We start from the raw sequence: 55,024 nt of genomic DNA on the forward strand, positions 1-55,024 counted from the left end.
GTGTGGGACCAGATCCTGGAGGTGGCCCGTGGCTGATCCCCGTGGCTTCTTGAAGGTGCGGGAGCGCGAGCTCCCACCCAACCGCCCGGTCGAGGTGCGCCTGCGCGACTGGAAGGACGTGCACGAGCACCTGGAGGACGGCCAGCCCTTCCTCAAGGAGCAGGCCGGCCGGTGCATGGACTGCGGCATCCCGTTCTGCCACAACGGCTGCCCGCTCGGGAACCTCATCCCCGAGTGGAACGACCTGGTGTGGCGCGGCCAGTGGTCCGACGCGATCGACCGGCTGCACGCGACGAACAACTTCCCGGAGTTCACCGGACGCATCTGCCCGGCGCCGTGCGAGTCGAGCTGCGTGCTGGGCATCAACCAGCCGCCGGTGACCATCAAGAACGTCGAGGTCTCGATCATCGACGAGGCGTTCCAGCGGGGGTACGTGACCCCGCAGGTCCCGCAGCGCCTCACGGGCCACACGGTCGCGGTGGTCGGCTCGGGCCCGGCGGGCCTGGCGGCCGCGCAGCAGCTGACGCGCGCCGGCCACACGGTCGCGGTGTACGAGCGCGACGACGCCATCGGTGGTCTCCTTCGCTACGGCGTGCCGGACTTCAAGCTCGAGAAGATCCACATCGACCGGCGGCTGGCCCAGATGGAGGCCGAGGGCACGCGCTTCCGCCCCGGCGTCGAGGTCGGTCGCGACGTCACGTGGCCCCAGCTGCAGGCGCGGTACGACGCGATCGTCGTCGCGACGGGCGCGACCGTGCCGCGCGCGCTGCAGGTGCCGGGCAAGGAGCTGGGCGGCGTGCACGTCGCCATGGACTTCCTGCACCAGGCCAACGCGGTGGCCGCGGGCAAGCCCGTGGCGGACCAGATCACGGCCGAGGGCAAGCACGTCATCATCATCGGCGGCGGCGACACGGGCTCGGACTGCCTGGGCACCGCACTGCGGCAGGGCGCAGCCTCGGTGACGACGCTCGCCATCGGCAAGCGTCCGCCGCTGGAGCGGCCCGCCAACCAGCCGTGGCCGACGGACCCGATCCTGTTCGAGGTGTCGTCGTCGCACGAGGAGGGCGGTGAGCGCGACTACCTCGCCTCGACCGTCGAGTTCCTGGGCGACGGGTCCGGGGCCGTGCGCGCGCTGCGGCTCGCCACCACCGAGTACCTGCCCGACGGCCGCCGCGTGCCCACGCCGGGCACCGAGCGGGAGATCCCGGCGGACCTCGTGCTGGTGGCCATGGGCTTCACCGGGCCCGAGGTGGACCCGCTCACCCAGCAGATCGGCATCGAGCTGACGGCCCGCGGGCTCGTCGCCCGTTCCGACGACTACGCGACGACCGTGCCCGGTGTGTTCGTCGCCGGAGACGCCGGCCGCGGGCAGTCGCTCATCGTCTGGGCGATCGCCGAGGGTCGCGCGGCCGCCGCGGCCGTCGACACCTACCTGTCGGGCAGCACCGAGCTGCCCTCACCCGTCTCCGCCAGCACCGTGGCGCTGCGCCCCTGACCCCACCAGGACAGACAGCACGGTCCGACCGGCCAGCATGGCCGGTGCGGGGCCGCGCTGGGACCTTCGGTCCGACCGTGATCCAACGAAAGGCATAGGCTCGTTTCATGCGTAGAGCAAAGATCGTCTGCACCATTGGTCCCGCCACGGAGTCCGCGGAGCAGATCCAGGCCCTCGTCGACGCCGGGATGGACGTGGCGCGGCTGAACCGCAGCCACGGCGACACCGAGGTCCACAAGCGGGTGTACGACAACGTCCGCGCGGCCGCCAAGGCCTCCGGCCGTTCGGTGGCCGTGCTCGTGGACCTCCAGGGTCCGAAGATCCGCCTCGGCCGGTTCGTCGCCGGCAAGCACGACCTCGCCGTCGGTGACACGTTCACCATCACGACCGAGGACGTCGAGGGCACCAAGGAGCTCGTCTCGACCACCCACAAGGGGCTGCCGAACGACGCCCGCGTCGGTGACCCGATTCTCATCGACGACGGCAAGGTCCTCGTCCGCGTCACCGCGGTGGAGGGGCCCCGCGTGGTCACCCGCGTCGAGGTCCCCGGCACCGTCTCCAACAACAAGGGCCTCAACCTGCCCGGCGTCGCCGTGTCGGTGCCCGCGATGAGCGACAAGGACGAGGAGGACCTGCGCTGGGCCCTCACCGTCGGCGCCGACATCATCGCGCTGTCGTTCGTGCGGTCCGCCGCCGACTACGACGACGTGCGCCGGATCATGGAGGAGGAGAACCGGGTCGTCCCGGTCATCGCCAAGATCGAGAAGCCGCAGGCCGTCGAGAACCTGGCGGAGATCGTGGCCGCGTTCGACGGCATCATGGTCGCCCGTGGCGACCTGGGCGTCGAGCTCCCGCTCGAGCAGGTGCCGCTCGTCCAGAAGCGCGCGGTCGAGCTGGCCCGGCGCAACGCCAAGCCGGTCATCGTGGCGACGCAGGTGCTCGAGTCCATGACGACCAATCCCCGCCCGACGCGCGCGGAGACCTCGGACTGCGCCAACGCGGTGCTCGACGGGGCCGACGCGGTCATGCTCTCCGGCGAGACCAGCGTGGGCGACTACCCGATCGAGACGGTCCGCACCATGGCCCGGATCATCGTGGCGACCGAGGAGATGGGCCGGGAGCGCATGGCGCCCCTCGGCTCGACCCCGCACACCCGCGGTGGGGCGATCACCCGCGCCGCCGCCGAGATCGGCGAGACGCTCGACGTCAAGTACCTCGTGACGTTCACGCAGTCGGGCGACTCGGCGCGCCGCATGTCGCGCCTGCGCTCGAGCATCCCGCTGCTCGCCTTCACGCCGATCGACGAGGTCCGCAACGTCCTGTCGCTCAGCTGGGGCGTGCAGACGTACCGGGTGCCGTCGGTCGAGGACACGGACGCGATGGTGAGCCAGGTCGACTCGACGCTGCGCGCGAACGGGCTCGCGGAGATCGGCGACTACGTCGTCGTCGTCGCGGGTGCCCCGGTGGGCGTCGTCGGTTCGACCAACTCGATCGTCGTGCACAAGATCGGTGACGAGGAGAACGCGAGCGGTCGCATCGCCTGACCGCTGCACGGACACGTACGACCGAAGGGCCCGGAGGATGTCTCCGGGCCCTTCGGCCGTCCCTCAGACGACGCCGAGGGCGAGCATGGCGTCGGCCACCTTGGTGAAGCCGGCGATGTTCGCGCCGACCACGTAGTTCCCGGGCGCCTCGTACTCGTCGGCCGTGGCCAGGCAGCGGTCGTGGATCGAGTGCATGATCCCCGCGAGGCGCTCCTCGGTGTACTCGAACGACCACGAGTCCCGGCTCGCGTTCTGCTGCATCTCGAGCGCCGAGGTCGCGACCCCGCCCGCGTTCGCGGCCTTGCCCGGGCCGAACAGGACGCCGGCGTCGCGCAGCAGGGCGACCGCTGATGGCGTGGTCGGCATGTTGGCCCCCTCGGCGACGGCGATGACCCCGGACCTCACGAGCGCCGCGGCGCTGTCCTCGTCGAGCTCGTTCTGGGTGGCGCACGGCAGCGCGACCTGGGCACCGACCTCCCACACGCGTCGGCCGGGCACGAACGTCGCGCCGCGCCGCTCGGCGTAGATCGAGACCGGGAGCCGCTCGACCTCGCGGGTCTGCTGCAGGAGGTCGAGATCGATGCCGCGCTCGTCGAGCACGTAGCCCGTGGAGTCGGAGCACGCCACCACGTGGCCGCCGAGCTGCTGCGCCTTCTGGATCGCGTACTGCGCGACGTTGCCGGACCCCGAGACCACGACGCGGCGCCCGTCGAACGACGTGCCCCGGTTCTGCAGCATGCGCTCGGCGAACAGCACGGTGCCGTAGCCGGTGGCCTCCGTGCGGACGAGCGAGCCGCCCCAGGTGAGGCCCTTGCCCGTGAGGACGCCGGACTCGTAGCGGTTGGTGATCCGCTTGTACTGCCCGAACAGGTAGCCGATCTCGCGGCCGCCGACGCCGATGTCGCCCGCCGGGACGTCGGTGTGCTCCCCGAGGTGGCGGTAGAGCTCGGTCATGAACGACTGGCAGAACCGCATGACCTCGCCCTGCGAGCGGCCACGCGGGTCGAAGTCGGAGCCGCCCTTGCCACCGCCGATGGGCATCCCGGTGAGCGCGTTCTTGAACACCTGCTCGAAGCCGAGGAACTTGACGATGCCCAGGTAGACCGAGGGGTGGAAGCGCAGGCCTCCCTTGTACGGGCCGAGCGCCGAGTTGTACTCGACCCGGAAGCCGCGGTTGGTGTGCACCGTGCCGGCGTCGTCGACCCACGGCACCCGGAAGATGAGCTGGCGCTCGGGCTCGCACAGCCGCTCGAGGACGGCGGCGTCCACGTACTGGGGGTTCTTGCGGAGCACGGGCTCCAGGCTGTCGAACACCTCGACCACCGCCTGGTGGAACTCCTGCTCGCCCGGGTTGCGGCGCAGCACCTGCTCGAGGACGTGGGCCAGCTGTTGTCTCATGTACCTTGCTCCGCTCGTCCAGGGGACCGCCTCGGTACGGCGTCCACCTCAGGGGCTCCTGGCACCGTAGGCAGATGTCTCGGTCCCGCGCCCCTTGTCTCGCGATGCGGTGCCCCGAGGACCGCGCTCTGGCGACCGAGGTCACCTCGCGGCTCCGGCCGCCCTGAGCGGCGCACGCCGTGGTACGTAGCGGTCGATCTGCGGTTGGTGGTAGTCCTGGACCTCTCGTCAGCCGCCCGGCTGCTCGCCCGAGAGGGGACCTTCCCGATGGCGCGGAGCACCGGTGCAGCGGCGGGACTGGTGCTGTTCACGCTCGCCACCAGCCAGTTCCTCATGACGCTCGACAGCTCGGTGATGAACGTGTCGATCGCGCAGGTGGCGGCGGACGTGGGAACCACCGTCACGGGCATCCAGACGGCGATCACGCTCTACACGCTCGTGATGGCCACGATGATGATCACCGGCGGCAAGGTCGGCGGGCTGATCGGGCGACGGCGGGCCTTCGCCATCGGGTGCGTCGTCTACGCGTGCGGGTCGTTCGTCACCGCGCTCGCCCCGTCCCTGACGGTGCTGATCATCGGCTGGTCGGTCCTGGAGGGACTCGGCGCGGCGCTGATCATGCCCGCGATCGTCGCGCTGGTGGCCTCGAACTTCGCGACGACGGAACGCCCGCGCGCCTACGGCCTGGTCGCCTCGGCCGGCGCGGTCGCGGTGGCTGCCGGGCCGTTGATCGGCGGGTTCGTGACGACGTACTGGACGTGGCGGTACGTGTTCGCCGGCGAGGTCGTGCTGGTCGTCGGCATCCTGGCGCTGACCCGCAAGATCGCCGACGCCGCCCCCGAGGAGCGGTTCCGTCTCGACCTGGTGGGATCCGTCCTGTCGGCCCTCGGGCTCGGGCTGGCCGTCTTCGGCGTGCTCCGGTCCGGCGAGTGGGGCTGGGTGCTCACCCGCCCCGGCGGCCCGTCCTGGTGGGGCGTGTCGCCGACCGTGTGGTTCGTCCTGGCCGGCGCCGTCGTCCTGCGGCTGTTCTTCGGGTGGGAGCACCGGGTCGTCGCAGCCGGTCGCGAACCGCTGGTCCGCCCGGACCTGCTGCGCAACGTACGGCTCGTCGGCGGGCTGACCATGTTCTTCTTCCAGTTCATGATCCAGGCCGGCCTCTTCTTCATCGTGCCGCTGTTCCTGTCGGTCGCCCTCGGGCTGTCCGCTCTGGCGACCGGTGTCCAGCTGCTGCCACTGTCGGTGTCGCTGCTCGCCGCCGCGGTCGGCGTCCCTCGGTTCCTGCCGCGTGCGTCCCCGCGCGAGGTCGTGCGTTGGGGTGTGGTCGTGATCCTGGTCGGCATCGTGGCTCTCATGGCGGCCCTGGAGATCGGAGCCGGTCCGGAGATCGTGGGGGTGCCGCTGTTCCTCGTCGGCCTCGGGGTCGGCGCGCTCGCGTCGCAGCTCGGCGCCGTGACGGTCTCGGCGGTGCCGGACGAGCAGAGTGGCGACGTCGGCGGCGTGCAGAACACGATGACGAACCTGGGCGCGTCCCTGGGCACGGCCCTGGCCGGGTCGGTGCTCATCGCGACGCTGACGGCGACCCTGCTCGCCGGGCTGGACGACAACCCGCAGGTCGGTGCCGACGTGGCCGCGAACGCCCAGGTCGAGCTGGCCGGTGGGGTGCCGTTCGTGTCCGACGCGGACCTGGCACCCGCGCTCGAGGCCGCCGGGCTCCCGCCGCAGGAGGTGACGGCGATCGTCGAGGAGAACACGGCCGCCCGGATCGGCGCCCTGCGCGCGAGCCTCGCGGTGCTCGCGCTGGTGGCGGCGCTGGCGCTCTACTTCTCGCGGCTGCTGCCGACGGCGCCCGTGGGATCCGAGCCGGTCGCGACCGACGCACCGCCACGGGCTCCGTCGACCGACGCGGCATAGTGGCTGCATGGACGAGAAGGAGACCCTGCTGAGGTACCTGCGCGCGCAGCGCACCAGCCTGCTCGGCAAGCTCGACGGCCTCGGCGAGTACGACATCCGCCGGCCGCTGACGCCGACGGGCACCAACCTGCTCGGGCTGGTCAAGCACGTCGCCGGGGTGCAGCTCGACTACTTCGGCGAGGTTTTCGGGCGACCCGCTGCCCTGGAGCCGCCGTGGCTCGCGCAGGACGCGGAGCCGAACGCCGACATGTGGGCGACGCCGGAGGAGACCCGCGACGAGATCGTGCAGCTGCACCGGTTCTCGGCGGAGCACAGCGACGCGACGATCGAGGCGCTGCCCCTCGACGCGCCCGGCGAGGTCCCGTGGTGGGGGGATGACCGCCATGTGACGCTGCACCAGATCCTGGTGCACATGTGCGTCGAGACGGCCCGGCACGCGGGGCACGCCGACATCGTGCGGGAGCTGGTCGACGGGGCCGTCGGCAGCCGTCGCGACGACCCCAACATCCCCGCGATCGACTGGCCGCAGTACCGCGACCGCGTGGAGGCGGCCGCTCGGGCGTCGGTGCGGGTCAGGCGTGCGGGTCCGTGATCCCGCGCAGCCGCGCCGACGGCTCCCGCAGCGATGCCGTGCGGCCAGCACCGGCCTGCGCCGTCGACGTCGCCGTGCTCGTCGCGACGCTCGCCTGACGGCGGATCACGGGCGCGCGCGGGGAGCACCGCCGGTGACGAAGGCGTCGCGAGGGTGCTGGACGCTCGCCAGCGAGACGATGTCGCGCCCGAACACCGCGGCTGCCAGCCACACCGCGAGCACCCGGATCTTGCGTTCCCAGGTGGGCACCGCAAGCACGTGGTACCCGCGGTGCATGACCCAGGCCGGGAACCCCGTGACGACCAGGCGGCGGTACTGGAACACGCCCTGGCCGAGCCCGAGCGTCGCGACGACTCCGAGGCTCTGGTGCAGGTAGTCCCTGGGCACGCCCCCGCGCAGCACCGCCGCGACGTTCGCCGCCAGGTGCTTGCCCTGGCGTACCGCGTGCTGCGCGTTGGGCACCGTGCGCGAACCGGGCGTCGCGACGGCGATGTCCGGCACCGCCGCGTCGTCGCCGCCGGCCCAGGCATCGGGGACGACGGCCGCGGCCGTGCCGATCCGCAGGTCCGCCCGCACCCGCAGCAGCCCACGCTCGTCGACGGGCAGGTCGGTGTGCTGCGCCACCACCGGGTTCGCCGCGTTGCCGGCAGCCCACACGATGAGGCCGGAGTCGAACTCCTCGCCGGTGGACAGGACCACGTGCCCGTCGACGGCGGAGACGAGCTTCGTGCGCAGGTGCACGCGCGCACCGCGCTCCTCCAGGGCGCGCACCACCCACCGCCCCGGGCCGTCCGTGACCTCGGGCAGGATGCGGTCGGCCGCCTCCACCAGGTGGAAGCCGAGGTCGGCGGGGGAGAGCTCGGGGTAGGAGGGCAGCAGCGAGGTCGCCAGGGACAGCAGCTCGCCGAAGCCCTCGACGCCCGAGAACCCACCCCCGACGAAGGTCACGGTGAGCAGCCTGCGCCGTTCGGGTCCCGGCGGCAGGACCGCGGCGCGGTCGAAGGCCGTGAGCAGGCGGTCGCGGATCGCTACGGCCTCCTCGACGTGCTTCATGCCGATCGCCTGCTCGGCGACGCCGGGCACCGGGAACGTCCGGGTCACGGCGCCGGCGGTGATGACGATGACGTCGTAGCCGAGCTCGAGGTCGTCGCCGTCGGCGGGGCGGACCCGCACCGTGCGGCGCGCGTGCTCGACCCCGGTCACCTCGCCCGCGACGACCGTGCTGCGGCGCAGGTGCCTGCGCAGCGAGACGGCGGCGTGCCGGGCCTCGACCGAGCCGGCCATCACCTCGGGGAGGAACGGTTGGTAGGTCATGTAGGGGCGGGGGTCGATCACGACGATCTCGGCCTCGTCCGGACGCAGCGTCCTCTCCAGGTTCCACGCGGCGTAGAAGCCCGCGTAGCCGCCGCCGACGATAACGATCCGCTTCGGGTGTGTCACACCCTCTCGACCGGGCGGACCGCCGGAACGTGACACGGCACGTCAGCCGGTCGCCGTGAACCGCCGGAGCTTGCTCGGGCTGACCACGATATAGACGTGCTCGATCCCACGCTGCGAGCCGTCGAGCGTGACGAGCGCCTGGGGGACACCGTCCGCGGTGGCGACGAGGAGCCCGGCGCCGCCGTTCACCTCCACGGTGCGGAACGTCGAGTGGTGCCAGTACTTGCGCAGCACGTTGTCGAGGAAGGTCATGGTGCGCGCGACCCCCACGAGCTCCAGGCGGGAGGCGTGCACCTCACCGCCACCGTCGGGCCGCACGACGACGTCGTCCACGAGCAGCCGCTCGAGCCCGTCGAGGTCACCGGCGCGCGCGGCCGCGGCGAACGACTCCACGAGCCGGCGCCGCCGGGCGGGGGACGCCGGAACCGACCGCGCGGAGGCCAGGTGCTCGCGCGCGCGTCGGGCCACCTGCCGGGCGTTGACCTCGGTGAGACCCAGCACCTCGGCGATCTCACGGAAGCTGTACCCGAAGGCCTCGCGCAGCACGTACGCGGCCCGCTCGGCGGGACCGAGCTTCTCGAGCAGGAGCAGCACCGCCGTCTCCAGGGCCTCGGCGCGCTCGGCGCCGAGGGCGGGGTCCGCGCTCGTGTCGACGGGCTCGGGCAGCCATGGACCGAGGTATGTCTCGCGCCGCGCGTGCGCCGACGTGCTCGCGTTGATGGCCAGCCGGGTCGTGGTCGTCGTGAGGAACGCGGCCGGGTTGCGCACCGCGCGGCGGTCGGTGCCCTGCCAGCGCACCCACGCGTCCTGGACCACGTCCTCGGCCTCCGCCACGCTGCCGAGCATCCGGTAGGCGAGGCCGAACAGGCGCGGCCGGACGTCCTCGAACGCCCTGACGTCCGTGTCCGGGACGTTCTGGTTCGAGCCCGTGCTCGGTGCGGCGGCGTTGTCGGCGGTGTCGCTGGCCACGGTCACAATCTAGGGCTCACCGCGCCATCCAGTCCTCGAGCGTGGTGCTGCCCAGGACGGCGTCGCCGTGCGGGACGAGCGTGTCCTCGTGGAGCACTGCGCCGAAGTACTTGGCTGCGGGGTCCGTGACCACCTCACGCGGGTCGCCGCGCGCGGTGAGGAACCGACGCCCCAGGTCGTCCAGGCGGAGCCGCTCCGGCCCGGCGATCTCGACCCGCCCGTTCGCCGGTGCGCCGAGCGTCACGCCGCGCAGCGCCGCGGCCACGTCGTCGGCGGCCATGGGCTGGATCAGCACGTGCGCCAGGTGCACCGTCGAGCCGTCGGTCGCGGAGTCGACGATGCCCGCGAGGAACTCGAAGAACTGGGTGGCGTGCACCAGCGAGTACGGGATCGACGACCCTTCGATGAGCTTCTCCTGCGCGATCTTGGCGCGGAAGTAGCCGCTCTCGGGCAGCCGTTCGGTACCGACGACGGACAGCGCGACGTGGTGCCGCACGCCGGCGGCGGCCTCGGCGGCCAGCAGGTTGCGCGTGGAGGTCTCGAAGAACTCCAGCACGGCGGCCGCCTCGAACGACGGCGAGTTCGAGACGTCGACGACGACGTCGGCGCCCTGCAGCACCTCGGTCAGGCCCTCGCCGGTGAGGGTGTTCACCCCGGTACCCGGCGACGCGGCGACGGCCCGGTGACCTTGCTCGGTCAGCAGTGCCACCAGCCTGGAGCCGATGAGTCCTGTGCCTCCGATGACGACGACCAGCATGTCGGAACCTCCTCAGTCGGTGACCGGCGAGGTGCCGGTCACCGCGTACGACCGGGCAGCGGCTCCGGACGTGACACCCGGGGCGGTCTCTCAGGGCCGCACGCCGAGCGTGTGCCGTACGGCCTGCCGGAACGTGATCCGACCCGACGCGTCGCGCTGCTCCTCCAGGGCGCCGAGGACCTCCTCCTGCAACCCGGGGCGGGCAGCCTCGGGCACCGCCTCCCACATCGACCGCTGGCCGTGCGACCACGAGAACGCCACGAACTGTTCCGGGTCGCCGAACACCGCGTCCACGCTGTGGACCACGGTCCTGACGTCCGTGAGGCCCGCGTCGGAGAACAGCCGCTCCACCCCGGCGTCGGACGCGTACGGGCCGCGCAGCGCGCGGGACCGGGCCTCTATGAGTTCGGGCGGGAGGTGCGGGCCGAAGAGCTGGTCGACGGCGGTCCACCCCGGGTCCTTCTCGCCCAGGGTGGTCACGCCCAGGCGTCCGCCGTGGACCACGAGCTCCGTCCACGCGCGCAGTGCTGCCGCGGGTTCGGGCAGGAAGAAGAGCACCAGGCTGGCGGCGACGACGTCGAACGACGCGGGGGGCAGTTCCGGCGCGCGGGCGTCAGCCACCCGGACCTCCACCTGGGGGAGGTGAGCGAGGTCGCGTGCGGTCAGCTCGACCATCCGCGGGGCGAGATCGATGCCGAGGGCGTGCCCGGTCGGGCCGGTCGCGAGGGCCAGCGGCCCCAGGGCGGCGCCGCGTCCGCAGCCGATGTCGAGCACGCGCGTGCCGGGCCTGACGTCGAGCTCGGCGACCAGCCTCGTGGCGATCGGCCCGACCCACGGGACACCGACCGCGTCGTAGGTGTCCGCGGCGCGGTCGAACACGCCTGCTATGCCATCCGGTGACTCCATGGCACCACCTTGGCAGCGGCCACAGACATGGGCCAGGCGCCGAGCCAGGAGGCGCGGCGCCCGGTCGACGTGGAGCTAGCGGCGGTCGGTGTCCTCCTGCTCGATGCCGTCGGCCTTGATCTTCTCGGCGTCGGTCTTCTCGACCTCGACCTCGACCTCGGTCTCGCGGATCACCGGACCGTCGTCGCCGGTGTCGTGGACGATCCTGTCGTCGCTGTGCATGTCGACCTCCTCGTTGACGCGCCGTTCCGAGACGGCGAGCGTAGGACTCGCGTCCTCCGCGCGCGCGCCGGGTCGCGCAGACCCAGGTCAGACCCCCAGCAGCCATCGCAGCGTGCGGGCGTTGCGCACGGCGGCGCCCCCGCCGTCGTTGTTGAAGTAGACGAGGACGTCCCGCCCGCCGTCCGACCACTCCCGGATCCGGTCCGCCCACCAGCGCAGGTCGTCGTCGGAGTACGAGCCGCCGTACAGGTGGTGGTGGTCCGGCCCGTGCATCCGTACGTACACGGTGGGCGCAGTGGCGCGCAGCACGCAGGGCAGGTGCGCTCCGCTCATCACGACCGACGCTGCGCCACGCCGCTCCAGCAGAGAGAAGACGTCGTCGTGCTGCCACGAGGGGTGCCGGAGCTCGGCGGCGACCCGCACCCAGTCGGGCAGCGAGGCCAGGAACCAGTCCAGGCGGGCGTCGTCGCGGGCCTGGTCCGGCCGGAGCTGGACCAGCAGCACCTCGCGCCGGTCGCCGAGCTCGTGCCACGACCGCGCGATCCGCTGAGCCCACACCTCGGGCGCGTAGAGCCGCTTGGCGTGCGTCAGCCCGCGCGGCGCCTTGACCGACATCCGGAAGCCGGCGGGGAGGCGTCGTTGCCAGCCGGCGAACGTCGACTCCCGCGGCCAGCGGTAGAAGCTCGCGTTCAGCTCGACGGTCCCGAACTCCTGGACGTACCGCGCCAGACGCTGGGACGACGGCAGGCCGGGCGGGTACAGGACGTGCTCCCAGTGGTCGTACGACCAGCCGGACGTGCCGATGCGCACACTCACGCCGTGTGGCTCCCTCTCGACGCGCGGACCGGGCGATTCGCCTCTAGATTCTCTCTTGGTCGCACCCGGCGCACCTTCACTCTGAGGAGTTCACCATGACCGCCGCTGGCATCATCTCCGCCATCATCATCGGGGCCATCATCGGGGCGCTCGGCCGCCTGGTCGTCCGAGGCAAGCAGAACATCTCGATCCTGGTCACGATCATCGTGGGGATCATCGCTGCACTTCTGGGCACCTGGCTGGCCAGCCTCGTCGGCGTCGAGACGACGGACGGCATCGACTGGATCGAGCTGCTCTTCCAGGTCGTGCTCGCCGCCATCGGTGTGGCGATCGTCGCGGGCACCGGCGGCCGCCGCCGCTGACCCACGACGCATGACGGGAGCGGTCCACCGGTCGGTGGGCCGCTCCCGTCGCGTCAGCCCCGGTCGCGTCAGCCCTGGCTGCTGGGGACGGGGTGACCCTCCGACGCCTGCACGACGACGAACCCCTGCCCGGTGAGCCCCAGCTGGTAGGCCTCTCCGGAGCCGCGACCGATCACCGAGCCGAGCTTGGCGGTCCTGCGGACCGTCGACTGCAGCGACGTGGACCAGAGCACCGCGGACTGCATGTCCACGAACGTCGGCACGTCGACCTGCAGCACGACGGGCGTCCCGTACGCGGTCACGGCCAGCGCGCCCGTACCCGTGAAGGTCGTGTTGAACAGGCCGCCGCTGAGCATCGACGCTCCCTCGACCCGGTTGATGTCCCACGTGAGCGTGCTCTCGAACGCGAGGATGCTGGACCCGCTGACGGTGACGCTCTCGCCCTCCAGGTGCACGATGAACACCTCGTCGGCGTCCTGCGCCAGGAAGACGTCCCCGCTGCCCGAGACCTTCATCAGGGACATGCCCTCGCCGGTGAACGCCTTCTTGAACATCTTGGCGACGCCGCCGCTGCCCTGGTAGTCGAAGTCGACGTCGCCCTGGTAGGCCACCATCGACCCCTGCTTGGCGTAGAAGAAGCCGCCCGTGCCTGCCAGGTCCACCTTGAGCATCCGCTCGTTCTGCAGCACGAAGCTGCCGGGCTCGGTGGACCGTTCCGCGTTCTGCATCAGTGAGCTGCGCATGCCGCATGCTAGCGATGCCCTTCCCCGCGCGGGAGTGCCGGGACGACACTGGGCAGGTGGTCGACAGTCCCGTCCCGCCGCCGGCGAGCTGCCCGATCGGGTGGCAGCCTCAAGCGCTCGCCCCCGTCTTCTGGGGCGTCCGGTCCCTCGGGCCTGCCGATGGGGCACCGGTGGACCTGCGGATCTTCTTCCCGAGCCTCGACGGGTCGGTCGAGACCGCGCCGATCCTCGAGGGCTGCGGGCGCTATCCGGTGGTCCTGTTCGCCCACGGGCACTGCCACCAGGACACCGACCACTTCCGGCGCTGGTTCCTCGTCCCGGCCGTTCTCGCACGCAGCGGCTACGTGGTGGTCGTTCCCCGGCTCGCCGGCAACGCGGGTGGGCGCAACCCGTCCGTGCCCGAGCACCCGGACGAGGCGACCCTCGAGGCGGTGCTCGGCTGGGTGCGCACCGGGTGGGGGCACGCGGACGTCCTTCTGCCCCCGCCCGCGACCGGGGTGGTCGGGCACAGCTTCGGGGCGATGCTCGGCGCCCGGTTCGCGGTCGGCCGCGAGGTGGGCGCGTTCGCCGGCCTCAGCGGGGGGTGGCAGGACTGGTTCGGCGGCTCACCGTTCCCGCTCCCGCTTCTCGACATCCCGACGCTGCTGATGTGGGGCCTCGGCCGTGACCTGTTCAGCCAGCTCACGCAGGCGCAGTGGCAGGCGATGAGCCGGCCGCGACACCGCGTGGTCTTCGACGAGGGGGAGCACTGGGACTACCTCGGCGACGCGGACCTCCCGTGCCGCCCCGGCGCCGGCGTCTGCCCGGAGATCGCCGGCGCGACCGCCGACCTGGTCGCCATGTTCTTCGCCCGCTACCTGCCGCCCGAGCTGGCCACGAACCTCGCGTCGCAGGTGCCCTCGACCCTGGTGCCGCCCGAGCTGGACCTCACGCCGGAGCAGGAGTTCTTCGCGGGCGGGTTCCTCGGCGGCTTCGAGCGACTGGGCGCCAACCCCGGGTGCGGCGTGACGGTGTCGTCCGACAGCGAGCGGCTCCTGGCCAACCTCCGCACCCGGGAGACGCACTCCCTGGACCATCCGTGCGCGTGGGTCGAGAAGATCGCGACGCGCAACCGGTGGCCGGTGGGCGCGCGCCCGGCCGGGTACCACTGGTGCGACGTGTGCTTCCCGAGCCGGGCCGACGGCTAGGTCGTCGACGTCCTGCCGGTGAGGCCGCGCGCGTGCAGCACGTGGCGCTCGAGCGGTGCGAAGACCACGAGCTCGATGACGATCCCCACCAGGAAGATGAGCCCGATCGACGCGATGACCAGCGACATGTCGCTGGTGACCCGGCCGAGGTCGAGGATCTGGCCGAGCCCCGTCCCGAGGCCGGTCTGCACGATGAGCTCCGCGGCCATGAGCGAGCGCCAGGCGAACGCCCAGCCCTGCTTGAGGCCGCCGAGGAACCCGGGCAGCGCGGCGGGCAGGAGCACGAAGCGGATCCGGGCCCATCCCGTGGCGCCCAGCACCTGGCCGACACGCAGGTACAGCGGGGGCACCTGGTCGGTGCCCGCCAGCAGCCCGTTGACGATCGACGGCACCGCGCCGAGCAGGATGACGGCGTACATGGTGGCGTCGGTCAGCTGGAACCAGATGATGGCCGCGGGGACCCAGGCGACGGAGGGCAGCGACTGCAGCCCCGTGATGATGGGGCCGAACGCACGGCGCAGCAGCGGGGACGCGGCGAGCGCGACGCCGATCGCGACACCCACGACGACGGACATCGCGAAGCCGACGGCCGCGCGCTGCACGCTCAGGGTCACCGCGCGCCACGCGGACCCGTCCTGGATCGCCCCGAGGAGCGTGCGCCACGTGTCGGCCGGGCTGGGCAGCGCGTACGACGGCTTGAGGTCGAGCAGGTACGCGACCTGCCACACGACCAGGATCGCCCCGAGCGCCGACAGCACCGGCCAGACAGCACGCCACGTCGCGCGCCAGGCGGACGTGCGCGGGGACTCGACCGGCGTCTCGAGAGCGTCCAGGCCGGCGGCGAGGTCGTCGTCCGTGGTGCGCCGGACCGGCGGTGCGCTGGTGTCAGTGGCCATGGCGGGCGATCTCCTGTCGCAGGTCCTCGGTGATCTCGGCGCTCAACCGGGACACGGAGGGGTCTTCGATGCGGCGCGGCTGCGGGATGTCCACCGGCCACTCGCGCGCGACCCGCCCCGGCCGCGAGGACAGGAGCACGACCCGCTGGCCGAGCCGCACGGCCTCCCGGACGTTGTGCGTCACGAAGAGCACGGCTCGCCCGGTCTCGGTCCAGATGCGGGTGAGCTCCTCGTGCAGGACGTCGCGCGTGATGGCGTCGAGCGCGGCGAAGGGCTCGTCCATGAGCAGGAGGTCGCCCTCCTGGGCGAGCGCACGGGCCAGGGCGACGCGCTGACGCATCCCGCCCGACAGCTCGTGCACCCGCTTCGGTCCCGCCCCGTCCAGCCGCACGAGCGTCAGGAGCTCCTGGGCCTTGGCGCGCCGCTCCGCACGCGGGATGCCCCGCAGCCGCAGCGCGAGCTCGACGTTGCCGGCCGCCGTGAGCCACGGGTACAGCGCAGGTTCCTGGAACATGAGCGCCGGACGGCCACCGGGTACCTCGACGGTCCCGGCGACGGGCGCGTCGAGCCCTGCGACCAGGGAGAGCAGCGTCGACTTGCCGCAGCCGGACGCGCCGAGCAGGCAGACGAACTCGCCCGGAGCCACGGTGAGGTCGATGCGGTCGAGGACCGGTGGCCGCGACGTCTCGCCGAAGTGGTGCGTGACCCCGGTGAGGCGCGCGGCGACGTTCGCGGGCGCCGCGACGGTGGCGGTCATGTGCCCGACGCCCCGAGCCCGCCGTCGGCGACGGGCTCCTGACCGTGCTCGGCGAGCACCTCGTTGAGCAGCGTGAGGTCGTAGATGCCGCGCAGGTCGGTCTCCTTCGAGGTGCCCGCGGCCACCGCGTGGTCCGCCGACGTCTGCAGGCTGGTCGCGACGGGGTCCAGCGTGATCCGCAGGTTCGACCAGGCGCGGTCCAGCACCTGCGGGGACAGCGGCTTGCCGCTGAGCTCCTCGATCACGGCGTTCGACCTCGTCTTGGCCTCGTCGGGGTTCGCCGCGATCCACTCGGACGTGGCGAGCTGCGCCTCGAGGAGCTTCTTCACGGTGCCGGGATACGTCGAGAGGTACTCGGTGGACACGATGAGGTGCGTGGTCACGAAGTCGCCGTCCGGCCACAGCTCCTTCTCGTCCAGCAGCACGTGGGCACCGGCGTCGACGACGAGCCGCGAGGCCCACGGCTCGGGCAGCCAGGCACCGTCCAGCTCCCCGGCCTTGAGGAGGTCGAGCGTCTGCGAGTTCTCCTGCGGCGCGATCGTCACGTCGCTCGCGCCCCCGGTCAGAGAGGTCTCGAGGCCCTGGTCGGCCAGCCAGGCGCGCAGCGCCACGTCCTGGGTGTTGCCCAGCTGTGGCGTCGCGAGCGTCGTGCCGACGAGGTCGTCCGGGGAGTCGATCCCGTCGCGGACGACCAGCTGCGCACCACCGGAGGTCGCACCGGAGACGATCCGCACCGCGTCGCCGTCGGACTGCGCGAACGCGTTGATCGCCGGGTTGGGGCCGATGAACGTCGCGTCGATCGCGCCACCGAAGAGTGCCTCGACCGCGGCCGGCCCGGCGTTGAAGATCTGCGTGGTGAGCTGGGTGTCGCCGAGCGACTCCTGGTACGTGCCGTCGTCGACGCCGACGAGCGCGACGGCGTGGGTCAGGTTCGCGAAGTAGCCGAGCCGCAGCTCGGGGGCCTGCGCGTCCGACGACGCGGTGGGCGAGGGGTCGGGGCCGACGGCGGCGGACGAGCACGCCGTCAGTGCGGCGAGCAGTCCGGCGGCGAGCAGGGCGGTGAGGCGAGCGGGTCGGGCGGTCATGTCGAGTCCTTGGGTGGCGAGCGCAGGGGACGAGGGGGCGGCGCACGCGTCATGCCGAGGGCGTCAGGGGACCGACGGGCCGGGCGTCGAGCGCGCGGCCGGGAGGTGCCGCGTTCAGGCGTTCCGCGGACAGCAGGGGCGCGCGGAGGCCATGGCGACGGGACAGCACGTCGAGGCGGCGCGGCGGGTCTGCATGGGTCGAGAATGGCCGCGGAAGGAGAGGCGCGACAGAGGCGTCTCTTATTGTGGACATAGCCGGTCGGAATACGAGACTGACAAGGAGGAACGGTGCAGATCGTCCTGCTCGCCGACACGCACGTCCCGCGTCGGGCCCGTGACCTGCCCACCCCGGCGTGGGAGGCGGTGGACGGCGCGGACGTCGTCGTGCACGCGGGGGACTGGGTCAGCGAGGAGTTCCGCGCCGCGCTCGAGGCCCGCTCACGTCGCCTCGTCGCCTGCTACGGCAACAACGACGGCCCGGCGCTGCGGGAGCGGCTGCCCCTGGTCGCGCGGGTGGAGCTGAACGGTCTGCGCCTCGGAGTCGTGCACGAGACAGGCCCCGCTGCGGGGCGGGAACGGCGGTGCGACGCCGAGCATCCCGACCTCGACGTGCTGGTGTTCGGGCACAGCCACATCCCGTGGGACTCGGTGACGCCGCGAGGCATGCGGCTGCTCAACCCGGGATCCCCGACCGACCGGCGACGGCAGCCCTACGCGACCTTCATGACGGCGACGGTCGTCGACGGACGCCTCCGGGATGTGGTGCTGCACCGCCTGGACCGTCGCTGACCTGGAGTGGTGGACGCCACGGGCGGTGCGGGCCCCCTCCGGTTGCGCATCGGCCGTGCCGTGCGACCGTGAGGCGGGAGCCGCTCCAGACCCGGGCGGCCGTACGCGCACGAACGGAACCGACATGAAGCTGCCCGCACCCCGGGGTCCCCTCGGGGCCTCACTGACCGACCTGCTCGTCCACCCGCCGACGGAGGTCGGGGTCGTCGACGACGACGTCCTCGCCCGGTGGCGCGGCGCTGCTGCGGTGGCCGACCCCCTGACGGACGACGACCTCCAGCTCACGCTGTGGACCCTGTACGCACTGCACTACCAGGGCTTCGAGGGCGTCGACGAGGCGTGGGAGTGGAACCCCGACCTCCTGCGGCTGCGCCTGTGCCTGGAGCAGCCCTTCGAGGCCGCCCTGCGCGCTCGGGTCCCCGTGCCGGAGGGCGCCGCCCCGGAGCGCGAGGCGGTCGCGAGCGCACTCTTCGCCATGACGGCTCCCGGGCCCGGGCCGAGCGTCGCCCGGTACGTCGCCAAGTCGGCCGACGCCGCTCAGGTCGAGGAGTTCCTGATCCACCGTTCGCTGTACACGCTCATGGAGGCCGACCCGCACACGTGGGCCATCCCGCGCCTGTCGGGAGCGCCCAAGGCGGCGCTGGTCGAGGTGCAGTCCGACGAGTACGGCGGCGGTCGACCGGACCGGATGCACAGCGCCCTGTTCGCCCGGACCATGCGCGGTGCGGGGCTGGTGGACGACTACGGCTACTACGTCGACCGGCTGCCGGCTGTCACGATCGCCGCGCTCAACCTCATGTCGCTGCTCGGGCTGCACCGGCGGCTGCGCGGTGCGATCGCGGGGCACCTGGCGGCCTTCGAGATGACGTCGTCGCTGCCCAACCGCCTCTACGGGGACGGCTTCCGACGTCTGGGCCACGACGAGGGCACCACGGAGTACTTCGACGAGCACGTCGAGGCCGATGCGGTGCACGAGCAGATCGCCGGCCGGGACCTGGCCGGGCGTCTGGCGGAGCAGGAGCCCGAGCTGGTGGCGGACATCCTCTTCGGTGCCGCCGCCTGCCTGTACCTGGACGACCTGGTCGGGCAGCACATGCTCGGCGCCTGGTCGGCGGGCGAGTCCTCGCTCCGGGCGTCATGACCGACCGCGCCGCCCAGCCCGCCACGATCGAGGCCTGCCCCAACGGGCCGCTCCTGGTCCGCGGTGACGTGCAGCTCGTCGACGGGGACGGTACGCCGCTCGAGCGGCGTCGCCGCACGGTGGCACTCTGCCGCTGCGGTGCGTCGGCGATCGCGCCGTTCTGCGACGGCAGCCACAAGGCGATCCGGTTCGTGGCCCCCTGACGGTGCTGCGGGCCGGGTGGGTGCCGGGCGACGCCGTCCGCGCGGCGGCCCTCGTCAGCGTGTTCGTGGGTACCTGGCGCTCCGGGTTCGTCGCGACAGCCCTGTTCCTGCTCGTGCTGGGCGGGTCGCTGGTGCCCCGCCTCGTCGGCACGTCTGCGGGGCTCGACGTCGCGTACTGCGGGACGCTCCTGTTCGCGGCCTGGGCGGCACAGCTCGACTGGTATGTGGCGGTCGGCTGGCTGGACGTGGTGGTCCACGCGGTGGCGACCGGCCTGATCGCCGTCGTGGCGCTGCGGGCGCTGCGTGTGTGGGGCGTCGTGGGTCCGGCGCGCTCGCGCGGCGAGGACGCCGTCCTCGTCGTGGGGACGGGCGCCACGCTGGCCGCGCTGTGGGAGCTCGGGGAGTGGGCGGGCAACGCGCTGCTGGACCCCCGCATCCAGGTGGGCTACCCGGACACGATGGGTGACCTCGCCGCCGGCCTGGCGGGAGCCGCTGTGGCCGCCGTCCTCGCGGGCAGACGCGCATGACCGGGCCGCTGCCCACGGTGTCCGTGGTGATCCCGGTGCGCGACGACGCCGTCGAGCTCGCCCGGTGCCTCGCCTGGCTGGACCGCCAGACGGTCGCGCCGTGGGAGGTCGTCGTGGTCGACAACGCCTCGTCCGACGACACCGCGGCCGTGGCAGCGGCCTGGGGTGCGCGCGTGGTGCCGGAGCCGAGCGTCGGCATCCCCGCCGCCGCGGCCACCGGCTACGACAGCGCCCGTGGCGAGGTGATCGCCCGGCTGGACGCCGACTCCCGGCCGGACCCCCGCTGGGTGGAGCGCATCGCGAGGCGGATGGCGATGGATCCGGACCTCGACGCCGTGACCGGGTCGGGGCGGTTCGTCGACCTGCCGCGAGCCGTGCAGAAGGTCGCCTCCGGCGCCTACCTCGGTGCCTACTACGTCCTGACGCACCTGGCTCTCGGCCACACCTCGCTGTGGGGGTCCTCGATGGCCCTGCGCAGGGACTCGTGGCTCGCCGTCCGGTCGCAGGTGCGTCGCCATGATCCCGAGGTGCACGACGACCTCGACCTGGCGTTCGCCCTCGGGCCGCGTCGACGGATCCGGTTCGACCCGTACTTGCAGGTGGGCGTCTCGGCACGGTCGTTGCGCGGGCACCGCCAGCGGGTCCGGAGGTTCGCCCGGGCCTGCCGCACGCTGCGCCTCAACTGGCGGACCGCCCCGCCGTGGGCGCGGTGGCAGGCGCGGCTCGGGTCCGGGCCGCGCACGGCGGCCGCGGACCCCGCCAGCCGGACGACCCCGGCGCAGGAGGCGCCGGGGTCGTCCGGGGTGGGGATCAGGCTGCTGCGCGTCCCAGGCCGCGGAAGGTCCAGCCGGCGTCCTGCCACCGCGCGACGTCGAGCTTCCCGCGGGCGTCGATGACCGACGCGTGCCCGGCGAGGGTGGCCAGGTGGACGGGATCCGCGTGCACGAACTCGTCCCACTCGGTCAGCACCAGCACCACGTCGGCACCCTCGACCGCCTCGTCGACCCCGGTGGCGTAGCCGAGCGTGGGGAAGCTGGAGCGCGCGGTGTCGCCCGCCTCGGGGTCGTACACGGTGACCTGGGCGCCGCGCAGGTGCAGGGCCGCCGCGACGTTGAGCGCGGGGGAGTCCCGCACGTCGTCGGTGTGCGGCTTGAACGCGGCGCCGAGCACCCCGATCCGGCGGTTGAGCACCGATCCGCCGCAGGCCTCGACGGCCAGGTCGATCACCCGGGAGCGCTGGCCCATGTTGATCTCGTCGACCTGCTGGAGCAGGGCGGAGGCCGGGTACGCGCCGAGCTCGTTCGCGCGGTGCATGAGTGCCCGGATGTCCTTGGGCAGGCACCCGCCGCCGAAGCCCAGGCCGGCGTCGAGGAACTGCCGGCCGATCCGCACGTCGTGCCCGAGCGCGTCGGCGAGCACCGCGACGTCGGCGCCGGCGGCCTCGCAGACTCCTGAGATCGCGTTGATGAACGAGATCTTCGTGGCCAGGAACGCGTTCGCGCTGACCTTGACGAGCTCGGCCGTGGGCAGGTCGCAGACCACCACCGGAGAGCCCTCGGCGATGGGGCCGGCGTACACCCGTCGCAGCAGCGCCTCGGCCTCACGCGAGGCGCCTCCGAGCACGATCCGGTCCGGGTGGAGCGTGTCGTCGACCGCCTTGCCCTCGCGCAGGAACTCGGGGTTCCACACCAGCTCGGCCCGCAGGCCGGAGGGCGCCTCCGCGGCCAGCAACGCGCGCAGCCGTGCCCCGGTCCCCACCGGGACCGTCGACTTGCCGACGACCAGCGCGTCATGGGTCAGGTTCCGCGCGATCGCCGCGGTCGCCGCCTCGACGAAGCGGAGGTCGGCGGCGTGGCTGGTCTTGGACTGCGGGGTACCCACGCAGACGAAGTGCACGTCCGCCCACGCCACGGCCTCGGCCACGTCGGTGGTGAAACGGAGCCGACCGGTGGCCAGCTGCTCCGTGAGCAGCTCGGGCAGCCCCGGCTCGTGGAACGGCACCTTGCCGGCGGTGAGCATCTCGACCTTGTGCAGGTCGGTGTCGACGCCGACCACCTCCATGCCCAGCTGCGCCATGGCGACCGCGTGGGTGGCGCCCAGGTAGCCCGTCCCGAGCACGGCGATGCGCGGTGCGGGCCCGTCCGGGTCGAACGTCGCGCGCGGGAACAGGTCGGTCACGGTCAGGTCGTCCTGGTGGTCGGTCATCACGGCTCCAGTGAGGTGAGGGTGGTGGTGGGGGTGAAGCGGGCGGACGGCTGGTTGAGGCCTGCCACGAAGGCCGCGAGCGAGTCCTCCCGGGACTCGATCCGCCAGTCGTTGGTGACGCGCTCACCGCCGCTGATGGTGGTGACGGCGTGGTTGAACCAGGCGAAGCCACGGATGTCGGCGTTCTGCGGCTCGGCGAGGGCCGCGAACAGGTCGGCGACCCAGGCGGGCTTGTTGCCGCCCGTCTCCGACGCGCCGATCTCGGCCAGGTAGATCGGCTTGCTGGACAGTGCACGCAGCTGGTCCAGCGAACGTCCGTAGGTGTACTCGAACGTGGGTGTCTGGTCCGCCTTGTACGGGGGCCGGTAGTAGCCCGACAGGCCCACCCAGTCCACGTACTCGTCACCCGGGTAGAGGCTGCTCAGGTAGGTGCCGTCCTGCTGCCAGGCGGGCATCGTGTTGACGATGTTGGGCGACCAGACCCACAGCACGTACGCGTTGGCGCCCTCGGCCTCGAAGATGTCGTGCACGTGACGCCACATCGCGACGAAGTCGCCGGGGTGGTTGCCGTTGTTCGCGGTGCCAGCGAGGTTCTTCTCGGCCCACGGGTACCAGCTCCCGTTCATCTCGTGGTTGAGCCGGATGGCCATCGGCAGACCGAGAGCGGCCACGTCACGGGCGTACTGGCGCAGGTAGTCGTCGTACGCGCCGTCGATGATCCGGGGCAGCGAGTAGGCCGGGTCCTCGGCCTCGTCGTTGCCGGCGAGCATCGGCCGGGACTCCCACGTGAGCATGGGCAGCGTGCCCTTCTCCCACGAGCGGACGACCGCGTCCGGGCGGAACGTGCCGTCCCAGCCCTGGAAGTAGCCCGTGACCGTGGGCTGGGCCCCGATCCGGGCCGCGACGGAGTCCGTCTCCGCCCAGCTGAAGGGCGCCTGCGGGGTGTACAGCCCGAAGAGGCGGTCCTGCGTGGTGATCAGGCTCTCCAGCGCCGGGGCGTAGGGCTTCACCGCGGGGGGCGGAGCGGACGGGGCCTTGGGAGCGAGCGCGGCCGCGGCACGGGCGCGGGCCCGGGCCGCGTCGGCCTCGGCCTGCTCGGCGCGGGCGGCGGCGGACTGCGCCTTGCCCTTGGCATCGGCCGCCGCGCGTTCCGCGGCCGCCTTTGCCTTCCCGCGTTCCTCGGCAGCGAGGCGCTCGGCCTCGGCCCGCTGCGCGCCCTCGGCCGCGGCTGCTGCCTTCTGCCCGGCGGCGGCCGCGCTGCCGCGCTCCGCGGCGGCCTTGCGCTCCGCGGCGGCCTTGGCCTGGGAGCGCTGGAGCGCGTCGACCTCGTCCTGCCGTGCCTCCAGGGAGTGGCGCAGCGACTCGTTCTCGGCTGCCAGCCGGACCTCGTTCGGGGTGGCCTGGGTGGTTGCGGTGATCTCGGCGGACGGTGACAGCCACACGCCGGCGGTGACCGCGACGAGGGACAGCGCGACGGCGGCCGCGCCGAGCCGCTTGCGAGGTGACGGGCGGACGGCGCGGGCCCACCAGCCGTCGGTCCCGAGGTGCTCAGACATAGACCAGTGCCTCCAGGGAGAACAGGGCGATCGCGATCAGGTAGGGGATCGCGGCCAGCGGGTTGGGTCGGCGGCGACGCCGGGGGGTGGGTGCGGCGTCCGCCGCACGACGGGTGCGTGCGGGGGCGGACGCCGGTGCGGTACCGGCGAGGACGGTGCCGCTCGACGGTGCCGGGCGCTGCGTCGGCAGCATCCCGGTGGGGGCACGGTCGACCAGGTCGGCCGGACCGGCGGGCGTGCTCTCGAGCTCGGCGATGAGGTCGCCGTCGCCGCCGCCGGAGTACGCGCCGGAGCGCGTCCCCCAGCCGCTCGCGTGGGCCATGCGCAGGAACCCGAGCAGCCGGATGGGCATGAGGAAGAGCGTCGAGACGATGATGAACACCGGCAGCCGCAGGAAGTCGGAGGGCTTCTCGTGCAGGTGCCGGATCTGCCGGATGGCCATCGAGAGCACGGACGAGACGATCATCGTCGCGATGACCCACGCCCAGCCGTTCAGGCCGGTGTAGGTCTCCAGGATCGCCTGGTAGAGGTTGACGCCCGTGCCCGACACGGCGCGGTAGATCCAGCCCGCGATGGTGCCGAACAGGAGGAACGGCAGGAGGATGTCGGCCACGAAGAAGACCGCCAGGAGGGGGGCGTGCCCGATCATCCACGGGAGCATCCGCAGGGTGTTGTACTGGCTGCCGCGCGCCCAGCGCAGCTGCTGCTTGGCCAGCTTCCGCACCTGCAGCGGGGCGTCCGTGTAGACGAGGCTCGTGTACTGGTACACCGACTTGTAGCCGGCCTTGAGCGTGAGGTTGGTCAGGGTCCGGTCGTCGGAGACCTCGAGGAAGACGCCCATGAACTTCTGGTGCATGAAGTCGTCCATGACCTGCACGAGGATGTGCCGGCGGAACGCGATGGTGCGGCCGGGCAGGCAGCCCACCTGACCGAGCGCGGACTGTGCGGGCATCGAGTACAGCGCGCGGGTGTTCTCGAGCCAGTCCGCCCAGCGGGTGATCCACGACCGCTCGGGCTCGAGGATCCGCTGCCGGGTGGTCACGCCGCCGACCGCGGCGTCCGCGAACGGCTTGACGAGCTCCGGCAGGGTGCCGTCCGTCCAGACCGTGTCGGAGTCGACGAGGACCGTGATCTCGCCGTGCGACAGCTCGGTGCCGATCTTCACGGCGTTGCGCTTGCCCGGGATCGGGGTGTGCACCCAGCGGACCAGGGGCGCGAACTCCTCGCTGACCTCCTGCAGTGCGGGGTTGACCGCGCCGTTGATGACCACGATGACCTCGTCGGGTCGCTGCTCGACGATCCGGGTGAGCACGTCGCGGAACAGGTCCAACGGCTCGTCGACCACCGGGATGACGACGCTCGTGGTGCCGTGGAACTCGCCGGTGTAGGGCTTGTAGCGCCGCGACAGCAGCACCTTGATGAGCCACAGCACCCAGATGATGGTCGAGAAGAAGGCGAACAGGTAGAACTCCGATTGGCCTTCGAGCATGTGCCGGAGCTGGAGGACAAAGACGAACATGAGCGGTACCCCGAGTATTCGGTCAAAGGGCTGCTGAAAGCTGAACGGCGTCATCGGCGATACAGCGAGGACGCGTTTTCACGCACCACAATGGGCGCGCTCGAACGCGTCGAAAGGTCACAGGTCTGCCCGGAGGCATGCGTGACGTGCACTTCTGCCCCATCCCAGGGACAAAAGAACGAGTAACCCCGCAGCGCTCCTCCTTGCTGGAAGTAACTCCGGGGTCTCTCGAAGAATCGAACGTACCAGGCGTTAACGGAGTAATCAGACGGACGCTTGTCCAGTTGTGACTGCAGTCACCGGGATTGTTGCCGGATCGACCACAAAGGTCCGAATTGCCCCAGGCAAATTTACGGGAATTTTACTTTCGAGGTCCGGTCGGCCGGCGCGTCGCGGCGGCGCGTCAGCGCCGGTCGACGACGGCTGCGCTGCCGCCCCCGCGCCGCACCGGCTCGGCCACCGCGAGGAACGAGCCGTCCGGCAGGAGCTCGATCCCCGTCGCGGCGCCGATCTCCGGTGTGTCGACGAACGTGTGGCCGAGCGCCTGCAGATCGGCCCGGGGGAACGCCGGCTCGGCCTGCACGGCGGCGGTGTTGCGCTGGCTGGCTCGAGGGGCCGCCACGGCCGCGCCCAGCTCCATGCCCAGGTCGAGCCGGTTGACGAGGATCTGGAGCACCGTGGTGATGATCGTCGAGCCGCCGGGGGAGCCGACGGCGAGCAGCGGTTTGCCGTCCTGCAGGACGATCGTCGGCGCCATGGAGCTGCGCGGACGCTTGCCCGGTCCCGGCAGGTTGGGGTCGTTCCCGTTCTGGGTGTCGACGAAGTTGAAGTCGGTCAGCTCGTTGTTGAGCAGGAAGCCACGCCCCGGAACCACGATGCCGTTGCCGCCGAGCGACTCGATGGTCAGGGTGTAGGCGACGACGTTGCCCCAGCGGTCCGCGGTGGTCAGGTGGGTCGTGGACTGGCCGTCCGAGCCCTCCGTGCCGACGGTGGCCGCGGCGCCGCAGCCTTCGTACCGGCCGTCCGGGACACCGGGCGGGACCGGCTTGACGAGGGCGGTCGACGGGTCGATCACGCACGCGCGCTCGGCGGCGAACCCGTCCGAGAGCAGCTGCTCCAGCGGGACGTCGACGACGTCGGGGTCGCCCACGTACCGGTTGCGGTCCGCGAAGGCCAGCGCGCTCGCCTCGAGGTAGTGGTGCAACGCCTGGGTCGTGCCGAGGGCGGCGAGGTCGGACGTCTCCAGGATGTTGAGCGCCTCGCCGACGGTCGAGCCGCCGGAGGACGGCGGTGCCATCCCGTAGACGTCGAGGCCGCGGTACGACACGAGCGTCGGGGCGCGCAGCGGCGCGTGGTACGACGCGAGGTCGGCGAGCTCCAGCAGCCCGGGCCGCACGACGAGACCGCTGCGCCGGCTGACCGGCGGGTCCTGGACCGTGCGCACGACGTCCCGGGCGAGCCGGCCGGTATAGAGCTCGGCGACCCCTCGGCGCGCGAGCAGGTCGTACGTCGCGGCGAGGTCCCGGTTGCGGAACACCGACCCCACCGCCGGCGGGGCGCCGCGGCGCAGGAACAGGTCGGCCGAGGACCGGAAGGCCGAGAACCGCGCGACGTTCGCGGCGATCTGGTCGGCGAACGTCTGGTCGACGACGAACCCGCGGCGTGCCACGTCGGTCGCGCCGCGCAGCGCGCTCCGCAGGTCGATCGAGCCCCACTGGTCGAGTGCGGTGGCCCAGGTCGCCGGGGTGCCCGGCACGCCCACCGACAGCCCGGAGGTCACGGCGTCCGCGAACGGGATCGCCACCCCGTTCTCGACGAACGCGTCCGCCTGCATGGCCTGCGGCGCGGTCTCGCGGCCGTCGATCGTGTGCACCTGACCGCTCGCCGCGTCGTAGTAGACGAAGAAGCCGCCCCCGCCGATACCCGACGAGAACGGCTCCGTGACGCCCAGCGTCGCCGCGGCAGCGACGGCGGCATCGACCGCGTTGCCGCCCCGGCGCAGGACCTCCAGGCCGACGCGCGTGGCGTCCGGGTCGACGGTCGAGACGGCGCCCCCGTACCCGACGGCCACGGGGACCTTCTCCGGGGCCGGCCGGTGGGCCGAGGCCGGTGTGGCGCTCACGACCAGCGCCAGGCCGGTGAGCAGTGCGACGAGTGCTGCGGGCTGCCTGGGCGATCGCATGGGAACTCCTCGGGCGAGGGAGTGGGCCAGGACCGGTCTACCACTCGCACGGGCGGCTGCCCAGGCCCCGAACGCCGTGCGCACGGGTCCGCGCAGCGTTCCCGGCAACCCGGCGCGGCTCAGATGCGGCCGCGCACGGGGGTCCGGTCGGTGGGGTCCGCGTCCTCCGGCATCGCCATCTCCGCGCGGACCCCGAGGAGCCGGATCTCCCGGTCCTCCAGCCGGTCCGCGAGCGTCAGCACCGCCTGCACGATGGTCGCCGGGTCCCGGGTCGGCTGGGGGAGCTTGCGGCTCGTGCTCGTCGTCACGAAGGGCGCGTAGCGGACCTTGAGCGCGACGCGCACGACGTCGCGGCCGTCCCGCGCGGTGTCCTCGACCACCTCGTGCGCCATGGCGCGCAGTGCGTCCCGGACCTGCTCACGGGTGGTGAGGTTCTGCTGGAACGTCGTCTCGCGGCTGTGGCCGCGCGGCACCCAGGGGCGGTCGTCGACGGTCGTCGGCCCGAGGCCCTGGCCCAGCTCGTGGTACCAGAGACCCATCTTCGGGCCGAACTCCGCGACGAGGGCCTCGGTCGGCGCCGCGGCGAGCCCCTGCACCGAGGTGACGCCGAGGGCGGCGAGCCGCCGGGACACCTTGGTCCCGACACCCCACAGGTCGATGGTCGGGCGATGGCCCATGACCTCGGTCCAGTTCTCGGCGGTGAGCCGGAAGACCCCGGCCGGCTTGCCGAACTCCGTGGCGATCTTCGCGCGGACCTTGTTGTCGCCGATCCCCACCGAGCAGTGCAGCCGCGTCGCCCTGAGCACGGCCTCCTGCGCTCGACGCGCGAGCGCCTCGGGGTCGTCGGTCATGGTGCCCAGGAACGCCTCGTCCCAGCCGAGCACCTCGACCACGGCACCCAGCGAGCGCAGCGTGGCCATGACCCGGTCGGAGGCAGCCTCGTACTCCTGCGCGTCCACCGGCAGGAAGACCGCGTCGGGCAGCTTGCGTGCGGCGACCCGCAGCGGCATCCCGGAGTGCACGCCGAACGCGCGCGCCTCGTAGGACGCGGTCGAGACGACGCCCCGCTCGCTCGGGTCACCGCGGCCGCCGACGACGACCGGCCTGCCGGCCAGCTCCGGACGGCGCAGGACCTCCACGGCCGCGACGAACTGGTCGAGGTCGACGTGCAGCACCCAGGCCATCGCCCGAGTCTGCCGGACGCGGCCCGCAGTGGTGCGGGGCGGCGCCGGCGACCGTGCAAGATAGAGACGTCACACCCGACACCGGCACCGACGCGAGGGGGCGCAATGGCTGTTGCGGCGCTCTACCTCGGTGCCGCGCTCGTGGGTGGGCTCCTCGCGGTGCTGCTGCGGCTGCCTCCACTCGTCGGTTTCCTCGCCGCGGGTTTCGCGCTCGGTGCGGGCGGGGCGCCGGACCTGCCGTACCTGGAGCCGATCGCCGACCTCGGTGTCGTCCTGCTGCTCTTCGCGATCGGGCTCAAGCTCGACGTCCGCACGCTGCTGCGGCGCGAGATCTGGCTCACGACCGTCATCCACATGGCGATCAGCGTCGCGCTCGCGCTCGGCTTCCTGGGCCTGCTCGCGGTGATCGGCTTCGGCTTCCTCGGTGGGGAGTCGCTCGGGGCGCTGGCGTTCGTCGGGTTCGCGCTGTCCTTCTCCTCCACCGTCTTCGTTGTCAAGGTGCTGGACGACCGGTCCGACACGACGTCGCTCTACGGACGCATCGCCGTCGGTGTGCTCGTCATGCAGGACGTCGCCGCCGTGATCTTCCTGTCGCTGTCCAGCGGGGAGCCGCCGAGCCCGTGGGCCGTGCTGCTGTTCGGCCTGATCCCGGGCAAGTGGGTGCTGCACCGGATCTGGGACCGGGTGGGGCACGGTGAGCTGCAGGCGCTGTTCGGCGTGTGCGTCGCCGTGGTGCTCGGCTACGGCCTGTTCGAGCTCGTCGGCATCGCCGGGGACGTCGGCGCGCTGGTGGTCGGGGTCCTGCTGTCGTCGCACCCCCAGGCGGGTGAGCTGTCCCGGTCCCTGATGACGTTCAAGGACCTCATGCTGGTGGCGTTCTTCGTGCAGATCGGGCTGCACGGGACGCCGCACCTGCTGGAGATCGGCCTCGCGCTGCTGCTCCTGCTGCTCCTGCCGTTCCAGGTCGCTGCCTACGCGGTGGTGCTCTGGCTCATGCGGCTCCGCCGGCGTACGTCGTTCCTCGCCGGCCTGGTGCTGTCGAACTACTCGGAGTTCGGGATCATCGTGGTCGCGGTCGGCGCGAGCTCCGGTCTGCTCGACGACCAGTGGGTGGTCGTGGTCTCGCTCGCCGTGGCGTTCAGCTTCGGGCTGTCGGCGATCGTCAACCGCCGGGGCGTCGAGCTGGCCTCCCGGCTGTCCCGGCTGCTGCCGGCGCGCGACAGCGACCGGCTCCACCCCGACGACCGGCTGGTCGACGTCGGCGACGCCGACGCGCTCGTCCTGGGCCTCGGTCGCGTCGGCTCCGCGACGTACACCCGGCTGCGCGACGAGTACGGGATGGCGGTGGTCGGGGTCGAGCACGACCGCACGCGCGTGACGGCGCTCGAGGACGAGGGCTACGAGGTCGTGCGCGCCGACGCCACCGACCTCGAGTTCTGGAACCGCGTGCAGCGCGCCGGTCGGGTCAAGATGGCGGTCCTGGCCATGCCGTTCCACAACGCGAACCTCATCGCGCTGGCGCGGCTGAAGGCGGCCGGCTTCACGGGCAAGGTCGCCGCCGTCGCCCGGTACGACGACGACGTGTCCGAGCTGCAGCGCCACGGTGCCGACGCCGTGTTCCATCTGTACGGGTCGGCGGGCTTCGCCCTCGCGGACCACGCCGCCGAGGTGCTGCTGCAGGGCAGGGGCGGGACGCCGGACCATCACGCCGCTGCGCGTCCGGGCGACGATCTGGACGTCCTTGATCCGCTCGACCGCCGCGCGGAGCCCGCCTGACACCGCCGCCGACGACGTTCATGCAGATGAGGGAACGGGCGGGTGATACTTGGCGTTTCAACTGTTCAACCTTCAACCGCAGGGAGATGCTCAGGTCATGGACCTGAGGATCGATGTGACCGACGCCGACATCAGGGCTGCTCGGCGGCTCTGGGAGGCCGCCGCGGACGGCGGCGCGACGGCGGACAGGGTCCAGCTGCTGCGCGCGGGCTACATCCGGCTCATCAGCGCGCAGGCGCAGCAGATCGCCGACGACTTCCGGCGCGAGCAGCGCGCCTCCTGATCGCCCGTCACGGCTGCAGCAGGACCTTGATCGCGCGCCGCTCGTCCATGGCGCGATAGGCCTCGGCGACCTCCGACAGCGGGAGCGTGAGGTCGAAGACCCTGCCGGGGTCGATCTGCCGCGCCCAGACCAGGTCGATCAGGTGGGGGAGATAGGCGCGGACGGGGGCCGGGCCACCGCGGATGCCCTTGTTCGACCAGAACAGCCGGTCCGTCGGCAGGTCGCCGTGCGGCAGGCCCACCACGCCGATCATGCCGCCGGGCCGCGTGTACTCGACGGCGTCCAGCCTGGCCTCCTCGGTGCCGACGCACTCGAGCACGGCGTCCGCACCGATGCCTTCGGTGAGCTCCCGGACGCGCGCCAGGCCGTCCTCGCCGCGCTCTGGCACCACGTGGGTGGCACCGAACTCGGTGGCGACTGCCTGGCGGTCGGCGTGCCGGCTCATGGCGATGATCGTCGTGGCGCCGAGCTGCGCAGAGGCGAGCACGCCACAGAGCCCCACGGCGCCGTCCCCGACGACGACCACGCTGCTCCCGGGCCGCACGTCCGCGGACACCGCCGCGTGCCAGCCGGTGCCCATCACGTCGGACAGCGCGAGCAGGCTCGGCACCAGGTCGGCGTCCGGCCGGCCGGGCGTCGCGATGAGCGTGCCGTCCGCGTTCGGGATGCGGATGCGCTCCGCCTGGCACCCGTCGAACCCACCGCCGTGCGGGCAGGCGGACTGCATGCCCTTGCGGCACACGGGGCACCGGTTGTCGCTGTGCAGGAACCCACCGACGACGAAGTCGCCCGGCTTCAGAGTGTTCACGGCGTCGCCGATCTCCTCGACGACGCCGACGTACTCGTGCCCGATCGGCTTCGGCTCCGGGACCGGTGCCAGCCCGCGGTACCGCCACAGGTCCGATCCGCAGACGCAGGTCGCCACCGTGCGGATCACTGCGTCGGTCGGTTCCCGGACAGTGGGGTCGGGTCGCTCCGCGACGCGCACGTCGTGGGCCCCGTGGATGATCGCTGCGCGCATGCGTCCATCGAACACGGCTTCCGCACCGCCCGCGAGCGCCCGCCCGCGAGTGCCCGACGGTCAGCGCAGTCGCAACGGCGGCACCGGCAAACCGGGTCGGTCGGGCCCCCGGGTGTGTTCGCTCTCGGTGAACACCGCTGCGGTTGGCACTCCTGAAGGGTGAGTGCTAATTCTTGAACCAAGGCCAGTCCGGCGAGTGGGGTGCCGGACGATCTCCGAGGCCCGGGTGGTCCGGCGCCTCGTCCCAAGGAGGTGAGAGAGTTGGCCACACGAATCGACCCGTTCCAGGATCTGGATCGACTCTTCGGGCAGCTGGCGTCTGCGGAGCGGGCGGCCGCGACGATGCCCATCGACCTGTACCGCGCCGGTGACCACTACGTGCTGGACGTCGACCTGCCGGGCGCCGACCCGGGCACCATCGACGTGAACGTGGAGGACCGCACCCTGACGATCCGCGCCCAGCGGACCGCGGGCCCGGACAAGGACGTGCAGTGGCTTGCCAAGGAGCGCCCGGTGGGCACCTACGCGCGGCAGCTGACCGTGAGCAAGGCGCTCGCCCTGGATGCCATCACGGCGAACTACGCCGACGGCGTGCTGACGCTGAACATCCCCGTCGCGCAGGAGGCCAAGGCCCGGCGCATCGAGGTGCAGCACGGCGGGGACAGCTCCCAGATCACCTCGGGCGGCAACGAGCGGTCCTGAGTCCGGGCCGGGCGGTGGGACGGGAGTGCGAGAGCGCCCGGCCCGGGGGAGGGACGCTCTGTGCGAGCGAGCCGACCCCGACCACCGCCCGGACGTCCCACGGCGTCACGGTTCGAGCGCCAGGTCCCGGCGGCAGAACGCGGCGACGGCGCGAGCCGTGCTGTCCGCGGCGGTGAACTGGACCAGGTGCCGGTGGCCCGGGACCTCTACGAGGGAGCCGCCCGGTGCGACATCGGCGAGCCGGGCGCACCAGGCGTGCCGGGCGACCGGGTCGCCGGTCCCACGGATCACGAGCGTAGGAGCGGCCACGACGGCCAGCCGCTCGTCGGTGCGGTAGGCCAGCATCGGTTCCAGCTCGGTCAGGTACCAGCGGGGACCGCAGCGCAGGTAGTCCGCGAACGTCAGCACATTCCCGGAGGCGGGTTCCCTCAGCGAGTCACGGAACAGGTCCCGGGCCTGTGTGAGGTGCCCGGCCCGGTCGGGGTCGGTGACGGGGCCGATCAGCACGAGGTGCGTGACGAGCGCCGGCCGCTGGGCGGCGAGCTCGACGACGAGCTGCCCGCCCATCGAGTGGCCCACGAGCACCGCGGCGGGGACGTCGAGCGCATCCAGCACGCGCCCGAGGAGCGCGGCACCGTCGGCGATGGAGATCGCGTCCGACGGCGTCGGGGTGCCGCCGAAGCCGGGCAGGTCGACGCAGTGGACGGTGCCGTACGGCTGCAGGGCGCGCTGGAGCCGGGCGAGGGAGCGGTGCGACATCCCGATGCCGTGGACGAGCAGGTAGACCGGTGAGGTGCTCGCCCCGACCGACGTGTGGACCCGGACCTCGTGACCACCCACGTCGAGGGTGCGGCTGACGAGCTGGGGCACGAGTTCTCCGGTTCACTGGGGCGGACGCACGACGAGACGCAAGTATGCGGGCGACCCCTGCGGACGGCGCGGTCAGATGGTCGGGTCGAGCAGCTCCTGGCCGGTGGTCGTCCAGTGCAGGAGCAGGACCGTGGCGTCGTCCTGGAGGACCCCGTTCTGGTACTCCATGATCCGCCGGCACACGCGTCGCACGGTCTCGGGCAGAGGCGTGCCCTGCGCTGCCTCGCGCTCGAGGAAGTCGACCAGCCGGTCGATGCCGAAGAACTGCTGCTCCGGGTCTCGCGCCTCCGTGACACCGTCCGTGTAGAGCGCGATGACGTCCCCCGGTTCGAGGGACTCCTCCGCGATCTCCACCGACCCTGTGTCCAGGCCCAGGAGCGGCCGGTGCCCGCCGCTGAGCGTCTTGACCACCTTGCCCCCGCGCAGGAGGAGCGGCGGCGGGTGCCCGGCGGACAGGTACTGCAGGAGCCCCGAGCGCAGGTCCAGCTGCCCCACGATGCCCGAGGCGTACATCCGTCCCGCGAACTCGTCCCGCACGGCGCGGTGGATGGCCTCGGTCTGGTCGAACAGGCCGCGGCCCTGACGCCGGGAGTTGCGGTAGGCCGCGAGCGCGGTCGCGGCGGCGAGCCCCGAGCGCAGGTCGTGCCCGGTGGCGTCCAGGATGGCGAACCGCGCCGTGTCGTCCGACAGGGCGTAGTCGAAGACGTCCCCGCCCACGGTGCTCGACGGCTCAAGCTTGCCGCTGACGAGCACCTTGTCGGTGCCCGCCGTCAACGGGGGGAGCAGCTGCCAGATCAGCTCCGCGGACACGCTCCGCGGGCGCTGCCGACGGACCTTGTCGACAGCGTCGCCGAAGGCGTCCACGATCGAGATCATGTGGCCCAGGTAGTGCGTGAACCACCAGCAGCGCTTCTGGAAGGCCGGGTCCGTGAGGTCGGCCGGGTCACGCACGACGAGCTTGAGGACGCCGAGGCGCTCGACCCCGTCGATGATCGGCATCCACAGGTGCGGTTCCTCAGCAGCCTCGGCCGACTGGACCGTGAGCATCCGGTAGGCGCGACCGGCCAGGGTCGAGTCGATGGGAAGGACCGGCGCGGTCTCGGGGCCGACGGGCATGGGGACCAGGACGGACTGCGAGTAGTCCGCGAGGTAGACGGTCGTCTGCGCACCGAGGTACCGGGCGGCATCCTGCACGGCGGACGGCAGGAGGTCCGGCGGGGCCAGGTGCGTCTCGCGGAGCAGCGTCGTCAACGCGGCCAGCGCTCCCGACGCCTCCTGATCTTCCGGCTCGTTCCCGCCCATGGCGCCACACCTCTCCCAGATGGGCGGTGCACGCCGCCGTCGGGCTATTTTAGGCGTCCCCGGGGGTGGCGGGTTCCGGGGCGGACGTGTCGTGGCCCACCCCCTCGTCAGGTGAGTCGAGCACCGCGACCATGTGTCCGCCGAGGTACCCGCTCACGGCGGCGACGCCGCCGGCGGCGAGGCTCACGGCGACGCCCGAGCCGCGGTGGCCGCGCCGTCGCAGCAGCCAGGAGCCGGCGTACAGCACGACGGCGCCCGTGTTGAGGGCGGCGTGCAGGGCGCCCACGGTGCGCACGCGGTCGCCACCGCGCTGCCAGTCGACGAGGCCGGTCAGCACCGTCGGTACGGTCGCCAGCACGCCGAGGCCCAGCAGCCGGTCGGCCGAGCGGCCGTCGTCGGTACCGACGAGGTCGAGCACGGTGCTGCTCACCCACAGGCCGATGGGCAGGTCGGTGAGGAGCGGGTGCGCCGCGTGCCCGAGCGGTGCCCCGCGCAGCAGCGCCGCGAGGGAGGGCGGTCGCACGACGGCGTCCGCCAGTGGGCGCAGCGCGCGGACGAGCGGTTCGAGGGCGGGTGCGGTCTCGGCGGCCTCGGCGAGGCGGCGCGGCAGGGGGGTCGACACAGCGTCCATGGCACGTCCAGGGGCTCGGTCCAGCGGCGACTGCTTCACCTGGGGAGAGCATTCCAGCACCGGACGGATGTCGCCGGGCGGCCCCGGGCGGCGAGGAGCTCCGAACCTCCGTAGCGTGACGGGATGACTCCGCTCGCCCGACTCGCCGACTCGATGATCCGGATGTACCAGGACCGCGTCTCTCCCCGGAAGGGGTGGAGCTGCGCCTACCGGGTCGCGCACGGGGGGCCGTCCTGCTCGGCGTCCGTGCGCGAGACGGTGGCGCGCCGAGGCGTCCTCGGGGGTGCCGTCCCCACCGCGCTCCGGTTCGTGGCCTGCTACCAGGCCGCGCAGCTGCTGGCGACGACCGACGTCCGCGGCGTGTGCTGCTGCGGCCCCATCCCCATCCCGTTCCGGTTCTAGCCGGACGGCGAAGGACCCGCGGTGACGGGTGTCACCGCGGGTCCCGTCGTGCCGGGCGCCCGGCACGCACGGTGGGTCAGCGCAGCCAGCCGTTGCCGACGATGCGGGCCCAGATCTTGCCGACGCCCCAGGTGTCACCGGAGAGGGTGGCGGCGGCGATGATCAGGAGCAGCGCCTCGTGCCAGTGCGAGTCGACGATGGGGTTCGTGCCGCCGAGGACCGGCGGCAGCTCTGCCAGGTACATGAAGAGCATGAGCAGGGTGCCGGTCACGGCCGCGATCTTCAGGCCGGCCCCGGCCATGACGGCGACGCCGATGCCGAGCAGGCCTGCCATGAACAGCACGTCGCCGAACGGGTTGGCGAACAGCTGGAAGAAGTCGGCGAACGGTCCCTCGATGCCGCCGATGAAGCCCTGCGCGGGCGTCCCGCCGTTGATCCAGGCACGCTCGGAAGGCGTCGCGAACCCGAGGCCGAACAGCTTGTCGATGAAGGCCCACAGGAACGTGAACCCGATGACGATGCGGGACACGGCGAGGATCCTGCGGACGCCGAGCCGCGTGACGATCTGCTCCTGGTACACGATCCCGTCGGCGGTGCCCGACGTGGCTTGACTGGTGGGTGATCCGGCGGTGGTGGACATCTCTGTGCTCCTGTGGTTGTCCTGGGACCCACGAGATGCGTCCGCTGGGCGGACGTGGTGCTCACACACTCGAAGGTCGTCGTTGGTCTTCGTGTAAGGAACGCTATGACCGGCGACCGGTGGTGGGCATGGGCCCATGGTCCTGACCTGTGAGCATCCGCGACGAGGGCGCCGTGGCGAGCGGCGACGCTCCAGCCTCAGCCGTCGAGGCGAGCGGCGACGTCGGCAGGGAAGCCGCCGGTCGCGATCGGCCCCCACCGGGTAGGGGTGATGCGGATCAGGGACTTGCCCTGGGTCCGCATGGCCGCGCGGTACTCCGCCCAGTCGGGGTGCTCACCGGCGATGCAGCGGTAGTAGTCCACCAGGGCGTCCTCGGCCTGCGGCATGTGCAGCACCTCGCCGTCCCCGTCGACCTGGACCCACGGGCCGTCGAAGTCGTCCGAGAGCACGCACACCGTCACCCGCGGGTCACGCTCCACGTTGACCGCCTTCGCCCGGCCCGGGTAGGTCGAGATCACCAGGCGACCGTGGTCGTCGACGCCCCCGGAGACGGGCGAGACCTGCGGCCGGCCGTCCTGCCGCGTGGTGACGAGCACGAAGTGGTGCCGCTCGCGGACGAACTCGAGGAGACCCGGCAGGTCGACGGTGCGGGTGGTCGCGATGGATCGAGGCATGCACCCAGGCTAGGTCGCGTGCCGTCCGGGAGGCGCGGCGTGCGACGCGGTGCGAGGGTGGGCCATCGCTGAGAAGCAGCGCTGAGCTCCGCGACGAGGTAGGTGCGCTGATGCGTGCGATGGTCTATCGGGGCCCGTACAAGGTGCGGGTCGAGGAGAAGGACATCCCGACGATCGAGCATCCCAACGATGCCGTCGTCAGGGTGAGCATGGCGGCGATCTGCGGCTCTGACCTGCATCTCTACCACGGGTTGATGCCGGACACGCGTGTCGGGACCACCTTCGGGCACGAGTTCGTCGGCGTGGTCCACGAGGTGGGTCCGTCGGTGCAGAACCTGCGGGTGGGCGACCGGGTGATGGTCCCGTTCAACATCTTCTGCGGCTCGTGCTTCTTCTGCGCGCGCGGGCTGTACTCCAACTGTCACAACGTGAACCCGAACGCGACGGCGGTCGGTGGCATCTACGGCTACTCGCACACCTGCGGCGGGTACGACGGGGGACAGGCCGAGTACGTGCGGGTGCCCTTCGCCGACGTCGGCCCGAGCATCATCCCGGCCTGGCTGGACGACGAGGACGCCGTCCTGCTCACCGACGCGCTGGCCACCGGGTACTTCGGCGCGCAGCTGGGCGGGATCACCGAGGGTGACGTGGTCGTCGTGTTCGGCGCCGGGCCGGTGGGCCTGTACGCAGCCCGGTCGGCGTGGCTGATGGGCGCCGGGCGCGTGATCGTGGTGGACCACCTGGAGTACCGCCTCGAGAAGGCGCGCACCTTCGCGCACGCCGAGACCCTCAACTTCGCCGAGTACGACGACATCGTGGTCGAGATGAAGAAGACCACCGGGTACCTGGGGGCCGACGTCGCGATCGACGCGGTCGGTGCCGAGGCGGACGGCGACCTCCTGCAGCACGTCACCGGCGCGAAGCTGAAGCTGCAGGGTGGCTCGCCGGTGGCGCTGAACTGGGCCATCGACTCGGTGCGCAAGGGCGGGACGGTCTCGGTGATGGGCGCCTACGGTCCCATCTTCAGTGCCGTGAAGTTCGGGGACGCGGTGAACAAGGGCCTCACGCTGCGGATGAACCAGTGCCCGGTCAAGCGGCAGTGGCCCCGGCTCTTCGAGCACCTCCAGGCCGGCTACTTCCGACCCAGCGACCTGGTGACCCACCGCATCCCGCTCGAGCACATCGCCGAGGGGTACCACATCTTCTCGTCCAAGCTCGACGGCTGCATCAAGCCGTTGATCGTGCCGAACGCCGCGTGAGGGGACCCCGCCATGACCTATACGAAGGACAAGCCGTCCCTCCCGGAGTCGACCGAGCAGCTCCGCGCGCGCATCCCGGGCTGGGGTGCCGACCTGGACCCGGCCGACCGGCCCTCGGTGCCGCGTGAGCGCTACGACCCCGGTGCCACGGGTGCGCACTGGGACTTCCCCGAGCGCCAGCCGGAGCTGCGGCCGCGGGAGCGGTCCATCGAGCACGAGTTCCTCACCCCGGTGTTCGGCACCGTGGCGCCGCTGCACGGCGTGTCGGGTGCCCTACGCCGGCTGGCCTACGAGCGCTACAGCGAGGCGCGCGCGGCGCACTGGCTGATCCTGATCGGCGCCGACCGGGTCGACGCGTTCGGCAGCCACGTGCGGTCGCTGTTCTCGGCGCGCCCCGACAACCCGGTGACCGAGACCGGCATCCGTGCGGAGCTGACGCACCACGGCATCGCGTCGCGCAGGGGGACGCACCGGGTGGACACCCGGCACCAGCCGGTCGACGTGCTCGTCGTCGCCGGGCCCTGGGTCACGGCGGCCGCCGGGGCCGCCCTCGTGGTGCGAGCCGTGACTCGACGCCGCCGGTAGCGGTCAGCCTGCGCGCCACGGCACGGCGCTGCCCGCGGCCAAGGACCGGGGAACGTCGAGCACGCGCTGGTTCCGGCTGCCGCGGAACGCGAGCGACAGGTCGCGCGCGGCCAGCTCGAACCGTCCGTCGACGAGCACGTCCAGCTCCGTGAGCAGCTCGAGCTTGTCCTGCTGGCCGGCGCCGACCTCGGCCAGCAGCTCCTCGAACGTGTAGCCGGTCCAGCACCAGACGTCCTTGGCGCGGCCGTGGGCGGTGCGCAGGCGGCGCACCACCCGCAGGCACACCCGTGTGCTCAGGAACGGCTCACCGCCGAGCAGGGACAGCCCTTGGACCGCCTCGTGACCCAGGTCGGTGACGATCCGCTCCTCGAGCTCGTCGTCGAACGGGCGGCCGTACCGGAAGCTCCACGCGGCCTCGTTGAAGCAGCCGGCGCAGGCGAACGGGCAGCCGCTGACGTAGAGGCTGCACCGAACGCCCTCCCCGTCGACCATGACGAACGGCTTGTAGTCGGCCACGAGGTCGCTGCTCAGGGTGGCCGTGCGCCACTGGCCCGGCCGGGGGTCGTGGGCCACGGTCAGGCGGTGCCGGACGGGTCGGGCATCGCCCCGGTGCTGCCGGACAGGTGCTTCACCCGGGACGAGATCTCCACGTGCCGCCCGTGGACCATGGGCCGCTGCTGCGGGTTGCCGAGGTAGCCGCAGGTCCGCTTGACCACGTCGCACGAGCTCGGGTCGGTGTTGCCGCAGCCCGGGCACCGGAAGCCGCGCTCGGTCGGGTCGAAGTCACCGGAGAAGCCGCACTCGAAGCAGTGGTCGATGGGCGTGTTCGTGCCCAGGTAACCCACCCGGTCGTACGCGTAGTCCCACACCGCCTCGAGCGCCTTGGGGTTCTGCTGCAGCACGGGGTACTCGCAGTAGTGGATGAACCCACCCGACGCGTACCGGGGGTAGTCCTGCTCGAAGTCCAGCTTCTCGAACGGGGTGGGGCTCTTGCGCACGTCGTAGTGGAAGCTGTTCGTGTAGTAGTCCTTGTCGGTGATGTCGGCGACGGCGCCGAACTTCTTCTTGTCCAGGCGGCAGAAGCGGTCCGTCAGGCTCTCGCTCGGAGTCGAGTACACCGAGAACTTGTAGCCGTGCTCGTCGGTCCACGCCTGTGCGTGCTCCGCCAGCGTCCGCAGCACCCGGAGCGTGAACTCCTTGGCCTCGGGGTTCTGCTCCCACGCTCCGCCGTAGAACGCGGCGGCCGCCTCGTAGAGCCCGATGTAGCCGAGCGACACGGTCGCCCGGCCGCCGCGGAAGAGGGCGTCGACGTCGTCGTCCGGCCGCAGGCGACGACCGAAGGCACCGTGCACGTACAGGATTGGCGCGTTGGCCGGCACCGCCTCCTTGCACCGCTGCACGCGGTACAGCATGGCGTCGCGCACCGTCGCCAGGCGCTCCTCGAGGAGCGCCCAGAACGCCTGCGGGTCATCTCGGGTCTCGAGCGCGATGCGCGGGACGTTGAGGGTCACGACGCCCAGGTTCATCCGGCCCTCGACGACGTCGTCGCCGTTCTCGTCGGCCCAGCCCTGCAGAAAGGAACGGCAGCCCATGGGCACCTTGAAGGACCCGGTGAGGTCCACGATCTTGTCGTAGCTGAGGATGTCCGGATACATGCGCTTGGTGGAGCACTCGACGGCGAGCTGCTTGATGTCGTAGTTGGGGTCCTGCTCGGTCAGGTTCAGGCCGCGGCGCAGGGTGAAGATGAGCTTCGGGAAGATGGCGGTGCGCCTCTCCCGGCCGAGCCCGACGATGCGGATCTGCAGGATGGCGCGCTGGATCTCGCGCTCGAACCAGCCCTCGCCGAGGCCGAAGCCGACCGACGTGAACGGCGTCTGGCCGTTGGACGTGAACAGCGTGTTGATCTCGTACTCGAGGCTCTGCATCGCGTCGTAGATGTCCTTGCGCGTCTTCTCCTCCGCGTATGCACGACGGCGCTCGGGCTCGGCGATCCAGCGCTCGGCGTCGGCCAGGTGCTTGGCGAAGTTCCGCTCGGCGTACGGCGCCAGCAGCTCGTCGATCCGGTTGACCGAGCAGCCGCCGTACTGGCTGGAGGAGACGTTCGCGATGATCTGCGTGATCTGCGCGGTGGCGGTCTGGATGGAGCGCGGCGGGTCGACCTGGGCGTTCCCGATCCGGAAGCCGTCGCTGAGCATCGTGCGGAAGTCGATGAGGCAGCAGTTCGTCATCGGCGCATACGGGTGGTAGTCGAGGTCGTGGTAGTGGAGGTCACCCTTGGCGTGGGCGTTCGCGACGTGGGGCGGCAGCATCCGCAGGCCGATCGCCTTGCTCACCGCACCGGCCGTCAGGTCGCGCTGCGTGTTGAAGACGTCGCTGTCCTTGTTGGCGTTCTCGTGGACGACCGCCTGGTCCTTGCCGATCAGCTGGCCGATCGAGTGGTTGATGTCCAGCGACCTGCTGCGCGCCAGGTCCCGCTCGACGCGGTAGTCGATGTAGACGCGCGCCACCTCGTACTCGTGCGACTCCAGGAGCGTGTGCTCGACGACGTTCTGGATCTCGTAGATCTTCACCTCGTCGACGAACCGCGTCGCGAGCTCCGCCGACACCCGACCGACGAGGTCCGCGAGGGTGAGCTCGTGCAGCGGGGTGATGGCTCCGTGGACCTCGAGGAACGCCTTGGCGAGGGCGGCGTGGATGCGGCCGGCGTCGAAGGGCAGCGCCCTGCCGTCCCGCTTGCGCACGACCAGGGTGGCCGGTGCATCCGCGACCTCCGCGACGGTTCCCGCCCGCTCGGCTCCGTCCAGCTCGATCGCAGTCACGGCACTCACTCCTCGTCATCAGCCACTAGATGTAGTGCGAACTACACGCGTGCAACACTAGATCTAGGGGCAAAGGAGGCCTGGGCCCAAGGGCCCATCTCGGGTGGTGAGCGGGTGAAATCGCGGGGAGTCGCCGCGCCAGCAGCCACGCCGAGACGCCGATGCAGGTTGTAGTTGATCTTGCGCCTCAGGTCGGCCTGCGCCGCGCCGTACATCTTGAGCATCATCAGCCCGTTGGTGGTGTCGCCGAGTGTCATCGCGGCGGTTGACGGCACCTTGGCGGCCCGACGGCTGGGTCAGACCGACGCGTCCGGCACGAGGTGTGCCGCCAGGCGGAGCACCAGCTCGCGTCGGCGCGCGTGGTCGGCGGCCGTCGGCTCGGTCGGTATCGGGACCACGTGCCACGCCTCGCAGAAGCTGATCAGGAGGGCGAAGACGTCCTGCGGCGCCCAGCGGGGGTCGATCCGGCCGGCCTGCGTCAGCTCGCGCACGCGACGCAGCGGGTCCCGCTCGGAGGCGGCGATGATGGTGCGCAGGTCGTCCTCGATCTCGAGCCTGGCCCAGGTGAGGATGCGTAGGTTGTGGGCGTCGGCGCTGATGTGGTCGAACATCCGGGCGGCGAGCGTGACGACGTCGTCGACGTCGTCCCCGATGGCGCGGTCGAGGTCCGCGACGGCGTCGAGCACGCACGCGGTGAACAGGCCGTGCTTGTCGGAGTAGTAGGCGTAGATGCGCTGGACGTTGGCGCCGGCCGCCTTCGCGATGCGGTCGACGCGCGCCCCTGCGAGCCCGTGCGCCGCGAACTCGATGTGGGCAGCGTCACGGATCTTGGCTCGGGTCTGGGCCCCGTCATCGCGCATGGCCGTACGGTACCGTCCTAAAGCAAACACTTGCTTGCAATAGAAGGATCGCCTACGTGACTTCCACGGTCTCACCGCCCACACCGCCCGCGCTCCAGGCACCGATCTCCAGGAACCGCTGGTGGGTCCTCGTCGTCGTCGCCCTGACCCAGCTCGTCGTCGTCCTCGACGGCACGATCGTGAACATCGCCCTGCCGCAGGCCCAGGAGTCGATCGGCCTCTCCGACGTCGAGCGTCAGTGGGTCGTCACGGCCTACGCGCTGTGCTTCGGCGCGCTCCTCCTGCTCGGTGGGCGCATCGCCGACTACTGGGGCCGCAAGCGCACCTTCATGGTGGGGATGATCGGCTTCGGCCTCGCCTCCGGCTACGGCGGTCTCGTCGACAGCGGGACCGAGCTCATCGTCGCCCGCGGCCTGCAGGGTGTCTTCGCCGCGCTCATGGCTCCGGCCGCGCTCGCGATCCTGACCACGACGTTCCCCGGCGGCAAGGACCGCATCACCGCGTTCGCCGTCTTCGGCAGCATCGCGGGAGCGGGCGCAGGCGTCGGGCTGGTCCTCGGCGGGGTGCTCACCGAGTTCGCGAGCTGGCGCTGGTGCCTGCTCGTCAACGTCCCGATCGTCGCGGTCGCCGTCCTCGCGGGAGCGTTCCTGCTGAAGGAGTCGCGGGCGGAGGGGGACAAGACCTACGACTGGATCGGCGCCGTCCTTGTCATCCTCGGTCTGGGCTCCCTGGTCTACGGCTTCACGCGCGCCGAGCACGGGTGGGGACACGCCGACGTCATCGGCTTCATCGGGGGCGGTGTCGTCCTGCTGGCACTGTTCGTCTTCAGCCAGACCAAGGTCGCGCACCCGCTCCTGCCGCTGCGCGTCATCAACCACCGGGTGCGTGCGGGTGCCCTGCTCCTGCAGGCGGTCGCCGGGACCGTCATGATCGGCGCGATGCTGTACGTGACGCTGCACCTGCAGATCGTGCTCGCGTTCAGCCCGCTCGAGGCCGGCTTGGCGTCGCTCCCGCTGACCGTGGTCATCGGGGTCGTCGCACCCGTGCTGGCGAAGTTCCTGCCCGTCACGGGCCCGCGCGTGATCATGATCGTCGGTCCCGTGCTGGGCGCGGGCGCGATGCTCTATCTCAGCCGCCTGACGGCGGACGGTTCCTACGCCGTCCAGGTCCTGCCCGCCCTGGTCCTGCTCGGCGTGGGCATGGCGATGATGTTCGTGCCGATGCAGAACCTCGCGCTCGTCGGGGTCGAGCCGCACGACGCCGGGGTGGCAAGTGCGGCGACGAACGCGGCCATGCAGATCGGCGGGTCCATCGGCCTGGCCATCTTCACCGCGGTCTACGCGTCGGCCAGCGCCGGCGGCATGACGGTCGACGCCCTCGTCGACGGGTACTCCGCGGCGTTCGTCGCCACGGCCGTGACGCTCCTGGTCGGCATGGTCGTCGCCATCGTGTGCATCCGCGGGTCCAAGGAGGAGCTCATGCCCTCCGCCGACGGCGTGGTGCACCTGGGCTGAGGCCGTCGCGCGCGGTGGCCGGTGGTCGGTGACCACCGGCCACCGGCGTCCGGGCGCCCGTGCCCGCGGGCCTGCACGTGCGGTCGCGCCGTGCCGGTGGAAGCCTGGTCCCATGACCAGCGACGAGGGATCCACACCCACCAACGACGACGCGAGCTCCACCGAGGAGCCCGACACCGCGTACGACGCCTCGGCAGACCCCGACGCCGACCCGGGGATGCTGAACCCCCGGACCGGCGCGGCCGCAGCCGCGGACGGCTCGGAGACGGACCAGGACCCGGACAGCGACCCGAACCAGCTCAACCCGCGGGGCGACTGAACGAGCGCCAGCGGTGGTCGGGAGAGCCCGGCGGTGAGACGCTCGGATCGCTGAAGGAGCCGGCGGACGAGCAGGTGCACCACCGGAGGATCCCGCTATGTCCGAGTCCGGCCAGCAGTTCCCCGCGCAGCAGCAGCAGCCCCCCGGCCTGACCGAGCCGATGACACCCGCGCCCGACCACGGCGAGTCGAGCTACCAGGGGTCGGGCCTCCTGGGTGGTCGCAAGGCGCTCATCACCGGTGGGGACTCCGGCATCGGCCGGGCGGTCGCCATCGCGTTCGCGCGGGAGGACGCCGACGTCGCCATCGTGTACCTGCCCGAGGAGGAGCAGGACGCGGACGAGACCGCCGACTGGGTCGAGCGCGCCGGGCGCCGGTGCGTGCGGGTGCCGGCCGACCTGCGCAACGAGGACGAGGCGCGGGAGGCCGTGCGCACCGCAGCCACCGAGCTGGGCGGCCTGGACATCCTGGTCAACAACGCCGGCTTCCAGTGGGCGCGGCGCGAGTCGGTCGCGGACATCACCACCCAGGACCTCGACCGCACGTTCAAGACGAACCTGTACGCGCTGTTCTGGGTGACGCAGGAGGCGCTCGAGCACCTGGGCGAGGGCGCGTCGATCATCAACGTGTCGTCGATCCAGGCCTACCAGCCGTCGGAGTCGCTCCTGGACTACGCGGCCACCAAGGCCGCCATCAACAACTTCACCGTCAACCTGGCGGGGGAGCTCGGCGCGCGGGGGATCCGCGTCAATGCCGTCGCACCTGGTCCGATCTGGACGCCGCTGCAGCCGGCCACCCAGCCAGAGGAGAAGGTCGAGACGTTGGGCTCGGAGACGCCGCTCGGCCGGGCGGGTCAGCCGGCCGAGGTCGCGCCCGCCTTCGTCTTCCTGGCGGCCAGCTCCACGGCCTCCTACGTCTCCGGGACCGTCCTCGGCGTCACGGGTGGCAAGCCCGTGTTCTGAGCCGGGCACGTCCTCCGTCCGGCGTGCGAAGGGCGGGCGGCGGGCCGACGATGGAGCTCACGACGACCGGTACCAGCCGCGGCTGCCGTGCGGGCAGCCGGGAGAGGACACGAGCGATGTCGGACACGGAGAAGGGCGACCTCACGGGGACTCCCGACAAGGACTACAACGTCATCTGGTTCGTCGAGGCATGCCTGAGCAACGTGCTGCGCCTCGAGACGTACATCGGCGACGCGGAGCGGGACGGCGACACCGAGCTCGCGGAGTTCTTCCGCCGCGCCCAGGCCGAGAGCCGCAAGGGCGCGCAGCAGGGCAAGGCGCTGCTTCGGGAGCGGCTCGGACGGTAGGCGCGCCGCGCTACCCGCCCGATGTTCCGGGCATGAGGACCGGACGCCGCTAGGGTCCGGGCCGACGCCTGGCTGCCGCAGGAGCGGAGCCGCGACCCGCGCTGGGGGTCGTCACTCCGTCGGCTTGGTGAACGCGGCGTGCATCGCGGCCTTCGCGCGGTCCGGCAGCAGGGCGGCCGCCGCGGTCTGCGACTTGACCTTGAGCGAGCCCACCTCCACCTTGTCGCGGCCCTTCATCAGGGCGTCGAACGCCTCGGCGGCCACCTTGGCGGGATCGTCCTTCGGGCCCTGCCCGACCCGGGTCTCGACCATGTCCGAGCGCTCGAAGAAGGCGGTGTCCGTCGGCCCCGGCAGGAGCGCCGTGACCGTCACGCCGGAGTCCTTCAGCTCGTGGCGCAGCGCTTCGCTGAAGGACAGGACGAACGCCTTCGACGCCGCGTAGGTGGCGTAGTACGGCCCGGGCATCAGGCTGGCGGTCGACGCCGTGAACAGCACGCGTCCCTCGCCCCGGCTCACCATGGCGGGCACCAGCGCCTTGGCCAGCCGCACGGGGGCGACCACGTCGAGCGCGATGACCTCCAGGTCGCCTTCGAGCGGCGTCTCCAGGAAGGCGCCCCCCTGGCCGACGCCCGCGTTCAGGGCGAGGGCGTCGACCGGCCGGCCGGCACCGCGGACGGCGTCGACGAGCGTCTGCACGCCTTCGACCGTCGTGAGGTCCGCCTGCACGGCGTGCGCCGTGGTGCCCTCCCGGCCCAGCTCGGCGGCAACGGTGCTGACGCCGTCGTCGTCCGCCGTGACGAGCAGGTCGAACCCGTGCTCGGCGAAGGTGGTGGCCAGTGCGAGGCCGATGCCGCTGGAGGCTCCGGTAACGACGGCGAAGGGGTGCGGCGCGGTGCTGGCAGGCATGGGGACTCCCGACGGGATCGATGTGGCGCTGCCTGCCTCGCGCTCCTGCGACCGTAGGCCGCAACCCGCCCTGCCCGCACGTCGAGCGGCTCAGGCGGGGGTGAGCACGTCCCGGCGCAACCCGACGCCGGCCCCGGTGCCGCTCGCCGCGCGGACCACCCCGATCGACGGTAGGACTGTGCCTGGGCACCACCTGCCGGCGAAGACGGGGCCGGCGACGGACGACCCTCGCGAGGGGACGCATCGATGCCCCTGTCCCGACCCACCTCGTCGGACCCGACCCGGGGACGCGTCGTCGTCACGGGCGGCGCCGGCTTCCTCGGCAGCCACCTGAGCACGGAGCTCCTCGACCGCGGCGCCGAGGTGGTCTGCCTCGACAACTTCCTGACCGGGTCGCCGGGCAACGTCGCCCACCTGATGGACCGGCGCGGGTTCCGGCTCGTGCGCTGCGACGTGACCGATTTCGTGCACGTCCCCGGACCGGTCGACCTGGTGCTGCACTTCGCGTCGCCCGCGTCCCCGGTGGACTACCTCCAGCTGCCGATCGAGACGCTCAAGGTGGGCTCGATCGGGACGGGCCATGCCCTGGGGCTCGCCAAGGAGAAGGGCGCCCGGTTCCTGCTGGCATCGACCTCCGAGGTCTACGGCGACCCCCAGGTGCACCCGCAGACGGAGGACTACTGGGGGCACGTGAACCCGGTCGGTCCGCGCGGCGTCTACGACGAGGCGAAGCGGTACGGCGAGGCGCTCACGACCGCGTACCGCACGACGCACGGGGTCGACACGGCGATCGTGCGGATCTTCAACACGTACGGGCCACGGATGCGCCCGCACGACGGCCGGGCGATCCCGACGTTCATCCGGCAGGCGCTGGCGGGGGAGCCCGTGACGGTGGCCGGCGACGGCAGCCAGACCCGGTCGGTGTGCTTCGTGGACGACCTGGTGCGGGGCATCCTCGGGCTCGCCGCCCACGGTCACGCGGGGCCGATGAACATCGGCAACCCGACCGAGCTCACGGTGCGCCAGATCGCCGAGGACGTGATCGCCGCGACGGGGTCGCGCGGGGGCATCACCTTCGTGGACCGGCCCGTCGACGACCCGGAGGTGCGGCGCCCGGACACGTCCCTGGCCGCCCGGGAGCTGGGCTGGTCCCCCCAGGTGCCGTGGGCCGAGGGGCTCGACCGCACGATCCGCTGGTTCGCGCAGGCGCTGAGCGCATCAGCCTGACGAGGCGAGCAGGGCGTCCACCGCGGTGACGACCTCGTCGGTGCCGATCGCGTCGAGCGCCGGGTCGAGCACGGTGCCGTGCGGGTCGCCGACGGCGCTGCCGTTGCCGTGCCACAGGACGGGGTGCAGGTCGGCGTCGATCGCGGGGCCCCACCAGAGGGGCGGGGTCGGGCCGAAGACCAGCACCGACGGCGTGCCGGTCGCCGTCGCCAGGTGTGCGACGCCCGTGTCGCCGCACACCAGGAGCCGGGCGCCGGCCACGCGCGCGGCGAGGCCGTCGAGCGAGAGCCGTCCGGCCCGCCGCACGCCGGGGCCGGCGTGCGCCCGGACGTGCTCGCAGAGGCCCTGCTCGGCCGGTCCTCCGGTCAGGGTCACGGGCACGCCCCGGTCGGCAAGGTGGCGGGCGACCACGGCCCACCGCTCGGCCGGCCAGCGGCGTGCGGCGGACGCGGCGCCCGGGTGCAGGAGCGCCTCGGTCGAGCGGACAGCGCCGACGTGGAGCCGCAGGTCGTCCCGGTCGCACGCGCCGCCCGCCGAGCGCACCAGCCGGCACCACCGGTCCACCTCGTGCTCGTCGGGGCGCCACGCCGGGCCGGAGTGGTCCGGTGTCGCGAACGCGACGAGCCGCGACGGGCGGGTCTCGGCGAGCAACGCATGGCTCTGCGGTCCCCGGCCGTGCAGGTTGACTGCGACGTGCTGCCGGCCGACCCAGCGCAGCGGGGCCAGCAGCCCGACGGTGTCCAGCACCTCGTCGACCAGGCCGAGGCCCTGCAGCCACCGCCCGACGACCTCGGGCGCGGCCAGCACCAGGCGCCGGTCCGGCCATGCCCGGCGCACCCCGCGCAGGGCCGGGATGCCGGTCAGCGCGTCGCCGAGCCCGAGCGCCCGCAGGACCAGGACGTCCGCGCGTGCGGCGGTCACGGCCAGGAGCTCTCCCCGGACGACATCACGAGCATCTCGCGGATCTCGCTGCCCACGGGCTGGGTCAGCGCGGTCAGCACCGCTGCGGCGGTCGCGGCCGGGTCGTTGAGCTGCGCGTCCGGGCCCGGCCGGTACTGCTCGGTGCGGCCGTCGAAGAAGGCGGTCTGCATGCCGCCGGGGATCAGCAGCGTCACCCCGACCCGTCCGGCGAGCTCCGCCGCGAGCGCGTGGGTGAACCCGCGCACCGCGAACTTCGAGGCGCAGTACGCGGTGGCGTCGCTCATGCCGCGCAGCGCCAACGTCGAGGCGACCGTGACCACGGTGCCGCGCGTCTGCTCCAGGTAGGGCAGGCAGGCACGCACGACCGCGACCGTGCCGAACAGGTTGACCCGCACCACCCGCTCCCAGGTCTCTGTGTCCACCTCCCCGAGCGGTCCGCACGCGTCGGTGCCCGCCGCGGTGACCAGACCCGTCGGCGCGCCCACCTGGTCGACGAGCTCCTCGACCGCGCGGGCGGCGGCGGCGGAGTCCGACAGGTCGACGAGGACGTGCGGGACGCCGTCGCGGGGCGCGGCGCGGTCGAGGACGGCCGGCGTCCCCCCGGCTGCGGCCACGGCCTCCACCACGGCGGCGCCCAGGCCGCTCGCCCCGCCCGTGACGATCACGGTGCCCACCGCGCGGGGCGTGAGGGCAGCGAGCTCGGGTCCGCTCGACGTGTCGATCATGCGACCTCCTCCGGCTGGCGCGCGCGGGCTCGTCCCGTGCGCTCGATCAGGGACGACGTGGAGCGGCCGTCCAGGTAGGGCAGCAGGACCACGCGTCCGCCCCCGGCTCGCACCACGTCCGTCTCGGGAAGCGGACGCCCGCCGTAGTCGCCGCCCTTGGCCCACACGTCCGGCTGCAGCGCCGCGAGGATCTCGCGGGGGTCGTCCTCGTCGAACACCACGACCGCGTCGACGCAGTCGAGGGCCTCGAGCACACGCGCACGGTCGGCGGAACCGACCACGGGCCGGCCCTCGCCCTTGAGGCGTCGCACGGAGTCGTCGGAGTTCATGACCACCACGAGGGCGTCGCCCAGGCGTCGGGCGGCCTGCAGGGTCGCGACGTGCCCCGCGTGCACGATGTCGAAGCACCCGCCTGTGGCGACGAGCGTGCGACCGCCGAGCCGGAGGCGGGTCGCCAGCGCGGCGACCTCCTCGTCCGGCGCGCCGCCGACGGGCTGCCGGCCGGTGACCTGGGGCATGCCGCGCCGTGACCGGAACGCCTCGGCACCGCCCGCGACGACCCATGCCGACGCGTCGGCGACCGCGGCCCCGACCGCGGCGGACACCAGCCCGCCGCGGGCGAGGACGACGGCCGCCGAGGCAGCGAACCTGTCACCGGCGCCGCAGGTGTCACCACCGCGGGCGGGGGTCGCGGGCACGAACAGGGGCTCGTCGCCGGTCGTCGCGAGGAAGGCCCCGCGGTCGCCTGCGGTGACCGCGACCGCACGGGCGGCCCAGGCCGCCCGCAGCGTCTGGGCGAGGGCGTCGGGAGAGGCCGCGTCGGCAGAGGCGCCGTCGGGTGCGGCCTGCCGGGCCTCGGCCAGGTTGGGGGTCACGAGCGTGGCACCGGCGACGGGCGCGCCGCCCCGGGGGTGCGGATCCCACACCACCGGGCACCGTGCGGCGACCTCGGTCAGCAGGGCACGCAGCCGCTCGTCCGTGGTGACGCCGGCGCCGTAGTCGGAGACGAGCACGGCGTCGGCCGTCGCCAGCGCGGCCCGGACCCGGTCCTCGGACAGTGTGGTGGGCGTCCCCGGACCACCGTCGTCGACGCGCACGAGCGAGTGACCGTCGCTGCGTGCACGGACCTTGCGCCGGGTCGGCCCGTCGTGCCCGAGCGCGACCACGTCGACCTCCGGTCGCAGGGCCTCGACGAGCCCCCTGCCGTCGAGGTCGCGGGCGACGGGCGTCACCAGCGTGACCCGGGCGCCGCCCGCCGCGCACAGGAGGGCGGCCAGTCCCGCGCCGCCGGGGGAGTCGCGGGTGGCGGTGACGTCGAGCACCGGCGCGGGAGCGTCGGGGCACAGCCGCTCGATCCGGCCGTCGATGTCACGGTCGAGCACGATGTCCCCGACCACCACGACGTGCGGGCGGTCGTCGGTCACCGCGGCTTCGCCGCGATCCGGCTGCTCGAGTCGCTCCAGGTGCGCGTCGACGGCCGCGCACAGCGCGTGCACGAGGACCAGGTGGACGGCCTGGACCGCCGCGGTGGAACCCGCCGGCACGCAGACCGCCGCGTCGCTGGCGTCGACCAGCGGGTTGGGTCCCGCGCCCGTGAGTGCCAGGACCTGCAGGCCGAGCTCGCGGCCGCGCTCGGCGGCGCGCAACACGTTCGGGCTGCGGCCCGACGTCGAGAGCAGCACCAGGACGTCGTCCGTCCGGCCGTGCGCCTCGACCTGGCGGGCGAACATCTCGTCGGCGCCGTAGTCGTTGACGATCGCGGTCAGGCTCGAGGTCTCCGCGCACAGGGCGATGGCCGAGTACGGGCGACGCTCGGCGACGAAGCGCCCGACGAGCTCCGCGGTCAGGTGCTGCGCCTCGGCCGCGCTTCCTCCGTTCCCGGCCGCGAGCAGGCGCCCGCCGGCGCGCAGGCGCTCCGCCACCCGCCGACCCCACTCCTCGACGGTCGCGGACTGCTCCTGGACCGCGCCCAGGGAGTCGGCCAGCTCCGCCAGGTGCGCGTCGACCCATCCGTTCGCACTCATCCGACGGCCACCTCCGTGAGCACCTTGCCGCGCGCCAGCGTGCGGTAGACCAGTGCCGTCTGTGCGGCGACGCGGTCCCAGCCGTACCGCGTGACCGCGCGACGGCGTGCCGCGGCGCCGAACGCGGCGCGGCGGTCCGGGTCGTCGAGCAGGGACCTGAGCGCCGACGCCAGGGCGCCGGGGTCGCGCGGCGGGACCAGGAGTCCGGTACGGCCGTCCTGGACGGTGTCGAGAAGACCGCCCACGGCCGATCCGACGACCGGGACACCGCACGCCGCCGCCTCGATCGGCACGATCCCGAACGGCTCGTACCACGGCGTCGCGACCACCACGTCGGCCGAGCGGGTCAGCACCGGGAGGGCGTCGTGGTCGACGCGGCCGACCAGACGGACCCGGTGGCGCACGCCGCGGGCCGCGGCGAGCGCGAGCAGGCGAGCGGCCTCGGCGTCGTCGCCCAGCTGGTCGGCGGACGGTCCGCCGGCCACGACGAGCTCGGCGTCGGGCAGGTCCACGAGCGCGTCGATGACGGTCTCGATGCCCTTGCGCTCCACCAGCCGCCCGATGCAGAGCAGCCGGAACCGGGCCGTGCGCGGCAGCCCCGCCATCTCGACGACCGGTGCGGGCCGGAAGTGACCCACGTCCACCCCGCACGGCACGACGCGGACCCGGTCGGCGCCGACCCCGAGCCGCGCGAGCTCGGCGGCCTCGTCGGAGCAGGTGGCCACGACGACGTCCACGCGCCGACCGATGGAGCTCTCGATGGCGATCCGGCCCGGCGGGCTCGTGTCCTTGTCGCCCTGGTGGCGGCGCTTGACGGAGCCCAGGGCGTGGAACGTCTGGGCGACCGGGGTCCCGGTGACGGCGGCGGCGCGCAGGGTCGCGAACCCCGACATCCAGAAGTGGGCGTGCGCGACGTCGGGCACCCGCTCTCCGCTCCAGTGCTCCGCGAGCAGGTCACCGAACGCGGGCATGTAGGGCAGCAGGTCGTCCTTGGGGACCTGTCGCGGCGGTCCCGCCGGGACGTGCACGACCGTCAGGCCCGGGACGAGCTCGACCCGCTCCGGGAGATCCCGGTCGTCGCGACGCGTGTACACGTCGACCTCGTGACCTGCCCGCGCGAGCGCGGCGCCGAGGGCGGCCACGTGGACGTTCTGCCCACCGGCATCGACACCACCGAGCGTGGCCAGCGGGCTTGCGTGCTCGGACACCATCGCGATCCTCATCGCGTCACCTCCTTGAGCAGGGACTGCCAGTCGGACAGGAAGCGGGACAGGCCGTAGTGCCGGAGCGCGTGCTCACGGGCGGCCTGGCCGCGGTCTCGGGCCTCCTCGGGGTCGTGCAGCCACCTGCGGGCTGCCTCCACGAGGACGTCGGGTCGGGGACTGACGACGCCGGCCGCGGGCGGGACGGCCTGCGGTGCGGCTGTCGAGGCGACCGCGAGGACCGGCATGCCGAGGGTCATGGCCTCGATCAGGGACAGGCCGAGGCTCGTCCACCGGTACGGGTGCAGGTAGGCGCGGGCGCCTGCGAGCTGCGGGTGCAGCCGGTGCTGGGGCAGGTCCTCGTGCAGGTGCGGGGCCAGGTCGGGCGCGTGCGCGGCCAGCCCGCCGACGCCCATCCCGTAGACCTCCACCGGTATCCGCTCGGCCGCCGCGAGCAGCACGTCCGTGCCGGCCACGCGCCAGCGCCGCACGGGCTCGTTCACCACCGCCGCGATGCGTGCACGATCTCCGGTGTACGCGTAGCCGGGGTCGGGTATGCCGTGGTCGATGACCGTCGTGGGGGCGCGGCCGCAGTCCCACATGAGCGCGTTGAAGTCCGAGACGTGCGCCACGACGAGGTCGGACCGGTCGGCGAGCAGGTGCCGTGTGGTCGCCGCAGGCCCGGACGGTGCGTTGTGCTCGACGTACACGGCGGGGACGTCGACGCCGGGCCGCAGCCCGGTCCAGCGCTCGACCAGGTCGAGGTCACGCGGGCGCTGGAGCACCACGACGTCGACCGGCTCGTCACGCAGGTTCTCCCATGGGACCTCGCGGGCCGCGACGGGCCAGTCCCACGTCCTGGCGCGGCCCAGTCCGTCGGGCGAGCGCGGACCGTCCATCGGCACCAGGTACTCGTCGGCGCCCTGGACGAAGGAGGTCATCCACGAGCCGTGCACGTGCCAGACCAGGACCCTCATGCGACGACCTCCTCGGGCACGGCGGTGGCGAGCGCGTCGACGGCGGCCCGCACCTGCTCCGGGGTGACGGACGTCAGGCACGGGTGCCCGGGCAGGGGGCACTCGCGCGCCCGGGTGCCGACGCAGGCCGCACCCTGGTCGCCCAGCACGATGCTCGGCACACCGAACGGTGCCCAGCGCCGGGCGGGGACGACGGGAGAGAACAGCGAGACGACCGGCGTCCCGACGGCCGCGGCGAGGTGGGCGGGTCCGGTGTTGCCGACCACGACCACCTCCGCGCCGGACAGCACGGCCGCCAGCTCGGCGAGGCTCGTGCGGCCGCCGAGGTCCACACCGGCCCGTCCGGCCACCGCCGCGGTGAGGTCCCGCTCGTCGGGTCCGCCGGTGACGAGCACGGCGCGTCCGGCCGCGGTCAGGCCCGCCACGATCGCGCGCGCCTGGTCGGGCGACGGTGCGCGCGACGGCACGGAGGCGCCCGGGTGCACGACGACGTATCGCGACCGGGGAACCAGGGGCTCGACGTCGGGCAGCGGGTGTCGTACCGCGAGCCGCCCCTCGTCGCCCGGCGCCGGGGAGCCGCCGGCTGCGACGGCGAGGTCGAGTGCGGCCTCGACCTCGTGCAGGCCGTCGGGGCGGCGGTGCCGGACGTCGAGCAGCGTGCCGGGGTAGTCCTCGCTGGTGGCAGCCACGAACGGCACGCCGGCGAGCCGCAGGACCAGCGCCATGGGCAGCGGGCTCTGGTGGAAGGACGTGAAGACCACCGCGCGGTCGTAGTGCCCGGCGGCGACCCGCTCCATCAGGTCGGCGACCGCGGAAGGGTCCACGGGCACGGGGGACAGTCCGCTCCAGGGCGGGTCGAACACCAGGATGGACCGCACGCCCGGCAGCAGGTCGCTGGCCCGCCGTCCTGCCGGCGAGACGAGCAGGTCGACCGGGCCGAGATGCCCGAGCGCCCGCAGCGCCGGACCGGTCAGCAGGACGTCGCCGTCCGAGTCGAGCCGGACCGCCAGCACCGCGGTCATCGCGGACGCTCCAGGTCGGGCACCAGCATCGAGACGGCCTCGCGCAGGTCCGCGGCCACCAGCTCCGCGGAGCGCACCTCCTCCGGACGGGTCGCGGCCGTGGGCACGAGCACCGCCCGGGCGCCGGCCGCCCGGGCGGCGTCGATGTCGGCGCCGATGTCACCGACGACAGCGCACTCCCACGGCGCGAGCCCGAGCTCGTGTGCCGCCCGCAGGACCATCCCGGCCGCCGGCTTCCGGCACGGGCAGGCGGAAGCCGGGCCGTGCGGGCACACCTGGACGGTGTCGAACGGCCCGAGGAGCTCGGCGACGCGACCGTTCACGGCGTCGACCTGGGCCCTGCTCAGCAGTCCGCGGGCGACCCCGGACTGGTTGGTCACCAGGCCGACGGCCACGCTCGAGCCGCGCAGCGCACCGAGCGTCTCGTCGGCGCCGGGGACCGGGTCGACCCGTGCGGGGTCGCCGTTGTACGGCACGTCGTGGATGAGCGTGCCGTCGCGGTCGAACAGGACCGCACGCGCCACCGGACGCCACGGCATCGCCTGCCGGTGCGCGATCGTCCCGGTGATCCGGTGCCGGACGGCCGCGAACGGGATGACGGCGCTCGTCCACGCCATCCGGCGCCACTCGGCCGCGCCGTCCGGCTCGCCGAGCCGCGGACCGGGGCCG

The 55,024-nt window shown here is 72.7% G+C and carries 57 protein-coding genes (2 of these 57 only partly in view); 23 read left to right on the forward strand and 34 right to left on the reverse strand.

Annotation, left to right across the window (positions count from 1 at the left end; all coding sequences use genetic code 11):
* From gltB to pyk, 3 genes are all read left to right on the forward strand, one after another.
* A protein-coding gene (gene gltB / locus KG102_RS07920) for a glutamate synthase large subunit (RefSeq protein ID WP_208290061.1) crosses the window boundary here: on the forward strand, positions 1–36 show its 3' end. 4,530 nt of this gene lie to the left of the window's left edge; 36 of the gene's 4,566 nt are visible here — the last part of the coding sequence; its start codon lies off the left edge, out of view; the stop codon is at positions 34–36.
* On the forward strand, positions 29–1,495 hold the full coding sequence (locus tag KG102_RS07925) for a glutamate synthase subunit beta (protein ID WP_208213628.1): 1,467 nt from the start codon (positions 29–31) through the stop codon (positions 1,493–1,495). Before gltB ends, KG102_RS07925 begins: the two co-directional genes overlap by 8 nt.
* Before the next feature lie 107 nt (positions 1,496–1,602).
* On the forward strand, positions 1,603–3,039 hold the full coding sequence (gene pyk / locus KG102_RS07930; RefSeq protein ID WP_208290060.1) for a pyruvate kinase: 1,437 nt from the start codon (positions 1,603–1,605) through the stop codon (positions 3,037–3,039).
* A gap of 63 nt (positions 3,040–3,102) precedes the next feature.
* Here pyk and gdhA read toward each other — a convergent pair whose 3' ends face one another.
* Positions 3,103–4,437 carry an NADP-specific glutamate dehydrogenase gene (gene gdhA, locus KG102_RS07935; protein WP_208290059.1) on the reverse strand — a complete coding sequence of 445 codons (1,335 nt, stop codon included), beginning with the start codon at positions 4,435–4,437 and terminating at the stop codon, positions 3,103–3,105.
* Between the two features lie 267 nt (positions 4,438–4,704).
* On the opposite strand from gdhA, the gene KG102_RS07940 reads away from it, so the two are divergent.
* Positions 4,705–6,348: an MFS transporter gene (locus KG102_RS07940; protein WP_208290058.1), complete on the forward strand. Its 1,644-nt coding sequence runs from the start codon at positions 4,705–4,707 to the stop codon at positions 6,346–6,348.
* A gap of 7 nt (positions 6,349–6,355) precedes the next feature.
* The gene (locus KG102_RS07945; protein WP_208213624.1) at positions 6,356–6,940 is read left to right on the forward strand and encodes a DinB family protein; all 585 of its coding nucleotides are present in this window, start codon (positions 6,356–6,358) and stop codon (positions 6,938–6,940) included.
* Between the two features lie 105 nt (positions 6,941–7,045).
* Here KG102_RS07945 and KG102_RS07950 read toward each other — a convergent pair whose 3' ends face one another.
* From KG102_RS07950 to KG102_RS07975, 6 genes are all read right to left on the reverse strand, one after another.
* Positions 7,046–8,380 (reverse strand): NAD(P)/FAD-dependent oxidoreductase, encoded by a 1,335-nt coding sequence (locus KG102_RS07950; RefSeq protein ID WP_208213623.1) that lies wholly within the window; start codon positions 8,378–8,380, stop codon positions 7,046–7,048.
* A 42-nt stretch (positions 8,381–8,422) separates the two neighbouring features.
* Positions 8,423–9,349: an RNA polymerase sigma factor SigJ gene (gene sigJ / locus KG102_RS07955; protein ID WP_208290057.1), complete on the reverse strand. Its 927-nt coding sequence runs from the start codon at positions 9,347–9,349 to the stop codon at positions 8,423–8,425.
* A gap of 16 nt (positions 9,350–9,365) precedes the next feature.
* Entirely contained in the window at positions 9,366–10,106 is a 741-nt protein-coding gene (locus KG102_RS07960; protein ID WP_208290056.1) for an SDR family oxidoreductase, read from the reverse strand.
* A gap of 90 nt (positions 10,107–10,196) precedes the next feature.
* Positions 10,197–11,012, reverse strand: coding sequence for a class I SAM-dependent methyltransferase (locus KG102_RS07965; protein WP_208290055.1), 816 nt, complete (start codon positions 11,010–11,012; stop codon positions 10,197–10,199).
* Between the two features lie 75 nt (positions 11,013–11,087).
* On the reverse strand, positions 11,088–11,234 hold the full coding sequence (locus KG102_RS07970) for a hypothetical protein (RefSeq protein WP_208213619.1): 147 nt from the start codon (positions 11,232–11,234) through the stop codon (positions 11,088–11,090).
* Between the two features lie 87 nt (positions 11,235–11,321).
* On the reverse strand, positions 11,322–12,050 hold the full coding sequence (locus KG102_RS07975; protein ID WP_208213618.1) for a DUF72 domain-containing protein: 729 nt from the start codon (positions 12,048–12,050) through the stop codon (positions 11,322–11,324).
* Positions 12,051–12,145: 95 nt separating this feature from the next.
* Between KG102_RS07975 and KG102_RS07980 the strand changes: the two genes are divergently transcribed.
* Positions 12,146–12,412, forward strand: a complete 267-nt coding sequence (locus KG102_RS07980) for a GlsB/YeaQ/YmgE family stress response membrane protein (protein ID WP_208213617.1) — start codon at positions 12,146–12,148, stop codon at positions 12,410–12,412.
* Between the two features lie 68 nt (positions 12,413–12,480).
* Here the strand turns inward: KG102_RS07980 and KG102_RS07985 are convergent, their stop codons facing one another.
* Positions 12,481–13,155 (reverse strand): AIM24 family protein, encoded by a 675-nt coding sequence (locus KG102_RS07985; RefSeq protein ID WP_208213616.1) that lies wholly within the window; start codon positions 13,153–13,155, stop codon positions 12,481–12,483.
* A 56-nt stretch (positions 13,156–13,211) separates the two neighbouring features.
* Between KG102_RS07985 and KG102_RS07990 the strand changes: the two genes are divergently transcribed.
* Positions 13,212–14,342, forward strand: coding sequence for an alpha/beta hydrolase (locus tag KG102_RS07990; protein ID WP_213363043.1), 1,131 nt, complete (start codon positions 13,212–13,214; stop codon positions 14,340–14,342).
* Here the strand turns inward: KG102_RS07990 and KG102_RS07995 are convergent.
* From KG102_RS07995 to KG102_RS08005, 3 genes are read right to left on the reverse strand one after another with little or no spacing between them, the layout of a single operon-like run.
* Entirely contained in the window at positions 14,339–15,238 is a 900-nt protein-coding gene (locus KG102_RS07995) for an ABC transporter permease (protein WP_208213614.1), read from the reverse strand. The genes KG102_RS07990 and KG102_RS07995 overlap by 4 nt on opposite strands.
* Entirely contained in the window at positions 15,228–15,995 is a 768-nt protein-coding gene (locus KG102_RS08000; RefSeq protein WP_208290053.1) for an ABC transporter ATP-binding protein, read from the reverse strand. Before KG102_RS08000 ends, KG102_RS07995 begins: the two co-directional genes overlap by 11 nt.
* On the reverse strand, positions 15,992–17,080 hold the full coding sequence (locus KG102_RS08005) for an ABC transporter substrate-binding protein (protein WP_208290052.1): 1,089 nt from the start codon (positions 17,078–17,080) through the stop codon (positions 15,992–15,994). The genes KG102_RS08000 and KG102_RS08005 overlap by 4 nt, the downstream gene beginning before the upstream one ends.
* Positions 17,081–17,368: 288 nt before the next feature.
* Between KG102_RS08005 and KG102_RS08010 the strand changes: the two genes are divergently transcribed.
* From KG102_RS08010 to KG102_RS08030, 5 genes are all read left to right on the forward strand, one after another.
* The gene (locus tag KG102_RS08010) at positions 17,369–17,869 is read left to right on the forward strand and encodes a metallophosphoesterase family protein (protein WP_208290051.1); all 501 of its coding nucleotides are present in this window, start codon (positions 17,369–17,371) and stop codon (positions 17,867–17,869) included.
* 124 nt (positions 17,870–17,993) lie between these two features.
* Positions 17,994–19,010 carry an iron-containing redox enzyme family protein gene (locus KG102_RS08015; RefSeq protein WP_208290050.1) on the forward strand — a complete coding sequence of 339 codons (1,017 nt, stop codon included), beginning with the start codon at positions 17,994–17,996 and terminating at the stop codon, positions 19,008–19,010.
* The gene (locus KG102_RS08020) at positions 19,007–19,213 is read left to right on the forward strand and encodes a CDGSH iron-sulfur domain-containing protein (RefSeq protein ID WP_208213609.1); all 207 of its coding nucleotides are present in this window, start codon (positions 19,007–19,009) and stop codon (positions 19,211–19,213) included. Before KG102_RS08015 ends, KG102_RS08020 begins: the two co-directional genes overlap by 4 nt.
* Before the next feature lie 2 nt (positions 19,214–19,215).
* On the forward strand, positions 19,216–19,740 hold the full coding sequence (locus KG102_RS08025) for a hypothetical protein (protein ID WP_249667517.1): 525 nt from the start codon (positions 19,216–19,218) through the stop codon (positions 19,738–19,740).
* Positions 19,737–20,636 carry a glycosyltransferase family 2 protein gene (locus KG102_RS08030; RefSeq protein ID WP_208290049.1) on the forward strand — a complete coding sequence of 300 codons (900 nt, stop codon included), beginning with the start codon at positions 19,737–19,739 and terminating at the stop codon, positions 20,634–20,636. Before KG102_RS08025 ends, KG102_RS08030 begins: the two co-directional genes overlap by 4 nt.
* On the opposite strand, the gene KG102_RS08035 is transcribed toward KG102_RS08030, so the two are convergent.
* From KG102_RS08035 to KG102_RS08055, 5 genes are all read right to left on the reverse strand, one after another.
* On the reverse strand, positions 20,551–21,945 hold the full coding sequence (locus KG102_RS08035) for a UDP-glucose dehydrogenase family protein (protein WP_208213607.1): 1,395 nt from the start codon (positions 21,943–21,945) through the stop codon (positions 20,551–20,553). The genes KG102_RS08030 and KG102_RS08035 overlap by 86 nt on opposite strands.
* Positions 21,945–23,501, reverse strand: coding sequence for a glycoside hydrolase family 26 protein (locus tag KG102_RS08040; RefSeq protein ID WP_208290048.1), 1,557 nt, complete (start codon positions 23,499–23,501; stop codon positions 21,945–21,947). Before KG102_RS08040 ends, KG102_RS08035 begins: the two co-directional genes overlap by 1 nt.
* On the reverse strand, positions 23,494–25,020 hold the full coding sequence (locus tag KG102_RS08045) for a glycosyltransferase (RefSeq protein ID WP_208290047.1): 1,527 nt from the start codon (positions 25,018–25,020) through the stop codon (positions 23,494–23,496). Before KG102_RS08045 ends, KG102_RS08040 begins: the two co-directional genes overlap by 8 nt.
* A 403-nt stretch (positions 25,021–25,423) precedes the next feature.
* A complete protein-coding gene (gene ggt, locus KG102_RS08050) occupies positions 25,424–27,202 on the reverse strand; it encodes a gamma-glutamyltransferase (protein ID WP_208290046.1) in 1,779 nt (592 codons plus the stop codon).
* A 119-nt stretch (positions 27,203–27,321) separates the two neighbouring features.
* Entirely contained in the window at positions 27,322–28,386 is a 1,065-nt protein-coding gene (locus KG102_RS08055) for a DNA polymerase IV (protein WP_208290045.1), read from the reverse strand.
* A gap of 105 nt (positions 28,387–28,491) precedes the next feature.
* On the opposite strand from KG102_RS08055, the gene KG102_RS08060 reads away from it, so the two are divergent.
* Together KG102_RS08060 and KG102_RS08065 are read left to right on the forward strand one after the other, a co-directional pair.
* Positions 28,492–30,162, forward strand: coding sequence for a cation:proton antiporter family protein (locus KG102_RS08060; protein ID WP_208213602.1), 1,671 nt, complete (start codon positions 28,492–28,494; stop codon positions 30,160–30,162).
* A gap of 97 nt (positions 30,163–30,259) precedes the next feature.
* On the forward strand, positions 30,260–30,445 hold the full coding sequence (locus KG102_RS08065; protein WP_208213601.1) for a hypothetical protein: 186 nt from the start codon (positions 30,260–30,262) through the stop codon (positions 30,443–30,445).
* A 7-nt stretch (positions 30,446–30,452) separates the two neighbouring features.
* On the opposite strand, the gene KG102_RS08070 is transcribed toward KG102_RS08065, so the two are convergent.
* Positions 30,453–31,466: a zinc-dependent alcohol dehydrogenase family protein gene (locus KG102_RS08070; protein WP_208290044.1), complete on the reverse strand. Its 1,014-nt coding sequence runs from the start codon at positions 31,464–31,466 to the stop codon at positions 30,453–30,455.
* Positions 31,467–31,727: 261 nt separating this feature from the next.
* Between KG102_RS08070 and KG102_RS08075 the strand changes: the two genes are divergently transcribed.
* Positions 31,728–32,168, forward strand: a complete 441-nt coding sequence (locus KG102_RS08075; RefSeq protein WP_208213599.1) for an Hsp20/alpha crystallin family protein — start codon at positions 31,728–31,730, stop codon at positions 32,166–32,168.
* A gap of 105 nt (positions 32,169–32,273) precedes the next feature.
* Here the strand turns inward: KG102_RS08075 and KG102_RS08080 are convergent, their stop codons facing one another.
* From KG102_RS08080 to KG102_RS08090, 3 genes are all read right to left on the reverse strand, one after another.
* Positions 32,274–33,038: an alpha/beta fold hydrolase gene (locus KG102_RS08080; protein WP_208290043.1), complete on the reverse strand. Its 765-nt coding sequence runs from the start codon at positions 33,036–33,038 to the stop codon at positions 32,274–32,276.
* 72 nt (positions 33,039–33,110) lie between these two features.
* Complete coding sequence (locus KG102_RS08085; RefSeq protein WP_213363045.1) at positions 33,111–34,289, reverse strand: PP2C family protein-serine/threonine phosphatase; 1,179 nt, start codon at positions 34,287–34,289, stop codon at positions 33,111–33,113.
* Between the two features lie 100 nt (positions 34,290–34,389).
* Positions 34,390–34,971: a DUF2231 domain-containing protein gene (locus tag KG102_RS08090; RefSeq protein WP_208290041.1), complete on the reverse strand. Its 582-nt coding sequence runs from the start codon at positions 34,969–34,971 to the stop codon at positions 34,390–34,392.
* 123 nt (positions 34,972–35,094) lie between these two features.
* Between KG102_RS08090 and yidD the strand changes: the two genes are divergently transcribed.
* The gene (gene yidD / locus KG102_RS08095) at positions 35,095–35,373 is read left to right on the forward strand and encodes a membrane protein insertion efficiency factor YidD (protein ID WP_208213595.1); all 279 of its coding nucleotides are present in this window, start codon (positions 35,095–35,097) and stop codon (positions 35,371–35,373) included.
* 76 nt (positions 35,374–35,449) lie between these two features.
* Here yidD and KG102_RS08100 read toward each other — a convergent pair whose 3' ends face one another.
* Positions 35,450–36,013, reverse strand: a complete 564-nt coding sequence (locus KG102_RS08100) for a DoxX family protein (protein ID WP_208213594.1) — start codon at positions 36,011–36,013, stop codon at positions 35,450–35,452.
* A 197-nt stretch (positions 36,014–36,210) separates the two neighbouring features.
* A complete protein-coding gene (locus KG102_RS08105) occupies positions 36,211–36,687 on the reverse strand; it encodes a PPOX class F420-dependent oxidoreductase (protein ID WP_208213593.1) in 477 nt (158 codons plus the stop codon).
* Positions 36,688–36,797: 110 nt separating this feature from the next.
* Between KG102_RS08105 and KG102_RS08110 the strand changes: the two genes are divergently transcribed.
* Both KG102_RS08110 and KG102_RS08115 read left to right on the forward strand, forming a co-directional pair.
* Positions 36,798–37,946: a zinc-dependent alcohol dehydrogenase gene (locus tag KG102_RS08110; RefSeq protein ID WP_208290040.1), complete on the forward strand. Its 1,149-nt coding sequence runs from the start codon at positions 36,798–36,800 to the stop codon at positions 37,944–37,946.
* Between the two features lie 12 nt (positions 37,947–37,958).
* A complete protein-coding gene (locus KG102_RS08115; protein ID WP_208290039.1) occupies positions 37,959–38,531 on the forward strand; it encodes a hypothetical protein in 573 nt (190 codons plus the stop codon).
* Between the two features lie 3 nt (positions 38,532–38,534).
* On the opposite strand, the gene nrdG is transcribed toward KG102_RS08115, so the two are convergent.
* From nrdG to KG102_RS08135, 4 genes are read right to left on the reverse strand one after another with little or no spacing between them, the layout of a single operon-like run.
* Positions 38,535–39,104 (reverse strand): anaerobic ribonucleoside-triphosphate reductase activating protein, encoded by a 570-nt coding sequence (nrdG, locus tag KG102_RS08120; RefSeq protein WP_208290038.1) that lies wholly within the window; start codon positions 39,102–39,104, stop codon positions 38,535–38,537.
* 2 nt (positions 39,105–39,106) lie between these two features.
* The gene (nrdD, locus tag KG102_RS08125) at positions 39,107–41,350 is read right to left on the reverse strand and encodes an anaerobic ribonucleoside-triphosphate reductase (RefSeq protein WP_213363046.1); all 2,244 of its coding nucleotides are present in this window, start codon (positions 41,348–41,350) and stop codon (positions 39,107–39,109) included.
* Positions 41,351–41,391: 41 nt separating this feature from the next.
* A complete protein-coding gene (locus KG102_RS08130; protein ID WP_208290037.1) occupies positions 41,392–41,607 on the reverse strand; it encodes a hypothetical protein in 216 nt (71 codons plus the stop codon).
* Positions 41,608–41,646: 39 nt separating this feature from the next.
* Positions 41,647–42,210: a TetR family transcriptional regulator gene (locus KG102_RS08135; RefSeq protein WP_208213588.1), complete on the reverse strand. Its 564-nt coding sequence runs from the start codon at positions 42,208–42,210 to the stop codon at positions 41,647–41,649.
* Between the two features lie 56 nt (positions 42,211–42,266).
* Between KG102_RS08135 and KG102_RS08140 the strand changes: the two genes are divergently transcribed.
* The 4 genes from KG102_RS08140 to KG102_RS08155 all read left to right on the forward strand — a co-directional run bounded on the left by KG102_RS08140 (position 42,267) and on the right by KG102_RS08155 (position 45,351).
* Positions 42,267–43,724, forward strand: coding sequence for an MFS transporter (locus tag KG102_RS08140; RefSeq protein ID WP_249667518.1), 1,458 nt, complete (start codon positions 42,267–42,269; stop codon positions 43,722–43,724).
* Positions 43,725–43,836: 112 nt separating this feature from the next.
* Entirely contained in the window at positions 43,837–44,043 is a 207-nt protein-coding gene (locus KG102_RS08145; RefSeq protein WP_208213587.1) for a hypothetical protein, read from the forward strand.
* A 97-nt stretch (positions 44,044–44,140) separates the two neighbouring features.
* Positions 44,141–45,004: an SDR family oxidoreductase gene (locus KG102_RS08150; RefSeq protein ID WP_208213586.1), complete on the forward strand. Its 864-nt coding sequence runs from the start codon at positions 44,141–44,143 to the stop codon at positions 45,002–45,004.
* A 116-nt stretch (positions 45,005–45,120) separates the two neighbouring features.
* Positions 45,121–45,351, forward strand: coding sequence for a hypothetical protein (locus KG102_RS08155; RefSeq protein WP_208213585.1), 231 nt, complete (start codon positions 45,121–45,123; stop codon positions 45,349–45,351).
* Positions 45,352–45,462: 111 nt separating this feature from the next.
* Here KG102_RS08155 and KG102_RS08160 read toward each other — a convergent pair whose 3' ends face one another.
* Entirely contained in the window at positions 45,463–46,257 is a 795-nt protein-coding gene (locus KG102_RS08160; RefSeq protein ID WP_208290036.1) for an SDR family NAD(P)-dependent oxidoreductase, read from the reverse strand.
* Between the two features lie 246 nt (positions 46,258–46,503).
* Between KG102_RS08160 and KG102_RS08165 the strand changes: the two genes are divergently transcribed.
* Complete coding sequence (locus tag KG102_RS08165) at positions 46,504–47,484, forward strand: NAD-dependent epimerase/dehydratase family protein (RefSeq protein WP_208290035.1); 981 nt, start codon at positions 46,504–46,506, stop codon at positions 47,482–47,484.
* Here KG102_RS08165 and KG102_RS08170 read toward each other — a convergent pair.
* The 7 genes in view from KG102_RS08170 to KG102_RS08205 are tightly spaced (each overlapping or abutting the next) and all read right to left on the reverse strand, a layout consistent with a single transcriptional unit that may run on beyond the window.
* Positions 47,476–48,405, reverse strand: coding sequence for a glycosyltransferase family 9 protein (locus tag KG102_RS08170; RefSeq protein WP_249667519.1), 930 nt, complete (start codon positions 48,403–48,405; stop codon positions 47,476–47,478). The genes KG102_RS08165 and KG102_RS08170 overlap by 9 nt on opposite strands.
* Positions 48,402–49,130 (reverse strand): SDR family oxidoreductase, encoded by a 729-nt coding sequence (locus tag KG102_RS08175; RefSeq protein WP_208290034.1) that lies wholly within the window; start codon positions 49,128–49,130, stop codon positions 48,402–48,404. The genes KG102_RS08170 and KG102_RS08175 overlap by 4 nt, the downstream gene beginning before the upstream one ends.
* Positions 49,127–51,154 (reverse strand): PfkB family carbohydrate kinase, encoded by a 2,028-nt coding sequence (locus KG102_RS08180; RefSeq protein WP_307802853.1) that lies wholly within the window; start codon positions 51,152–51,154, stop codon positions 49,127–49,129. The genes KG102_RS08175 and KG102_RS08180 overlap by 4 nt, the downstream gene beginning before the upstream one ends.
* Positions 51,151–52,377, reverse strand: coding sequence for a glycosyltransferase (locus KG102_RS08190; RefSeq protein WP_208290033.1), 1,227 nt, complete (start codon positions 52,375–52,377; stop codon positions 51,151–51,153). The genes KG102_RS08180 and KG102_RS08190 overlap by 4 nt, the downstream gene beginning before the upstream one ends.
* Positions 52,374–53,333, reverse strand: a complete 960-nt coding sequence (locus tag KG102_RS08195) for a glycosyltransferase (protein ID WP_208290032.1) — start codon at positions 53,331–53,333, stop codon at positions 52,374–52,376. Before KG102_RS08195 ends, KG102_RS08190 begins: the two co-directional genes overlap by 4 nt.
* On the reverse strand, positions 53,330–54,355 hold the full coding sequence (locus tag KG102_RS08200; RefSeq protein WP_208290031.1) for a glycosyltransferase family 9 protein: 1,026 nt from the start codon (positions 54,353–54,355) through the stop codon (positions 53,330–53,332). Before KG102_RS08200 ends, KG102_RS08195 begins: the two co-directional genes overlap by 4 nt.
* Positions 54,352–55,024: the 3' portion of an HAD-IIIA family hydrolase gene (locus KG102_RS08205; RefSeq protein WP_208213577.1), read on the reverse strand. It continues 863 nt past the right edge of the window; only the last 673 of its 1,536 coding nucleotides appear in the window; its start codon lies off the right edge, out of view; it ends in the stop codon at positions 54,352–54,354. The genes KG102_RS08200 and KG102_RS08205 overlap by 4 nt, the downstream gene beginning before the upstream one ends.

The organism is Cellulomonas fengjieae (assembly GCF_018388465.1).
GTDB lineage: Bacteria > Actinomycetota > Actinomycetes > Actinomycetales > Cellulomonadaceae > Cellulomonas > Cellulomonas fengjieae.

Excerpts from the sequence above, each read along its gene's own strand:
- KG102_RS08005 (WP_208290052.1), bottom strand. The coding sequence starts at position 17,080 with ATGACCGCCCGACCCGCTCGCCTCACCGCCCTGCTCGCCGCCGGACTG.
- KG102_RS08135 (WP_208213588.1), bottom strand. The coding sequence starts at position 42,210 with ATGCGCGATGACGGGGCCCAGACCCGAGCCAAGATCCGTGACGCTGCC.
- KG102_RS08145 (WP_208213587.1), top strand. The coding sequence starts at position 43,837 with ATGACCAGCGACGAGGGATCCACACCCACCAACGACGACGCGAGCTCC.
- KG102_RS08065 (WP_208213601.1), top strand. The coding sequence starts at position 30,260 with ATGGACCTGAGGATCGATGTGACCGACGCCGACATCAGGGCTGCTCGG.
- pyk (WP_208290060.1), top strand. The coding sequence starts at position 1,603 with ATGCGTAGAGCAAAGATCGTCTGCACCATTGGTCCCGCCACGGAGTCC.
- KG102_RS08190 (WP_208290033.1), bottom strand. The coding sequence starts at position 52,377 with ATGAGGATCGCGATGGTGTCCGAGCACGCAAGCCCGCTGGCCACGCTC.
- KG102_RS08150 (WP_208213586.1), top strand. The coding sequence starts at position 44,141 with ATGTCCGAGTCCGGCCAGCAGTTCCCCGCGCAGCAGCAGCAGCCCCCC.
- KG102_RS07940 (WP_208290058.1), top strand. The coding sequence starts at position 4,705 with ATGGCGCGGAGCACCGGTGCAGCGGCGGGACTGGTGCTGTTCACGCTC.
- KG102_RS08040 (WP_208290048.1), bottom strand. The coding sequence starts at position 23,501 with ATGTCTGAGCACCTCGGGACCGACGGCTGGTGGGCCCGCGCCGTCCGC.
- KG102_RS08030 (WP_208290049.1), top strand. The coding sequence starts at position 19,737 with ATGACCGGGCCGCTGCCCACGGTGTCCGTGGTGATCCCGGTGCGCGAC.
- KG102_RS07985 (WP_208213616.1), bottom strand. The coding sequence starts at position 13,155 with ATGCGCAGCTCACTGATGCAGAACGCGGAACGGTCCACCGAGCCCGGC.
- KG102_RS08100 (WP_208213594.1), bottom strand. The coding sequence starts at position 36,013 with ATGTCCACCACCGCCGGATCACCCACCAGTCAAGCCACGTCGGGCACC.
- KG102_RS08160 (WP_208290036.1), bottom strand. The coding sequence starts at position 46,257 with ATGCCTGCCAGCACCGCGCCGCACCCCTTCGCCGTCGTTACCGGAGCC.
- KG102_RS08055 (WP_208290045.1), bottom strand. The coding sequence starts at position 28,386 with ATGGCCTGGGTGCTGCACGTCGACCTCGACCAGTTCGTCGCGGCCGTG.
- KG102_RS08070 (WP_208290044.1), bottom strand. The coding sequence starts at position 31,466 with ATGCGCGCAGCGATCATCCACGGGGCCCACGACGTGCGCGTCGCGGAG.
- KG102_RS07995 (WP_208213614.1), bottom strand. The coding sequence starts at position 15,238 with ATGGCCACTGACACCAGCGCACCGCCGGTCCGGCGCACCACGGACGAC.
- KG102_RS08060 (WP_208213602.1), top strand. The coding sequence starts at position 28,492 with ATGGCTGTTGCGGCGCTCTACCTCGGTGCCGCGCTCGTGGGTGGGCTC.
- KG102_RS08045 (WP_208290047.1), bottom strand. The coding sequence starts at position 25,020 with ATGTTCGTCTTTGTCCTCCAGCTCCGGCACATGCTCGAAGGCCAATCG.
- KG102_RS08195 (WP_208290032.1), bottom strand. The coding sequence starts at position 53,333 with ATGAGGGTCCTGGTCTGGCACGTGCACGGCTCGTGGATGACCTCCTTC.
- KG102_RS08155 (WP_208213585.1), top strand. The coding sequence starts at position 45,121 with ATGTCGGACACGGAGAAGGGCGACCTCACGGGGACTCCCGACAAGGAC.
- yidD (WP_208213595.1), top strand. The coding sequence starts at position 35,095 with ATGACTCCGCTCGCCCGACTCGCCGACTCGATGATCCGGATGTACCAG.
- KG102_RS08165 (WP_208290035.1), top strand. The coding sequence starts at position 46,504 with ATGCCCCTGTCCCGACCCACCTCGTCGGACCCGACCCGGGGACGCGTC.
- KG102_RS08020 (WP_208213609.1), top strand. The coding sequence starts at position 19,007 with ATGACCGACCGCGCCGCCCAGCCCGCCACGATCGAGGCCTGCCCCAAC.
- KG102_RS07970 (WP_208213619.1), bottom strand. The coding sequence starts at position 11,234 with ATGCACAGCGACGACAGGATCGTCCACGACACCGGCGACGACGGTCCG.
- KG102_RS08015 (WP_208290050.1), top strand. The coding sequence starts at position 17,994 with ATGAAGCTGCCCGCACCCCGGGGTCCCCTCGGGGCCTCACTGACCGAC.
- KG102_RS08115 (WP_208290039.1), top strand. The coding sequence starts at position 37,959 with ATGACCTATACGAAGGACAAGCCGTCCCTCCCGGAGTCGACCGAGCAG.
- KG102_RS08000 (WP_208290053.1), bottom strand. The coding sequence starts at position 15,995 with ATGACCGCCACCGTCGCGGCGCCCGCGAACGTCGCCGCGCGCCTCACC.
- ggt (WP_208290046.1), bottom strand. The coding sequence starts at position 27,202 with ATGCGATCGCCCAGGCAGCCCGCAGCACTCGTCGCACTGCTCACCGGC.
- KG102_RS08175 (WP_208290034.1), bottom strand. The coding sequence starts at position 49,130 with ATGATCGACACGTCGAGCGGACCCGAGCTCGCTGCCCTCACGCCCCGC.
- KG102_RS07945 (WP_208213624.1), top strand. The coding sequence starts at position 6,356 with ATGGACGAGAAGGAGACCCTGCTGAGGTACCTGCGCGCGCAGCGCACC.
- KG102_RS08090 (WP_208290041.1), bottom strand. The coding sequence starts at position 34,971 with ATGGACGCTGTGTCGACCCCCCTGCCGCGCCGCCTCGCCGAGGCCGCC.
- KG102_RS08110 (WP_208290040.1), top strand. The coding sequence starts at position 36,798 with ATGCGTGCGATGGTCTATCGGGGCCCGTACAAGGTGCGGGTCGAGGAG.
- KG102_RS08180 (WP_307802853.1), bottom strand. The coding sequence starts at position 51,154 with ATGAGTGCGAACGGATGGGTCGACGCGCACCTGGCGGAGCTGGCCGAC.
- gdhA (WP_208290059.1), bottom strand. The coding sequence starts at position 4,437 with ATGAGACAACAGCTGGCCCACGTCCTCGAGCAGGTGCTGCGCCGCAAC.
- KG102_RS07960 (WP_208290056.1), bottom strand. The coding sequence starts at position 10,106 with ATGCTGGTCGTCGTCATCGGAGGCACAGGACTCATCGGCTCCAGGCTG.
- KG102_RS08200 (WP_208290031.1), bottom strand. The coding sequence starts at position 54,355 with ATGACCGCGGTGCTGGCGGTCCGGCTCGACTCGGACGGCGACGTCCTG.
- KG102_RS08105 (WP_208213593.1), bottom strand. The coding sequence starts at position 36,687 with ATGCCTCGATCCATCGCGACCACCCGCACCGTCGACCTGCCGGGTCTC.
- KG102_RS07965 (WP_208290055.1), bottom strand. The coding sequence starts at position 11,012 with ATGGAGTCACCGGATGGCATAGCAGGCGTGTTCGACCGCGCCGCGGAC.
- KG102_RS08130 (WP_208290037.1), bottom strand. The coding sequence starts at position 41,607 with ATGACACTCGGCGACACCACCAACGGGCTGATGATGCTCAAGATGTAC.
- KG102_RS08035 (WP_208213607.1), bottom strand. The coding sequence starts at position 21,945 with ATGACCGACCACCAGGACGACCTGACCGTGACCGACCTGTTCCCGCGC.
- KG102_RS07980 (WP_208213617.1), top strand. The coding sequence starts at position 12,146 with ATGACCGCCGCTGGCATCATCTCCGCCATCATCATCGGGGCCATCATC.